Origin of the sequence: Paenibacillus terreus (assembly GCF_042138595.1) — a bacterium.
GTDB lineage: Bacteria > Bacillota > Bacilli > Paenibacillales > Paenibacillaceae > Paenibacillus > Paenibacillus terreus.
Window position 1 is genome coordinate 1 of the sequence record NZ_JBHIRX010000020.1, and the last position, 57,671, is coordinate 57,671.

Annotated in this window: 54 protein-coding genes (1 of these 54 running past the window's edge); 34 read left to right on the plus strand and 20 right to left on the minus strand. The window is 49.5% G+C overall.

The window, feature by feature from the left end; translation table 11 throughout:
• Positions 1–450: 450 nt before the first annotated feature.
• From ACE5KN_RS25880 to ACE5KN_RS25890, 3 genes are all read left to right on the plus strand, one after another.
• Positions 451–1,098 carry a FusB/FusC family EF-G-binding protein gene (locus ACE5KN_RS25880; RefSeq protein ID WP_375527450.1) on the plus strand — a complete coding sequence of 216 codons (648 nt, stop codon included), beginning with the start codon at positions 451–453 and terminating at the stop codon, positions 1,096–1,098.
• Positions 1,099–1,308: 210 nt separating this feature from the next.
• Positions 1,309–2,754 (plus strand): amino acid ABC transporter substrate-binding protein/permease, encoded by a 1,446-nt coding sequence (locus ACE5KN_RS25885; RefSeq protein ID WP_375527451.1) that lies wholly within the window; start codon positions 1,309–1,311, stop codon positions 2,752–2,754.
• Positions 2,747–3,475: an amino acid ABC transporter ATP-binding protein gene (locus tag ACE5KN_RS25890; RefSeq protein ID WP_375527452.1), complete on the plus strand. Its 729-nt coding sequence runs from the start codon at positions 2,747–2,749 to the stop codon at positions 3,473–3,475. The genes ACE5KN_RS25885 and ACE5KN_RS25890 overlap by 8 nt, the downstream gene beginning before the upstream one ends.
• A gap of 101 nt (positions 3,476–3,576) precedes the next feature.
• On the opposite strand, the gene ACE5KN_RS25895 is transcribed toward ACE5KN_RS25890, so the two are convergent.
• The 3 genes from ACE5KN_RS25895 to ACE5KN_RS25905 form a co-directional block, all read right to left on the minus strand.
• Positions 3,577–5,451, minus strand: a complete 1,875-nt coding sequence (locus ACE5KN_RS25895) for a beta-glucoside-specific PTS transporter subunit IIABC (RefSeq protein ID WP_375527453.1) — start codon at positions 5,449–5,451, stop codon at positions 3,577–3,579.
• A 77-nt stretch (positions 5,452–5,528) separates the two neighbouring features.
• Positions 5,529–6,812, minus strand: coding sequence for a glycoside hydrolase family 140 protein (locus tag ACE5KN_RS25900; RefSeq protein ID WP_375527520.1), 1,284 nt, complete (start codon positions 6,810–6,812; stop codon positions 5,529–5,531).
• Between the two features lie 230 nt (positions 6,813–7,042).
• Entirely contained in the window at positions 7,043–8,011 is a 969-nt protein-coding gene (locus ACE5KN_RS25905) for a LacI family DNA-binding transcriptional regulator (protein ID WP_375527454.1), read from the minus strand.
• Positions 8,012–8,135: 124 nt separating this feature from the next.
• Between ACE5KN_RS25905 and ACE5KN_RS25910 the strand changes: the two genes are divergently transcribed.
• Positions 8,136–9,554 carry a glycoside hydrolase family 1 protein gene (locus tag ACE5KN_RS25910; RefSeq protein WP_375527521.1) on the plus strand — a complete coding sequence of 473 codons (1,419 nt, stop codon included), beginning with the start codon at positions 8,136–8,138 and terminating at the stop codon, positions 9,552–9,554.
• Positions 9,555–9,702: 148 nt separating this feature from the next.
• Here the strand turns inward: ACE5KN_RS25910 and ACE5KN_RS25915 are convergent, their stop codons facing one another.
• The 3 genes from ACE5KN_RS25915 to ACE5KN_RS25925 form a co-directional block, all read right to left on the minus strand.
• Positions 9,703–11,205: an alpha-glucosidase/alpha-galactosidase gene (locus tag ACE5KN_RS25915; RefSeq protein WP_375527455.1), complete on the minus strand. Its 1,503-nt coding sequence runs from the start codon at positions 11,203–11,205 to the stop codon at positions 9,703–9,705.
• Between the two features lie 96 nt (positions 11,206–11,301).
• On the minus strand, positions 11,302–12,207 hold the full coding sequence (locus ACE5KN_RS25920) for an AraC family transcriptional regulator (protein ID WP_375527456.1): 906 nt from the start codon (positions 12,205–12,207) through the stop codon (positions 11,302–11,304).
• Positions 12,208–12,219: 12 nt separating this feature from the next.
• Positions 12,220–14,466, minus strand: coding sequence for an ATP-binding cassette domain-containing protein (locus ACE5KN_RS25925; RefSeq protein WP_375527457.1), 2,247 nt, complete (start codon positions 14,464–14,466; stop codon positions 12,220–12,222).
• A 90-nt stretch (positions 14,467–14,556) separates the two neighbouring features.
• Between ACE5KN_RS25925 and ACE5KN_RS25930 the strand changes: the two genes are divergently transcribed.
• Positions 14,557–15,525, plus strand: coding sequence for a helix-turn-helix transcriptional regulator (locus ACE5KN_RS25930; RefSeq protein WP_375527458.1), 969 nt, complete (start codon positions 14,557–14,559; stop codon positions 15,523–15,525).
• Positions 15,526–15,613: 88 nt separating this feature from the next.
• On the opposite strand, the gene ACE5KN_RS25935 is transcribed toward ACE5KN_RS25930, so the two are convergent.
• Positions 15,614–17,287, minus strand: coding sequence for a hypothetical protein (locus tag ACE5KN_RS25935; RefSeq protein ID WP_375527459.1), 1,674 nt, complete (start codon positions 17,285–17,287; stop codon positions 15,614–15,616).
• A gap of 350 nt (positions 17,288–17,637) precedes the next feature.
• On the opposite strand from ACE5KN_RS25935, the gene ACE5KN_RS25940 reads away from it, so the two are divergent.
• From ACE5KN_RS25940 to ACE5KN_RS25970, 7 genes are all read left to right on the plus strand, one after another.
• Positions 17,638–19,407 (plus strand): cache domain-containing sensor histidine kinase, encoded by a 1,770-nt coding sequence (locus ACE5KN_RS25940; RefSeq protein ID WP_375527460.1) that lies wholly within the window; start codon positions 17,638–17,640, stop codon positions 19,405–19,407.
• A 42-nt stretch (positions 19,408–19,449) separates the two neighbouring features.
• On the plus strand, positions 19,450–21,033 hold the full coding sequence (locus tag ACE5KN_RS25945; RefSeq protein ID WP_375527461.1) for a helix-turn-helix domain-containing protein: 1,584 nt from the start codon (positions 19,450–19,452) through the stop codon (positions 21,031–21,033).
• A gap of 185 nt (positions 21,034–21,218) precedes the next feature.
• The gene (locus tag ACE5KN_RS25950; protein WP_375527522.1) at positions 21,219–22,100 is read left to right on the plus strand and encodes an ABC transporter permease; all 882 of its coding nucleotides are present in this window, start codon (positions 21,219–21,221) and stop codon (positions 22,098–22,100) included.
• Position 22,101: 1 nt separating this feature from the next.
• On the plus strand, positions 22,102–22,971 hold the full coding sequence (locus ACE5KN_RS25955) for a carbohydrate ABC transporter permease (RefSeq protein ID WP_375527462.1): 870 nt from the start codon (positions 22,102–22,104) through the stop codon (positions 22,969–22,971).
• A gap of 13 nt (positions 22,972–22,984) precedes the next feature.
• Positions 22,985–24,547 (plus strand): type 2 periplasmic-binding domain-containing protein, encoded by a 1,563-nt coding sequence (locus tag ACE5KN_RS25960; RefSeq protein WP_375527463.1) that lies wholly within the window; start codon positions 22,985–22,987, stop codon positions 24,545–24,547.
• A 15-nt stretch (positions 24,548–24,562) separates the two neighbouring features.
• Complete coding sequence (locus tag ACE5KN_RS25965; protein ID WP_375527464.1) at positions 24,563–25,477, plus strand: nucleoside hydrolase; 915 nt, start codon at positions 24,563–24,565, stop codon at positions 25,475–25,477.
• 174 nt (positions 25,478–25,651) lie between these two features.
• Positions 25,652–28,303: a glycosylhydrolase-like jelly roll fold domain-containing protein gene (locus ACE5KN_RS25970; RefSeq protein ID WP_375527465.1), complete on the plus strand. Its 2,652-nt coding sequence runs from the start codon at positions 25,652–25,654 to the stop codon at positions 28,301–28,303.
• 206 nt (positions 28,304–28,509) lie between these two features.
• Here ACE5KN_RS25970 and ACE5KN_RS25975 read toward each other — a convergent pair whose 3' ends face one another.
• Positions 28,510–28,761 (minus strand): hypothetical protein, encoded by a 252-nt coding sequence (locus ACE5KN_RS25975; protein WP_375527466.1) that lies wholly within the window; start codon positions 28,759–28,761, stop codon positions 28,510–28,512.
• Between the two features lie 99 nt (positions 28,762–28,860).
• Positions 28,861–29,415 (minus strand): hypothetical protein, encoded by a 555-nt coding sequence (locus tag ACE5KN_RS25980; protein ID WP_375527467.1) that lies wholly within the window; start codon positions 29,413–29,415, stop codon positions 28,861–28,863.
• 171 nt (positions 29,416–29,586) lie between these two features.
• Here ACE5KN_RS25980 and ACE5KN_RS25985 point away from each other — a divergent pair, with 171 nt between their 5' ends.
• Entirely contained in the window at positions 29,587–29,808 is a 222-nt protein-coding gene (locus tag ACE5KN_RS25985; RefSeq protein ID WP_375527468.1) for a hypothetical protein, read from the plus strand.
• Here the strand turns inward: ACE5KN_RS25985 and ACE5KN_RS25990 are convergent.
• The 7 genes from ACE5KN_RS25990 to ACE5KN_RS26020 all read right to left on the minus strand — a co-directional run bounded on the left by ACE5KN_RS25990 (position 29,805) and on the right by ACE5KN_RS26020 (position 33,142).
• A complete protein-coding gene (locus tag ACE5KN_RS25990; protein WP_375527469.1) occupies positions 29,805–30,143 on the minus strand; it encodes a hypothetical protein in 339 nt (112 codons plus the stop codon). The two genes, ACE5KN_RS25985 and ACE5KN_RS25990, sit on opposite strands and share 4 nt — an antisense overlap.
• A 24-nt stretch (positions 30,144–30,167) precedes the next feature.
• The gene (gene gerPC, locus ACE5KN_RS25995) at positions 30,168–30,554 is read right to left on the minus strand and encodes a spore germination protein GerPC (RefSeq protein WP_375533185.1); all 387 of its coding nucleotides are present in this window, start codon (positions 30,552–30,554) and stop codon (positions 30,168–30,170) included.
• Between the two features lie 50 nt (positions 30,555–30,604).
• The gene (locus ACE5KN_RS26000; protein WP_375527471.1) at positions 30,605–30,829 is read right to left on the minus strand and encodes a hypothetical protein; all 225 of its coding nucleotides are present in this window, start codon (positions 30,827–30,829) and stop codon (positions 30,605–30,607) included.
• An 18-nt stretch (positions 30,830–30,847) separates the two neighbouring features.
• Positions 30,848–31,294 carry an Hsp20/alpha crystallin family protein gene (locus tag ACE5KN_RS26005; protein WP_375527472.1) on the minus strand — a complete coding sequence of 149 codons (447 nt, stop codon included), beginning with the start codon at positions 31,292–31,294 and terminating at the stop codon, positions 30,848–30,850.
• A gap of 88 nt (positions 31,295–31,382) precedes the next feature.
• Positions 31,383–31,832: a hypothetical protein gene (locus ACE5KN_RS26010; protein WP_375527473.1), complete on the minus strand. Its 450-nt coding sequence runs from the start codon at positions 31,830–31,832 to the stop codon at positions 31,383–31,385.
• Between the two features lie 130 nt (positions 31,833–31,962).
• Positions 31,963–32,331 carry a hypothetical protein gene (locus ACE5KN_RS26015; protein WP_375527474.1) on the minus strand — a complete coding sequence of 123 codons (369 nt, stop codon included), beginning with the start codon at positions 32,329–32,331 and terminating at the stop codon, positions 31,963–31,965.
• A gap of 85 nt (positions 32,332–32,416) precedes the next feature.
• Positions 32,417–33,142: a class I SAM-dependent methyltransferase gene (locus tag ACE5KN_RS26020; protein ID WP_375533186.1), complete on the minus strand. Its 726-nt coding sequence runs from the start codon at positions 33,140–33,142 to the stop codon at positions 32,417–32,419.
• A gap of 149 nt (positions 33,143–33,291) precedes the next feature.
• On the opposite strand from ACE5KN_RS26020, the gene murB reads away from it, so the two are divergent.
• Entirely contained in the window at positions 33,292–34,209 is a 918-nt protein-coding gene (gene murB, locus ACE5KN_RS26025) for a UDP-N-acetylmuramate dehydrogenase (RefSeq protein WP_375527476.1), read from the plus strand.
• A gap of 76 nt (positions 34,210–34,285) precedes the next feature.
• On the opposite strand, the gene trhO is transcribed toward murB, so the two are convergent.
• Positions 34,286–35,188 (minus strand): oxygen-dependent tRNA uridine(34) hydroxylase TrhO, encoded by a 903-nt coding sequence (gene trhO, locus ACE5KN_RS26030; RefSeq protein ID WP_375527477.1) that lies wholly within the window; start codon positions 35,186–35,188, stop codon positions 34,286–34,288.
• A 248-nt stretch (positions 35,189–35,436) separates the two neighbouring features.
• Here trhO and ACE5KN_RS26035 point away from each other — a divergent pair, with 248 nt between their 5' ends.
• From ACE5KN_RS26035 to ACE5KN_RS26095, 13 genes are all read left to right on the plus strand, one after another.
• The gene (locus ACE5KN_RS26035; RefSeq protein ID WP_375527478.1) at positions 35,437–36,447 is read left to right on the plus strand and encodes a zinc-dependent alcohol dehydrogenase; all 1,011 of its coding nucleotides are present in this window, start codon (positions 35,437–35,439) and stop codon (positions 36,445–36,447) included.
• 20 nt (positions 36,448–36,467) lie between these two features.
• Complete coding sequence (locus tag ACE5KN_RS26040; protein ID WP_375527479.1) at positions 36,468–37,220, plus strand: SDR family oxidoreductase; 753 nt, start codon at positions 36,468–36,470, stop codon at positions 37,218–37,220.
• A gap of 113 nt (positions 37,221–37,333) precedes the next feature.
• Positions 37,334–38,038, plus strand: a complete 705-nt coding sequence (locus ACE5KN_RS26045) for a FadR/GntR family transcriptional regulator (RefSeq protein WP_375527480.1) — start codon at positions 37,334–37,336, stop codon at positions 38,036–38,038.
• Positions 38,039–38,144: 106 nt separating this feature from the next.
• Complete coding sequence (locus tag ACE5KN_RS26050; RefSeq protein ID WP_375527481.1) at positions 38,145–39,425, plus strand: enolase C-terminal domain-like protein; 1,281 nt, start codon at positions 38,145–38,147, stop codon at positions 39,423–39,425.
• Between the two features lie 26 nt (positions 39,426–39,451).
• The gene (locus ACE5KN_RS26055) at positions 39,452–40,813 is read left to right on the plus strand and encodes an MFS transporter (RefSeq protein ID WP_375527482.1); all 1,362 of its coding nucleotides are present in this window, start codon (positions 39,452–39,454) and stop codon (positions 40,811–40,813) included.
• Positions 40,814–41,016: 203 nt separating this feature from the next.
• The gene (gene sleB / locus ACE5KN_RS26060) at positions 41,017–41,664 is read left to right on the plus strand and encodes a spore cortex-lytic enzyme (protein WP_375527483.1); all 648 of its coding nucleotides are present in this window, start codon (positions 41,017–41,019) and stop codon (positions 41,662–41,664) included.
• A 166-nt stretch (positions 41,665–41,830) separates the two neighbouring features.
• Positions 41,831–43,615, plus strand: a complete 1,785-nt coding sequence (locus ACE5KN_RS26065) for a sensor histidine kinase (protein ID WP_375527484.1) — start codon at positions 41,831–41,833, stop codon at positions 43,613–43,615.
• Complete coding sequence (locus tag ACE5KN_RS26070) at positions 43,596–44,639, plus strand: response regulator transcription factor (protein ID WP_375527485.1); 1,044 nt, start codon at positions 43,596–43,598, stop codon at positions 44,637–44,639. The genes ACE5KN_RS26065 and ACE5KN_RS26070 overlap by 20 nt, the downstream gene beginning before the upstream one ends.
• Before the next feature lie 221 nt (positions 44,640–44,860).
• Positions 44,861–46,255 (plus strand): ABC transporter substrate-binding protein, encoded by a 1,395-nt coding sequence (locus tag ACE5KN_RS26075; RefSeq protein WP_375527486.1) that lies wholly within the window; start codon positions 44,861–44,863, stop codon positions 46,253–46,255.
• 61 nt (positions 46,256–46,316) lie between these two features.
• A complete protein-coding gene (locus ACE5KN_RS26080; protein ID WP_375527487.1) occupies positions 46,317–47,201 on the plus strand; it encodes a carbohydrate ABC transporter permease in 885 nt (294 codons plus the stop codon).
• Positions 47,198–48,022 (plus strand): carbohydrate ABC transporter permease, encoded by an 825-nt coding sequence (locus tag ACE5KN_RS26085; RefSeq protein WP_375527488.1) that lies wholly within the window; start codon positions 47,198–47,200, stop codon positions 48,020–48,022. Before ACE5KN_RS26080 ends, ACE5KN_RS26085 begins: the two co-directional genes overlap by 4 nt.
• A gap of 56 nt (positions 48,023–48,078) precedes the next feature.
• Positions 48,079–49,110 carry a Gfo/Idh/MocA family protein gene (locus tag ACE5KN_RS26090; RefSeq protein WP_375533187.1) on the plus strand — a complete coding sequence of 344 codons (1,032 nt, stop codon included), beginning with the start codon at positions 48,079–48,081 and terminating at the stop codon, positions 49,108–49,110.
• A 279-nt stretch (positions 49,111–49,389) separates the two neighbouring features.
• Positions 49,390–49,803: an HDIG domain-containing metalloprotein gene (locus tag ACE5KN_RS26095; protein ID WP_375527490.1), complete on the plus strand. Its 414-nt coding sequence runs from the start codon at positions 49,390–49,392 to the stop codon at positions 49,801–49,803.
• A gap of 133 nt (positions 49,804–49,936) precedes the next feature.
• Here the strand turns inward: ACE5KN_RS26095 and ACE5KN_RS26100 are convergent, their stop codons facing one another.
• Positions 49,937–50,491: a GNAT family N-acetyltransferase gene (locus ACE5KN_RS26100; RefSeq protein ID WP_375527491.1), complete on the minus strand. Its 555-nt coding sequence runs from the start codon at positions 50,489–50,491 to the stop codon at positions 49,937–49,939.
• Between the two features lie 103 nt (positions 50,492–50,594).
• Between ACE5KN_RS26100 and ACE5KN_RS26105 the strand changes: the two genes are divergently transcribed.
• The 6 genes from ACE5KN_RS26105 (at position 50,595) to ACE5KN_RS26130 (ending at position 55,486) form a co-directional block, all read left to right on the plus strand.
• The gene (locus tag ACE5KN_RS26105) at positions 50,595–51,206 is read left to right on the plus strand and encodes a YdhK family protein (RefSeq protein WP_375527492.1); all 612 of its coding nucleotides are present in this window, start codon (positions 50,595–50,597) and stop codon (positions 51,204–51,206) included.
• A 71-nt stretch (positions 51,207–51,277) separates the two neighbouring features.
• Positions 51,278–51,745, plus strand: coding sequence for a DinB family protein (locus ACE5KN_RS26110; RefSeq protein ID WP_375527493.1), 468 nt, complete (start codon positions 51,278–51,280; stop codon positions 51,743–51,745).
• Positions 51,746–51,820: 75 nt separating this feature from the next.
• Entirely contained in the window at positions 51,821–52,858 is a 1,038-nt protein-coding gene (locus ACE5KN_RS26115) for an ATP-binding cassette domain-containing protein (RefSeq protein WP_375527494.1), read from the plus strand.
• A gap of 11 nt (positions 52,859–52,869) precedes the next feature.
• Positions 52,870–53,679, plus strand: a complete 810-nt coding sequence (locus tag ACE5KN_RS26120; protein WP_375527523.1) for an ABC transporter permease — start codon at positions 52,870–52,872, stop codon at positions 53,677–53,679.
• Between the two features lie 65 nt (positions 53,680–53,744).
• Complete coding sequence (locus tag ACE5KN_RS26125; RefSeq protein ID WP_375527495.1) at positions 53,745–54,419, plus strand: response regulator transcription factor; 675 nt, start codon at positions 53,745–53,747, stop codon at positions 54,417–54,419.
• Positions 54,416–55,486 carry a sensor histidine kinase gene (locus ACE5KN_RS26130; protein WP_375527496.1) on the plus strand — a complete coding sequence of 357 codons (1,071 nt, stop codon included), beginning with the start codon at positions 54,416–54,418 and terminating at the stop codon, positions 55,484–55,486. Before ACE5KN_RS26125 ends, ACE5KN_RS26130 begins: the two co-directional genes overlap by 4 nt.
• Before the next feature lie 84 nt (positions 55,487–55,570).
• Here the strand turns inward: ACE5KN_RS26130 and ACE5KN_RS26135 are convergent, their stop codons facing one another.
• Entirely contained in the window at positions 55,571–56,743 is a 1,173-nt protein-coding gene (locus tag ACE5KN_RS26135) for an MFS transporter (protein ID WP_375527497.1), read from the minus strand.
• A gap of 9 nt (positions 56,744–56,752) precedes the next feature.
• Positions 56,753–57,034, minus strand: a complete 282-nt coding sequence (locus tag ACE5KN_RS26140; protein WP_375527498.1) for an Atu4866 domain-containing protein — start codon at positions 57,032–57,034, stop codon at positions 56,753–56,755.
• A 169-nt stretch (positions 57,035–57,203) separates the two neighbouring features.
• Here ACE5KN_RS26140 and ACE5KN_RS26145 point away from each other — a divergent pair, with 169 nt between their 5' ends.
• Positions 57,204–57,671, plus strand: the 5' portion of a protein-coding gene (locus ACE5KN_RS26145) for an AraC family transcriptional regulator (protein ID WP_375527499.1). 504 nt of this gene lie beyond the right edge of the window; the window shows 468 of its 972 coding nt (coding positions 1–468); its start codon is at positions 57,204–57,206; its stop codon lies beyond the right edge, outside the window.

A 57,671-nucleotide genomic window follows, 5' to 3' on the forward strand; every position in this document is an offset into this window, starting at 1 on the left:
CCAACTCAAGCGTTTTGAAAAAACGCACTTCGGAAGCATAGGCTTCGGTGCTGAAAACCTGACTTTTTGAACACGCATTATAAGGTAGAAGCACAGATTGTTCCTGATAGGGATTTTTGTTAAGATTAAAGAAAGTTTAAGTTTTCAGCAAAGCTGAAGCTTTCTTTAATCGCAAGAAAAACTTCCGTTAAACGCGGTCTGTCTTCTGTGAATTACGTCGATAGACGTTTTTCTTATAATTTTCTCATCATTTGTGATTGGGGGTTTTACCGTGGCAATGCTGAATTGCTCATTCACTAGGGAGTCCTCATGCAAAGCCTGATCTAGGGCGATACTTTGCATGGGGCGCGATAGGATGGAAGATTGATTTTATCGCCCACGCTTAATCGTTTCTTATAGCAGGCTTTGCACCTTATGATCTTTTAATGAAAAATAAGGGGCTGAAGAGCTATGAGTAAACCATTTATTAAAAATCATCAATATAACGTGATTAAGAAACAAGCGGAATTCATTCTGAGCACTTTGCGAAAAGTAGCGGATCGGAGTATCCTCGACACGGTAAGGTATAGCGCCTTAACGAATATTGTTGAAGCATTTCCTGACCTGACAGAGGATCAACGGCGGATGCTGGAACAAATAACGACCTTCGAGACGGCATACGATTTCCAAAGATATCTTGGCGAATTGGAATCATACCTGGAGCCATATCCACCGATTACACCCAAACAGATTGAGAAGCTTTTCCCGAAAAACAAGAAGCTGAAAGTACCTGATCTGCAATCCATCGACTTTCGATTTGTGACGTACCTCAGCTGGGTGGATATCGCCGCGAACAGATTATTCATTGTTTATCCGTTCGAAGGACAGTTCATCGGCATTGAGGGGAGAATTACGCCGACCAACAAGAAAGGGTATTGCCTGTTCTGCAATCGGCATCATGAGCTTGCATTCTTCCTGGTCAAGACCAAGCCTTCCGTTCCCACGCCGGATAATTATGCTGCCATTGGCCAATACGTATGCTTGGATAATCAGGTTTGCAATCAGAGTATTACCAATACAGGATCATTGGAGAAGTTCATTCTCTCCGTTCGAAAATAAAGGTTGTAACTAAAATGGGTTGCCTTTTTAAAGGCAGCCTGTTTTAGTTCCGGCTAATCGTTCTTCACCTTACATCTTATTACACAAAAAAAATATTCCCCCAACATATTATTGGAATGTATAATAATAATTACGGCTAAAAATGAGAATAGCTGATGTTACACAGAAATTCGGGTTCAAGCCCGAAGTCGACCGAGAAGAGGAGGACATATGAAGTCAACAAAGGTCTCAGTATTTATGCTATCGCTGCTGCTCCTCCTGGTGACCGGCTTGGCCGGTTGGGCGGGAAGTGCCACAGCGGAGCCGAATTCAGGTAAAACGTATGTAATCGGTACCGACATTACGTTTGCTCCATTTGAGTTTCAGGATGTAAACGGCAATTTCGTCGGCATTGACATGGATCTGATGGAGGCCATCGCCAAGGATCAAAATTTCAAGTATGAAATTAAGCCGTTAGGGTTCAACGCGGCCGTCCAGGCGCTTGAAGCCCATCAGGTGGATGGCGTCATCGCGGGCATGAGCATCACAGATGAGAGAAAGCAAAAATTCGATTTTTCAGAGCCCTATTTTCAATCCGGCGTAGTCATGGGCGTCAGCAAAAATAATGACACAATTAAGAGCTACGAAGATTTAAAAGGAAAAAAGGTAGCCGTTAAAACAGGCACGGAAGGCTACAGCTTTGCTGAATCCATTTCCTCCAAGTACGGGTTTACGATTGTCCCGTTCGACGATTCTTCCCAGATGTATGATGATGTGAAAACAGGCAATTCTGCTGCCTGCTTTGAAGATTATCCTGTCTTGGCCTATGGGGTGACCCAAAACAACGGTCTGAAAATCGTCACTGAGAAAGAAGAGGGAGGTTCATACGGTTTTGCCGTGAGCAAGGGCCAGAACCAGGAGCTTCTGCAAAAGTTCAACGCCGGTCTGGCCAACCTTCATACGAACGGTGAGTATGACCGTATCATGGAAAAGTATCTCGGTGAAAATGCATCCCCGGCGAATCTGAGCGGCTGGGCACTTATTAAGCAGTCTTTGCCGCCGCTTTTGAACGGTCTTGGTAAAACGGTGCTGTACACGATTATTTCCTTGATTTTTGCCTTTATTTTGGGATTGATTTTCGGCTTTATGAAAGTGGGGCAAAATCGGTTCCTGCGCGGTGTTGCCACGGTGTTTGTCGATCTGTTCCGCGGAATTCCGCTGATCGTCCTGGCTTTCTTTATCTACTTCGGGATTCCGCAGGCGTTCGGCTTTACAATGCCGCTGTTTCTGGCAGCGATCCTGACGCTCAGCTTGAATGCCGGCGCATATATAACGGAAATTATCCGCGGCGGGATTCAATCGATCGACCGCGGTCAATTGGAAGCGGCCCGTTCGCTCGGCCTGCCTTACCGTACAGCGATGATGAAGATTGTCATCCCGCAGGCCATACGTGTGATGATCCCGGCGTTTATCAATCAGTTTGTCATTACACTCAAAGACACGTCCATTTTATCGGCCATCGGTCTTGTCGAGCTGACACAATCGGGCAAAATCATTATCGCCAGAACGTTCGCATCCTTTGAAATCTGGCTCACTGTTGCGGTCATGTACCTGATTGTCATCACGATTTTAACGAAAATTTCTGACAGACTGGAGGCGAAAATCCGTCGTGGGTAAAATCCGGGTTGAAGGTTTAAAGAAAAGCTTTGGCTCGAATCATGTGCTGAAGGGAATCGATATGCAGGTCAAAGAAGGAGAAGTTGTCTGCCTCATCGGCCCTTCCGGTTCGGGGAAAAGTACGTTTTTGCGCTGTATTAACCAGTTGGAGGAGATCACGGGGGGCCGGGTTGTCGTTGACGATCAGGACCTGAATGATCCGAGAACGGACATTAATAAAGCACGTGAAAATATCGGCATGGTGTTCCAGCATTTTAACCTGTTTCCACATTTCAATGTGCTGAAAAACATCATGTTTGCTCCCATGGAGCTTGGCAAATTGAAAGAGGATGAGGCGCGCAGCACGGCACTTCGTCTGCTGAATCGGGTAGGCCTCGCGGACAAGGCGGATGCTTTCCCGAGCCAGCTGTCAGGCGGACAGAAGCAGCGGGTGGCGATTGCCCGCGCGCTCGCCATGAATCCCGATGTCATGCTGTTCGACGAACCGACTTCGGCCCTTGACCCGGAAATGGTAGGCGAGGTGCTTGGTGTTATGAAGGATCTGGCGCGTGAAGGCATGACGATGGTGATCGTTACCCACGAGATGGGCTTTGCCCGTGAAGTGGCGGACCGGGTCGTCTTTATGGATGGCGGTTTTATCGTTGAGCAAGGCCCGCCGGAAGAAATATTCGGGAATCCGAAGAATGAGCGCACGATCAGCTTTTTGGAGAAAGTGCTGTAAAGCGGTCTTTGATGTGAGCAAACGTTCGTAAAAACTAAAATGACCGATCACTGGCTGATTTCAGTCCATGATCGGTCATTTTTTTGTTCAGCTAAAGTGGATTATTTAATTAGAATCAACGGGTCGCCCGCGTGAATATGCCCATACTCTTTAACATGAATCTCCGCATAATCCGCAGTGTTGGATATGATAACGGATGTCGTTGTGTCGTACCCGGCGTTTCGGATCGCTTCGATATCGAATTCGACCAGCTTGTCGCCTTTTCTGACAGTGTCTCCTTCTTTAACAAAAGCAGTGAAATGTTCTCCCTTTAGTTTAACGGTATTAATGCCGATGTGAATCAATACTTCGACACCTTCATCAGACACAAGTCCGATGGCGTGTTTGGTTTTGAACAGCGTTTGTATGGTTCCAGAAATGGGAGCGTAAACTGCACCGGCAGCAGGCATGATCGCCGCTCCTTTGCCCATCGCTCCGCTGGAGAAGGCTTCATCCTGTACATCGGTTAACGGGAGCCATTCGCCGTCCAACGGACTGAAAACGGACTTTTCGGTTGCATTATGCTCATGCTCCAGGGCAGGAACGTCTGCAGCATGGGTTTCGTTACCGGATTCAACTGGAACGGCGTTTTTATAGCCGAACAGAAAAGTTAAAATAAAACCGCCGACAAAGGCCACAACAATTGAAATCAGGAGTCCGATGAACCCCCGGTCCACACCTTCCGGACCGATAAACATCGGGATGCCAAAAACGCCGCCTCCCGCAATACTGTAGTAGTTATTCGTACCAAACATGCCCGCTACGGCACCGCCGATCCCTCCGGCGATGGAGGCCAGGATAAAAGGCTTTTTCGCCGGCAGGGTAACGCCGTAAATGGCCGGTTCCGTAACCCCCATAAATCCCGCAATTGTAGCCGAGGTGGCAATCGGTTTCAGACGTTTGTCTTTTGTTTTCAAAGCAATAGCGAGGGTGGCTCCCGTCTGGGCGAAGATGGTGCAAAACAGCATGCCATTGATCGGATCGAAGCCTTTGTTCATAATATTATTGATTAAAATCGGAATAAACGCCCAGTGCAGTCCAAAGATAATGATGGATTGCCAGAATCCGGCCAGCAGGAGACCAGCGATGATCGGGCTTAAACCATAAACCCACAAACTGCCGGCGGCCAACTGGTCGCTGATAAATGTAGACACGGGTCCAACGGCAAGAAAGACAACCGGCGTGACGATGATTAAAGTTAACAATGGTACAAAAAACATTTTCATTGATGAAGGCATATACTTGTTGATAAACTTTTCGACAACTGCTGCCAAATAAGCCCCGATAATAATCGGAATGACCGATGAAGTGTAATTGAGCAGAACCACCGGTATATTCAGGAAGGTCAATGCCGTACCTTCGTTAAATGCCGCAACCATGGTCGGGTATACGAGAGCGGCCCCGATCAATGCCGACAAGTAAGGATTTCCGCCGAATTTCTTGCCCGCGGAGAAGCCGAGAAAGATCGGGAAGAAATAAAACAAGGCATCGGCTGTCGCGTACAAAATTTTGTAGGTACCCATGTCCGCGGTCAACCAGTGCAAGGTCGTGAACAGGGAGAGCAGACCCTTGAGGATACCAACCGCTGCCAGCACGCCGACCACCGGCATGAACACACCCGATATAATATCGACAAAACGGCTGAATAAATTTCCTTTCTGTTCTTCCTCGACAGGTTCGGCTTCCGCCGATATTCCCGGCAATTTCGTCAACTCGGCATAGACTTTCGGCACATCATTGCCGATGACCACCTGAAGCTGCCCGCCGCTTTCCACAACGGTGATGACCCCGTCGATCTGTTTGACCTGTTCCTTATCCGGCAGGGAACCGTCTTTGAGTTTGAAGCGCAAGCGGGTCATGCAGTGAATGACGCTGTTTACGTTTTCCGCTCCGCCAACCGATTTCAGGACTTCTTTAGCTGTTTTTTCGTAGTTCATTTTACTCACTCCCAGAGGTAAATGATGCTTTATCGAGCTGTATACGCTTTCCTTAAGGCGAAAAGGGGGGAAGCGGTTTATTTGCGCTGGCCGATGACCACTACATCTTGTTCGAAACGATGCATCGGAATGACGGATTTCCCATCCTTGGTTGCAACCTCTGTGACGGCAAATCTTTTCTTCTCCAGATCGATCGTGGTAAATGTGTAATCCCGAACGTCCCGGTTTAAGCGGACCCTGGTGTTTACCGGGATGTACAATACGATGGTATCGTCATTCGCGGCGGCGCGTATTTCCGGCGTTTCGTTCAGTACCATATCGGCCGGTGAGATGCCCACCAGGTTATAGCTTTCGAACAGGTATTTGATAAAGGCGTAATCCCATGCTCCTTCAAAGCGCAATGCATCTCTCCAGTCATAGGGTGCGTCAAAGCCTTCCCCTTCGACAATGCCGAACTTTTGGCCTTGCTTATGCCAGCTCCAAATCCCGTGGGCACCGTAGGTGATGCCTGCACCACCGCCGGCCAGCAGGCTTTGCCAAGCGGCTTTTCTTGCGTCGAAACGGGAATACCTTCCGTATACGTTGCGGCTGTAGCTGATTTGTTCATAACAGGGCTCTCCGTTAATGACGGGACGCGTGCGCGGTCGTGTATAAAAATGCTGGGCTATTTCGTGGGCCATAAATTGAAACTGCGAGTTATGGCCGGATTGATACATATAAAAATCCAGTCCGTCATGATTTTCGAACTCTTCCGGGAGATCTCTCAATCTGCCTTGAATATGGAGCGTGTTTATGCTTTCCGGACTAACGGCTTGCACCACTTCAAGCGCTTTCATATAATAGGCGTTTGCCCGCTCGCTTGGAAAGTCCGTATCCCCGCTGATGAAATAGATCGGGTTATATTTGGAGAACCGCTCTACTGCATATCTGACATAGGGCTCCACTGCGTCAAACGGCATTTTGTTGTCTTTTTGGAACATTCCGGCCCATGTATCCGGTACATAATTGCACCACAGGAGCACCAATGCAGGAATGAAACCGCGCTGAACGGCCATGCCAACCATTTGTTCCGCCCGTTCAAAGTATTCCTCGTTCAGACTGTAGTAATCGTACGAACCGTCTTTGTTCAATGAGAACGGATCGATTTGAATATCCGAACCGCTGGCGTCCCATTGACGCAGAAGGTTGATTTGCAGTACATTGAAGCCCTGCATTTTCCGAACATCCAAATATTCTGCCCATTCTTCGATGGAGGCATTGGTAAACGCACTCCATACGGTATCCGCCAGATAAAAAAAGGGTTTATCATTTAGCGTTAACGTTCGTCCGTGTTCAGCGACAGATAGCTTCGCCATGATCATCGTTCCTTTCAATGCAGATCCTTTGTTTATATAAAATTAATATAAAAAAGGCTTAAATTTTAGTGATAAAACTAAAATAATCCGTTTTCATAATGGATATTAGCATCTATATGACGGATAGTCAAATTATTTTTTTGAAAATAATTATAATAGTTTAGTTAAGTTTAGTTGGTGAATTCAGAAGAAAGCAAACAAGACCTGCCTCAGTGGACAGGTCTTGTTTGTCTAATTCAGGTGGTTTGACGCTTCACGAGCCGGAAGCTTAACTGCGAAGCTTCTACGGATTCGTCGCCAATGCTGTTCCACAAATCATAGAAAGCGTTCCACGCTTGCTCTTTAATCGGATTATGGATGGTTGTTAAACCAAGTGAGGCCGAAAGCTCGGTATCGTCAAAGCCGATAATCGCCAATTGCTCCGGGACAGCCAGATGATGACGGCGCGCCTCGTTTAATATACCCGCTGCCGCGTAATCATTGGAGCAGAGAACGGCCTCGGGCACCTCTTCCATGGCGGTGAGTGAACGCCAGGCTTGCTCGCCGTCAAGCATGCCGTAAACCTCATAACGGTACCAGTCGGATCGAACAGGCAAGCCGTGCCGCTTCATGATAGATTCGTACGCCAATCTGCGGCTCTGGATGTTCAGGCTGTCCGGTCTGCCAAAAACATTGGCGATTTTCGTGATTCCTTTTGCCAGCAAATGCTCCAGCCCCAGCCGGTAACCTTCCCCCTGATCCATCGCTACAGATGGGATTTGGCCTGCCCGCATGCGCTGCCAGGAGATGATTGGTCCGTAGCGGCAGTAGGAAGACAGTTTCCCGGGATCATTCACACAGGTGATAATTAAAAGTCCATCCACCCGCTTGCTCCTCAGATCTTCAAACGCCTGTATCTCTTTGGCTTGATCCCCTTGAGTAGTATAGATAATGGTTTGGAAATCATAACGTAAAGCAGCTTCGATGAAATGGTTCATAAATGGCAGCACAATTTCATGAAGGGATGTAATGACGATCCCGATTTGATTGGTCCGGCCTTTCGAGAGCGCTACCGCGTTCCGGTTGGGGGCATAATCAAGCTGCTGCATGATTTGCATAATCTTGTCCCGTGTTTCTTCGTTCACATGCGGCGAATGATTGATGACTCTTGATACCGTCGCTCTGGAGTATCCGGATAATTTCACGATCTGTTCAAACTTTGACATGTAAATACCCTTTCCCAAAACTTAAATTTGACATGTAACCCGTTACAACCGTTACGATTTAAAGCAAGGTTCAATCCAGTGTAGCATAAATTTATAAATGGGATGGAGTGTACAGCAGATGAGCATGCAGGAGATTCATTTTCCGGAAAATTTTCTGTGGGGAGGGGCCGTCGCAGCCAACCAGCTGGAGGGCGCATACAACGAGGACGGCAAAGGCTTGTCCGTACAGGATGTGACTCCCAAAGGGCTGGCTGGTCCGGTTACGGAAGCGCCGACACCTGACAATATGAAGCTGGTGGGCATTGATTTTTACCACCGTTACAAGGAAGACGTCAAGCTGTTTGCAGAAATGGGTTTTAAAGTGTTTCGCACGTCCATTGCCTGGTCGCGGATTTTTCCGAAAGGGGATGAGACGGAACCTAATGAAAAAGGGCTGCAATTTTACGATGATTTGTTTGATGAATGCCTGAAATACGGGATCGAACCGCTGGTCACTTTGTCTCATTACGAAACCCCTTTGCATCTTGCGAAGGAATACGACGGCTGGGTCAACCGGAAGCTGGTGGATTTTTATACCCGTTATGCAGCCACGGTATTTAAACGGTACAAGGGGAAAGTGAAATACTGGCTGACCTTTAATGAGATCAACTCCATTTTGGAGGCTCCGTTTATGAGCGGAGGCATCTATACGCCGAAGGACAAGCTCAGCAAGCAGGATCTTTATCAGGCTGTGCACCATGAGCTCGTAGCCAGTGCGGCCGCGGTCAAGCTCTGCCATGAAATTGATCCGCAAGCCAAAATCGGCTGCATGATGCTGAGCATGCCTACCTACCCACTAACGTCTAAACCGGATGACGTGATTAAAGTCATGGAGTTTGAACGACGGAACTATTTCTTTGGTAATGTGCACGCCCGCGGTGTGTATCCGGGATACATGAAACGTTATTTTAGAGAGAATGGAATTGAAATTAAATTCGCGCCCGGCGACGAGGAGATTTTGCGGAACACCGTCGATTTTATTTCATTCAGCTATTATATGAGCGTGTGCCAGACGGCCGATCCGGAGAAGAGTGCGGCCGGTGAAGGGAATATCCTTGGCGGCATTCCCAACCCGTATCTGCCGGCAAGCGAATGGGGATGGCAGATCGATCCGCAAGGGCTGCGCATTGTCCTGAACGACTTTTATGACCGTTATCAAAAACCGCTGTTTATCGTGGAAAACGGTCTGGGAGCGGTCGATGAGCTGATCGTAAATGAAGCAGGAGAGAAGACGGTGGAGGACGATTACCGCATTCAATATTTGAACGATCATCTGGTGCAGGTTGCAGAAGCCATTGCCGATGGCGTGGAGGTAATGGGGTACACGTCCTGGGGCTGCATCGACCTGGTCAGCGCTTCGACGGCTCAGCTCAAGAAGCGCTACGGCTTCATTTATGTGGACCGTCACGACGATGGCTCCGGTACTCTGGAGCGTTATCGCAAAAAGTCTTTTTATTGGTACAAGGAAGTCATTGCGACAAACGGCAAAAGTCTCAAGCGGTAAGCACTTCATTAAGCATTCGCCATTCGCTGCATGAATAAGGCGTCTGCTCTGCGGATGTCTGATATAAAGCTTATATTTTCAGAAAAAAAACCAGCGGTACTTTGAATTCCGGGCACCGCTGGTTTTGCCTATTTTGGCATGACATATTTCATCGCTTGCGTGCCCGTTCCTTTCCTTTATCCGCTTCCCCGGCATTGCGGTTGGCCGCTTCGCGATCCAGCTTCATCTCCTCGACTGTCTTGACCTTCAGACGGGCTGCGCCTTCGTAGGCGCGCACCGGAATCAGGTCCCCAGAAGCCAGCCGCTCTTTGGCTGCGGCAATCGCCTCCGTATACTGCGGCAGCCATGCCTCCTGTGCGACCAGCATTTCATCAACGAGCTGCCAGATTTCCTTCGGATTGCAGACGGCACCGACCAGCGGGTCCATCATGAACGCCTGGCGCAGCAGCTTGTCATCGCCATGAATGGCCGCTTCCACCGCCAGCCGCTGCACGGAGATGCTGGCATTGCAGACGGCTGCCGGCCCGAGCGGCAGTTCGCCGACGACCGGCATCGAGATGCCGTTGCCGTCAGCATAACCCGGCGCTTCAATAATCGCGTCATCCGGCAGATTGGAGATGATGCCGCGGTTCACGGTGTTGAAATGCCCACGGTAGACCCGCCCGGTCTCCAGTCCTTCAATAATGTAGGAACCGTGCTCTTGACCTCTGCGCGCCGGCTTATATTCCAGCGCCGGCTCCTTCATCCAGTTCGGGAAGTCGGTCTCGAACCAGTTCCGTCCCTCCGTGCATACGCGGAGATATCCGCCAGTCTCTCCGTTAATCCAGGAGCCCAGATCGATCCATTCCTTGATCTCATCGGGACGCTTGCGGTACCATGGCACATATTCGCTTAAATGCCCGTTCGATTCTGTGCTGTAATAGCCAAAGCGGCGCAGCATATCGATCCGCACCTTCTCGGTGCGCGCATAATCGGGATGCTTCTCGAACGCTTCCAGCAGCCCTGGGGTCAAATCCTTGCCGTTATGGCGAATCTGAATGTACCAGGTCTGGTGGTTGATGCCCGCACAGATAATATCGACTTCTTCCTTCTTCAGGCCATAGACATTGGCGATCTGCTCATGCCCGTGCTGCACGCCGTGACAGAGCCCAATAGTCCGTACTCCGCCGTATTTGTTGCATGCCCAGGTCAGCATCGCCATCGGATTGGCGTAATTGAGCAGCAGCACATCCGGATGAGCCAGCTCGCGGATGTCCTTGCAGATGTCCATCATGACGGCAATCCCGCGCTGGCCGTACATGATTCCGCCTGCACACAGCGTATCTCCTACACATTGGTCTATACCGTACTTTAACGGAATATCCACATCGGTGGCAAAAGCCTCCAGTCCTCCGACCCGAATCGTGCATAGCACATATTTGGCGTCCTTGAGCGCCTCTCTGCGATCTGTTGTAGACTGAATGCGGATATTCAGCCCATTCTCCTCAATATCCCGCTGGCACAGCTCTGTCACCATCTGCAAATTATGTTCATTGATATCCGTGAAGGCGATACTCACATCACGGAATTCCGGCACCGTCAGCAAATCCCGCAGCAGGCCGCGAGTAAACCCGATGCTGCCAGCACCTATAAAAGTCACTTTGAATGACATGTCGTTTCCCTCCCACAGGTTTGATATGCACCCCAATTGTAGCAACGACAGGGAGGGAAGCGTTATCAAATTCATGACTTGTTTGCATGCAAAGTGTTAACAATCGTCACCTCGCTGCTCATGGGCGAAGCGGACCGCCTCCACCGATTGGCGATAATCGGAAGGGGTCATGCCTGTTGCGCTTTTGAACAGCTTGTGCAGGTAGGGGCGGCTGTGTACCCCAACATAGTCCGCGATGTCCGCAACCGGAATATCGGTCTCGCGCAGCAGCATCTTTGCCTTTTCCATGCGAAAGCCGGTCAGATACGACATGATGGACTGCCCGATCTTCTGCTTGAAGATTCGCTGTACATAACCCGGGTGCAGATTGACCGCTTCGGCCACCTGTTTGATCTGGACGGGGCGGTCATAATTCTGATGCAGAAAGTCCAGGCACTGCCTGACATATTGATTCTGCATATCTCCGCCCTGACTCTCCAGCTCATGGTACAGCCTTGCGATCCGCAGCAGCAGCCCGGTGAGCTGCACCTGAACCAGCATCTCCGAGCGCTCCTTGCGGTCAAGCTCCAGCACGAGGCTCTTCAACACATGATATACCTCGTGCGGCTCTCTTAACAGCAAATAGGGCTGAGGACAGTCCAGCAGGGCCGCCATCTGCATGTCCGCCGCCGCCAGCTCCGCAGCGGAGAGATAAGCTCCCGCAAGCTCTTCAAAACGGAATTCCACGTTCAGCATCCGGCATGAATGCTCCACCAGCAGTCGATGCGGGATATGCCCGTCCAAAATAATGAATTCCCCTTTTTTGAGCACCGATCTGTGCGTCTGCCCGCCAAAGGACAGCTCCACCGCGCAGCTTCCGGCGATGACATACATGATCTCCGTCGACGGGTGGGTATGCAGCGCCATCTCGTATTCGTTCCATTCCTTGAAATAATAGGCGGTAATGAACGGACGGCAGCCGGCCGTTTCCCCCTTGAGCCTGAACAGCCCTTGCGGCCCCATGTGCTTCCCTCCTTATTTTAAATATCTTCCGGTCACCGAAGCGCTGCAGTTGATGCTTTCTTTCGGTGTGCCTTCAAAAATAACTTCACCGCCTTCGTCCCCCGCGCCAGGGCCAAGATCGATCATCCAGTCGGCCTGACAGATCACCTGCAGATTATGCTCAATCACGACCACGGTGCAGCCTCGTTCAACGAGGCGATTGAGCAGGCGGATCAGCCGCTCCACATCTGACATATGCAGTCCCGTGGTTGGCTCGTCCAGCACATAAAAGGTCCCGCTGCTTTCCAGCTCCGCAGCCAGCTTGATCCGCTGCAGCTCGCCGCCCGACAAAGTGCTAAGCGGCTGTCCAAGAGATAAATAACCGACACCTACCTCTTGCAGTCTTTTGAGCGGTGTTACAATTTCTTCCTCGTGAAAATAGCCGAAGGCTTCCTCAACGGTCATAGCCAGCACGTCGCCTATGTTTTTTCCGCGCAAACGATAGGACAGAACCTGTTCCGTATAACGCATTCCACGGCATGCTTCACAGACGCTGGCAACCGTATCCATAAAGGCAAAATCGGCATATATCGTGCCCAAGCCTTTACAGTGGGGACAAGCGCCCTGCGAGTTAAAGCTGAACAGCGAAGCGTTCACCCCGTTCTCCTTGGAAAACAAATTTCTTATGGCGTCGAAGATGTCCGTGTAGGTTGCCAGATTGGAGCGGTTGGACGCCCCGATCGCTCCTTGATCGATGAATATCGCTTCAGGGCAGTACCTTGGTAAAACCTGACGGATCAAGGTGCTTTTTCCCGATCCCGCTATTCCGGTAACAACGGTCATTACGCCGGTCGGAATTTGAACGCTTATATCCTTTAAATTATTCAGAGCTGCATGCTTGATAGCAAGCCAACCGTCAGGATGTCTGACCTCGCTTTTGAATGCGGGTTTACGGCTCAGGCATTTGGCTGTCAAGGTGTCGGCCGACATCAGACGGTGCAGGCTTCCTTCGAAGACGATGTTACCGCCCCGCGATCCGGCATGGGGTCCCATCTCGACGATGTGATCGGCAATCCGTATGACGTCCGGGTCATGCTCCACGATCAGGACGGTATTGCCCTTATCTCTCAGCTGCTGCAGCAGCCGATTAATGGTGTTGACATCGTGCGGATGGAGCCCGATGCTCGGCTCGTCAAAAATATACAGCAAATCGCTCAAGCTGCTGCCGAGCTGGCGCACCATCTTGATCCGCTGCGATTCGCCACCGGACAGGCTGGACGTTTCACGGTTTAGGCTTACGTACCCGAGCCCGATCTCCAGCATATGGGCCAGACGTTTTACGATTGCTTCCGTAATCGTCTGCGCTTCAGGCTCCCGGATCATGCGAATAAACCCGATCAGTTCGCTAATCTGCATAGCGGCACAATCGGCAATGCTTTTTTCGTTTATTTTGCAGGACAGTACGCGTGGATTCAAGCGGCCACCGCGGCAGGAAGGGCAAATTTCCTCAGTCACGATGCGATCGATCGCTTCCTTGTGCCTCACGGCACTTTTCGAATCTTTATTTAAAAATGTGCGTTTAATGCGCGGAACGATGCCTTCGTATAGCGCTGTCGACGGCCACTCCTTGGTCGGATGCGGCGGTTTAAATCCGCTTTGATAAAGGAGCATGTCCATTTCATCGTCCTCATAGTCCTTCAGCTTTTTGTCGTTATCGAACAGGCCGGTGCAGACATATCTTTTCCACCGGAAGTCACCTGGCATGAAGGTTGGGAACAAAATGGCCCCTTCGTTAAGTGATTTCTCCCTGTCGATCAACTGATCGACATTGACGGTTTTCGCCTTGCCCAAGCCTTCGCAATCCGGACACATGCCCTGCGGGTTGTTGAAGGAGAATACGTCGGAATATCCGACGAAAGGGCTGCCGAAGCGGGAAAACAGCAGCCGCAGCAGCGCATAAATGTCGGTGACTGTCCCGACCGTGGATCTTGCGTTGCCTCCGATTCTTTTCTGGTTCATGACGATCGCCGCCGGCAAATGCTCAATGGCATCCACCTCCGGCTGCCCATAGTGGGGAAGCCGATTGCGGACGAAGCTGGAGTAACCCTCGTTCAATTGCCGCTGCGATTCCGCCGCAATCGTATCGAAGACAAGCGCGGATTTGCCGGAACCGGATACGCCTGCAAATACCGTAATCTGCTTTTTGGGGATCATTACATGGATGCCCTTCAAATTTTTTTCTCTCGCACCCATGACATGTATGGGATTCTCTTTGTTCATGGCTCTTTCCTCCTCTTGCTATTCGTAAAAAAAAGTATAAGCTAAAAGCATGTCAACAACTGTCATGTTTTAGGAGGAGGAAGGAATTGCATGACCAAAACCAAACTGCTGTTTGATCTGATCCTGTATGTCAATGCCAAACGCAGTTTTACCGCACAGGATGTCGCGCATGAATTCGGCATTTCCGTACGAACCGCGCACCGGTATCTTGCGGACATTGCCGAGATAGGCGTTCCGCTGTATACGGAACCGGGGAGAGGGGGCGGTTATCGGGTGCTGAACAACCGGCTGCTGCCGCCAATCATGTTTGATGAGGAGGAAGCGTTCGCTATTTTCTTTGCTTTTCAGGCATTGAAATACTATCAATCCCTGCCTTTTGATATTCACATTGCCTCCGTTTCCGGCAAGCTGTACGCAGGCCTGCCCGACGACACGAAAAGAAAAGTGGACCAACTTGATTTGGTTCTGGCCTTTTGGAACAAAAAAAGAAGCGTTCCGTCTCCGTATCTAAAGGAAATCATCGAAGCCGCTGCAGCGCATCAGCTGCTCAATATCGAATATGTGTCAAAGTCGGAAAATACGTTGAAAGAAGTGGCTCCGATTGGCATCTACGCCTACGACGGCTTCTGGTACATGCCGGCATTCGATCGCGCTCATGGCGAAATCCGATTGTTTCGCACGGACCGGATTGTATCGTTGGAACGAACGCAGCAGCCCTTCACACTGCCAATTCATCTGTCCGACTGGTTGGAGAGCTATACGGCACAATCGTTGGAAGCGCCCATGCGGTTATATGTGGAGCTGAACCGGGAAGGTTTAAGGCAGTGCCGCAGCCAGCCCTGGCTTGAACCTCATATCACGGAGATCAATCCGGAACAGGGTTACATTGAGACCGTGATCGACAAGAACGAATTGGAGTTCGTTACCAATTACTTTTTCCAGCTGGGCACCGCGGCCAAAGTGATCGAACCGATCGAGATTGTGAATCGGATTTGTACGCAAGCCCGTGAACTCGTTCGCCATTATGCATCTGAAGGCACATCATATGAGGGTTGTTGAGGATAAAAAAAGGAGGGCGTCAGGTTAACGGACCTTTGGAACGCCTCCTTTTATGTGTCAATATATAAACCAAGTGAAGCGGTGTTTATTACTCCGACAAGTCTTCAATATGAAGCGTGACACCGTTATACGTGGCATATCCGTAGCTTTTGGGCTTGCCGTCATCATCAATGTCGAACAGCAGCCTGGCAGGTGTGGGTCCTCCAGCTACCGAGAAGGTTGCCCGCAGCTTCATTTCCCCCTGATTTGCGCCTGTCAGTTGAAGGTCGGCTTCATAGCGGCTCTCTCCGGCATAATTTGAATGGACCTTCTCATATCCATTGTAAAAATTCACGCCGTCATCGCTAAAGTTGACATACTGCGTTTCCGTTAGGCCAACATTGTCTGAGGATTTATGGTCAAGATAGGTTGCATATCCGGAATGTTTTCCTGCGATTTTGCCTTCAATATCCGCATACACGGAATCCAATACAGATAAGTCTTTGATCGCATAGGGGATGTTATCTGTAGTTGGTTGAATGGGGACAGGCTTTTTGGGCTTATAATCAAGCAGCTTTACGATCCGCAGCCGAATTTGTGAATCACCGGTGCCTCTGAGCATCTCCAGCCACATGGCACGCTTGCCATCCGGATGCCAGGACATGGGCGAGCGGTAAACCCAATTCTCATCCGTATTGAGTTGAATCCCTTGATAACCTTCTTCGTACACAGAACGGTTCACGTCGATCAAAACCGGGCCAATGTTGCCCTCCCTGAACTTGCGTACTCCATCAACTGCATACATATACTGGATTCCGGTAAGCCCGCCCATACTTCTTGTGCCAAGAGGACGGGGCATCAGTCCGAAGATGGCCGGATCCGTATTTTTGGAAAACCTGGTGCTCATGACGATGCCCAAACGTTCATCCGGAGAAAAAATGGTGGTTTCATCGTATCCCGGAGTATATGTGATTTGCGTAACCGTTTCAGAATCCAAATCCTGTACAACGGAATCCGTGGTACTGTAATGCAATGCACCGACAAGGGATATAGCATTTCCTCCCTTTACAAACTGCTTTACTTCCCCTCCCCGTATGAGCTGGGGAATTATAAAGCCCGGCTTATTCGGGTCATCCGTAAAGCTCTGCACAGTACTGATAATCTGCACGTTTTCGAGAATATACTTATCCGTTTTGCGTTCCAGAACACCTATAGCCGCAGCAGCACCAATATCGGAGCGCAGCATCGTCCAGCTCATATGTTTATTATCAGGTGCAATGATGATTTCAGACCAATGATGGGTTGTGCGCGGATCATCTTCGAGAGTTGACGGATACACGACAGGCAGCAATTTGGTGCTTTTGCATTTGTCGATATTGGGGGTGCATTCAAGCACATAATCTCCCAGCAGCACTCGTTTATTATCCTGGAATGGCATATAACGGATACCGTTTGCTTTTGGCTTTTGCGGGATGACTCCCGAGAATATCTTCCTGAATTTCGTACCGTCATCGTTGAGGACAGCCATGTTATAATAATCGGGAACATTCATATCCTTCTTGGTTTTATACGAAATAAGCACTTTCCCTGAATATGTGTAAGTGCCATTCTGGAGTTTCACGTCAGCCGGTAACGGGACGCTTTTTATAGCGATTCGTCCGATTCCATCATGATTGAGCTCGTGGCTTATATCGTCAGAAGAAACGTCTGCAGCAAATGCCGGTGCTGCCAATGACAAACAGACACTTAGTACAATCAAGACCGAAAACCATCTTTTTTTCACATCATCGCCCCCAAATTTAATATTTTTAATTTGAAGTATCAGGGATTTATTTCCATACAAATTAATCATTGATCGCAGGAAGGGATTTAATTCATATAAGCTCACCCCCAGTTTAAAAAGTGATGCTGCTTGGTTTTGTATGCGCTTACAAACAACACTATACGTTCTGTATCAAAACCGCTCAACAGGTCATTTTTAGGTTTCAGCAGGGTCATTTTTAAGGTGATATCAAAAACCCAGTAGCTTCATTGCAAAGCAGGCCTTAAAATGAGGGGGAATGTTACACCGGGGAAGGGAGGTGTATGAAGCATATGGGTTGGAACCACAGGATAGCCTCATGGATGAAGAACATGAAGTTTCAACATAAATTAATGGCGGGTTACCTATTGGCTTGTGTGATTCCGCTGATCATTGTAAGCGTCATCATTTTTCGGCAGGCGGCAGTGGAACTGGAGAGCTCATCCGAGGAATTTGCTGCTTTGTACACGTCCCAGATCAGGACTTCATTGAATAAATTCATGAAAGAATATGACCAGATCACCAAATCCGTATTGGTCGATAACGATCTGATTTATAAGCTTGGCGAAGAACGAAAGATGTCCATTGATGAATTGGTCCTTCAGAGGGTAACCGTACAGAAGCTGCTGATGCGTGTTGCCCTGCTGGAACCGGAGATCAGCAGTCTCATGCTCATCAGTCGGGATAACAGTGTCTACCAGTACTCCAATACGGCAAGCAGAGTGAATGAAACTGCACTCTTATCGCAGAAGTGGTTCAAACGGATTCGCAGCTCAGATGATACGTTTTTTATCACCGGGCTGCATGATCGCATGTACTATGAAGACAAAGGAGAGGGTGCCGTAGTTACCGTGGGAAGGGTGCTGCTCAGTTCCGATGGCGCATATGCCGGCGTACTGCTTATTGATTTGGACCCCTTCATGCTGCTGCAGCTGGACAATGATTTTGTTCAGGCCCGGGACAAATATGGCATAAGTGTCGTTATAAGCAATCACCTTGGGGAAATCGTTTATCATTCCGAGGCGGCCAGCGGCCGGATGACCTGGAAGCAGGTGCTGGAATCAGGCAGGGATTACACGAAGGATGCCGGGAGTCCCGAGCGCATCATTTTATCCGAGCAGACCCAAGCAGGGGAGCTGTTCATCCGGACTGAAATCCCCCGGGCGAAGCTGCTTCTGAGGATTAGCAAAATCCAGGCGGTTACCGTAGTAGTCATCCTGGTGAGCGGGCTGATTGTAACCCTGATCTCCATGGGATTAAGCTATCATATCACGAAGCCGATCAAGGCGCTCCGCAAAAGTATGAGGAAGGCGGAAGATGGTCAATATGTGCCGATCGCGGATCATCAATCCAACGATGAGATAGGGGGGCTGGTGCAAAGTTATAACAAAATGATCGTCACGATTCGCACCTTGATTGAAGACGTATATATCGCTGATATCAAACAGCGTAAAGCCAAATTGCTGGCGCTTCAAAACCAGATCAATCCCCACATGCTGTACAATACGTTGGAATCCATTCGAATGAAAGCGCTTGCTAAGGGAGATGAGGAAGTTGCCGATATGATCAAGATCCTGGCGCGCATGTTCCGGCTGGCCTTGGGCAAGGAAGGCAGGCAGCATTTGGTAAAGCATGAAGTGCAGTATACGGTCAATTATTTGCAGCTTCAGAACATCCGGTTCGATCATCGCTTCAAGCTGCATATCAGGCTCCCAGAGGAAATTCAGCAGTGCAGCATCATTCCTCTGGTTTTGCAGCCCATCGTGGAGAACAGCATCAACCATGGCTTTCAAGGATACAGCCGGCCGATGAATATTACCATTGAAGGCATGTGGACAGGAGATGGAGGCATTGTCATCCGGATTACGGATGATGGAATCGGCATGCTACCGGCCAAGCAAGCGGAGCTGTATGCTCGCCTGAAGGATGCAGAGTCGGACAAGTACAGGCTGGAGCAAACGGATGCATTGTCGGAGAAAGGATTAGGTCTTAAAAATATTGCCGAACGCATCAAGCTGCATTACGGGAACCAATATTACTTGTCTTTCTCCTCAGCCTATGGAATAGGCACGACTGTCGAGATTTATATCCCCAGAACTTGAATCAATCCTGTATGGAATAGGTAAGGGAAAGGGTGAGCTGAGATGAAGATGGTTATCGTGGATGACGAAAAAGGGATTGTGGACGGACTGAACAAGCTGATCGGCCGTTACGTTCCCGAATGTGAGATGATCGGCGCAGCTTATAATGGGCTGGATGGATTCAGACTGATTCTGGAGCGGCAGCCGGACATTGTGATTACGGATATCCGCATGCCTCAGGCAGATGGTCTGGAGATGATCCGGATGCTGAAGGATGAGGCCTGTCATGCCAAGTTTATTCTCTTGAGCGGATACGCCGAATTTGAGTATGCCCGCAAGGGCATGCAGCTGGGTGTTCAGTTCTACATTAACAAGCCGGTGGAAGAAGAGGAGCTGCAGGAGTGTGTTTACAAGGTGATGGAAGTCATCCGCTCCGAACGGGCCAGGCAGCAAGAGGTACACAACTTAAAGCAGCAGGTGCACAATCGTATGGTGGAGAGTGCATTACGGGACCTTCTGGATGCGGGAAGCGACAACAAGGTACTGGTGGATGAGCTGCTTCGTGTCGTCCGTATCCCTCTTGAAGATACCCGTTACGTATGCGCGATGCTCGAATTCGAAAGCAGCTTGGGAGCTTTGAAGGGGCCAGGACTTGAACGGTTGTTCCTCCGGATAGGCCAAACTTTGGAGCAGTTCCAGGGGGTATACCGGATCCGCTACTCGGGCTCCCAGGTGGCTGTGATGGTGACTCATGATCAAGCCATCGAGTACGGAGAGCTGATTCGCTCCATTCACGACCTGAAAGAAATGATTTACCAGGAGACAAAGCTGTCCATGGCTGTCGGGATTGGCACGGTACAGGAAAGGGCGGAAAGAATCAGCTTATCCTTTGAAGAAGCCCGCCATGCTTTAAGCTACAAGGTGATCAAAGGGGAGGATGCCGTAATTCCTTATTCCGAGATCATAAACTTGAAAGGGCGGCGCCTTCCCGTTTCTGAAGAGATCATCTCAAAGCTGGAAGCTTGTATGGACAATATGGATGAAAAGGGATGCGTGAACCTGATTCGCGAAATTTTCGGCATTATTGAAAAGGAGGAGAGCATGAGTCCCGCCGATCTCCAGCTGCAGTGCCTGAGCATTCTCTTATCAAGTATGCGTAAAATGTCTGTTCAGCAATTCCAGCAGCATGATATCATCGGACGTCACATCCTCTCCCTGGAAAGCATTTCCCGCTTCAGGACATTGGAGCAGCTGGAAGAGTGGATGATTCAGGTTATTCAGGGCATTCTGTCCTTCAAACAGGAGCATCAGCTTCCCCGGAAGAAGGATATCATTGCGGAGATTAAGGAATATGTGAGGGAGCATTACAGCGAACCGATCAGCCTGGCGGATTTATCCGCCCGTTTCTTTATCAATCCTTATTATTTGAGCCAGCTGTTCAAGCAAAAGACGGGGGAAACCTATCTGAACTATTTGGCACAGACCCGGATCAATAAGGCGAAGGAGCTGCTGATCAGAACGGATCTGAAGGTCTATGAGATATGCCAGAGGGTCGGTTACTCCGATGCACAGCATTTTGCCCGCTTATTCGAGAAATTGACGGGATGCAGGCCAAGCGAGTACCGTAAAAACCCGCTCAGAGAGTAATCATGATCCCTCCTTTCGCCGATTTACAGGCGGGAGGATTTTTTTGTACAGCTAAAAAATGGCCTTGTGAAAACTTAAAAACGTCCCTTTGTGCGTTTTGCTTCCCGAAAGTATAGTTTATGTAAGCGGATACAACAAGCGCATACCAGGGGGGATAAAAATTGAAAAGCAGTAATCTTCATCATATGAAGGTGTATTGGCCACTATATGTGATGGCGATTCCGGGAATCTTTTTTCTCATCATATTTAAATTCATTCCGCTGGCCGGTGCTGTTATCGCATTTAAGGACTATTCGGTTTTTCAAGGGTTCATCGATAGTCCCTGGGTAGGTTTCAAGCATTTTAGTACACTGCTTCACCATCCGGATTTTGCCCGCGTGTTCGGCAATACACTGATGCTGGGATTTTTCAAGCTCGTATTGATTTTCCCGGTGCCCGTTTTGCTGGCGCTGATGATCAATGAGATTCGAAAATCGGCGTTGAAGAAAGGAATCCAGACCGCTCTGTACATTCCGCACTTTTTATCCTGGGTTATCGTTGGCGGTATTCTCTTCGATTTCTTTTCGTTAAGCGGTTTGTTCAACATGATCATCGGGTGGTTTGGTCAGGATGCTGTGCTGGCCATGCAAGAAAGTGCATACTTTAGACCCATTTACGTGCTTGCTTCGATATGGAGAGATGCCGGATGGGGGACCGTGGTGTATATGGCCGCCATTAGCGCGATTGATCCGCAGCTCTATGAATCGGCGATGATCGATGGCGCCTCCAAGTTCAGGCAAATCCGCCACATTACATTTCCGCTTCTTCTGCCAACTGTTCTGGTGCTGTTCTTGCTCGAGATAGGCAATTTCCTGGATCTTGGCTTTGATCAAGTGTACAATCTGCTCACTCCGATGACCTATAACGTAGGAGATATCCTGGATACGTACGTGTTCCGGACCGGCATTCAGCAGGGGCAGTACAGCTTTGCTACCGCGGTAGGGCTGTTTCAATCCGTGATTGGATTTATTATGGTGTACACCTTCAATAAGCTGTCGAAGAAAGTGTCGGATGGGGGGTTATGGTAGGATGCTTGAATCGAGAGGGGAAAAAGTATTCGTTACGGCAATCACCGTCTTTCTCATCCTGTTTTCTATTATAGCGCTCGTACCGCTCCTGTCCGTAATCGCAACCTCGTTCAGTTCCAAAAGTGCCGTGGACATGAACCTGGTAACGTTATGGCCGAAGCAATTTACGTTAGACTCATGGAAGCACATCATCGACCGTCCCGACTTATGGAAATCGTTTTTCCTGACGCTCGGCTCGACAGTAATCGGAACTATACTGGCACTTTTGATGACCGCCTTGTTCGCATACCCGCTGTCGAAATCCGAGTTCCGCTGGGGCTCCGTCATTATGGTGGCTGTCGTGATCGCCATGATCTTCAAGGCGCCTATCGTGCCTTACTTCCTGACGGTCCGCAGTATCGGCCTTTATGATAATCCGCTGGTTCTGGTCGTGCCGCATATTCTGAATCCATTCAATCTAATCATCATGAGAACCTTCTTCAAGCAATTCTCCAAGGAATTGGAGGAAGCGGCCTTGCTTGAGGGCTGCGGATATTTCCGCATGCTGTTCCAATTCGTGCTTCCGCTGTCCAAGGCCGTACTGGCAACGCTTGCTTTATTCTACGGTGTGGTATTGTGGAACCAATTTCAACATCCGCTTTTTTTCCTGCAGGATCCAAACTGGTTTCCGCTGCAGATCAAGATCCGCCAGTTCATCACCGACGACAACGTCATTATGGCTGGTGCCGCATCAACAGCTAACCTTAACTATAACGAGCGGACCTTAAGAGCAGCGACCGTTATTTTTGCCATCATTCCGATCATTTTGGTGTATCCGTTCCTGCAAAAATATTTTGTCAAAGGAGCCATGATCGGCTCTGTAAAAGGGTGAAGGGGGAGAAAAGATGAATTTCAAAAAGATTGGATTATTAGTTGCGGCAGGTATCCTTGCAATTACCACTGTAAGCGGTTGCAGCGGATCCGGAGGTTCATCAGCTGCTGACCAGAATGAGTCCTCTGACGGAGTTGTCGATATTGAAGTGTGGGGAACGAACATTGGATATCAGCCGGTCACCAAAGGCAGCAAGCTGTATGAATTTTATAAGGAAAAGCTTGGTGTGGGTGTTATCAATCCGTATGTGGAATGGAACGGGGGGACCAACTACCTGAATCAGTTAAACCTGAAAATCGCCGCTAATGAAATGCCGGATATGTTCATACCCCAGCAGGGCATTGAAGACAATTTGGCTAAAAACGGTGCGATTGCCGACCTGACAGAACTGCTGCCAAAATATGCACCCAATGTATTGAAGGCCATCCCGGAAGATATGTGGAAGGTGGTCAAGGCGAATGACCCTACCGGTCAGGGAAGAATCTATTATATCCCCGGTGTGGTGGAATACGGAAGATACGCCGGCATGATCCGCCAGGATTGGCTCGACAAGGTGGGTCTGCCGATGCCGAAGACCCAGGATGAATACGTAAAGGTGCTGGAGGCATTCCGGGATCAGGATCCCAACGGCAATGGTCAGAAGGATGAGCTCCCAACCGGCGGCCGGGAGCAGGCCCGCTGGATGGATCATTTGTTTGCCATGTACGGGGTTGCCATGTTCGAAGGTTATCCGGAATGGGACATCTACGATGGCGAGCTGACTTATTCCGCGGTGACTCCGAATATGAAAGCGGCTTTGGAGTTCATCGCCAAGCTGTACAAGGAAGGCTTAATAGACAAGGAGTCGCTGTTAAACACAAAGGATAAGTGGGACGGAAAGATTTATGCGAATAAGGCAGGGAACTACTTCCATTGGGTAGAGTCCGGCAATTTGGCCTTGGAAAATATCTACAAGAACACAGGCGTGAAGGCTGAATTCGAAGTGCTCCCCGTCCCGGAAGTGCCGGGTTATAAAGGCTTCTACACGATGAAAAAATTTGCCCCACCTCAATGGGTTGTCAAGAACAATAAGGACGAGAAAAAGCTGATGGCCACCCTGAAGCTGCTGAACAATATGTATGATAAGAAAAATTGGAAGGATCTGTTCCTTGGCGTAGAAGGAATGCATCATACGGTCAAGGACGGCAAAGCCGTCAAGCTTCCTGATGACAAGAGCACTCAGGAGAATCTGATTCTGAATCCGGTTACGAGCGTTGCGACACTGGATATGATGATTGATCTCACCAATAGCAGCGCATCGGAAGACAATAAGTGGGCCATTGATCAGGTCACCCGGAATATGAAGGAAGCTCAGAAGTACGCCAAAGAAATAGCCGGTGACGGTCTGCCGGCCAGTATTTATGAAGGCTTCCCGGACATTAACAATCGTACGCTGTACGTGGAATACGCAACCAAGATTATCCTCGGGCAATACCCGATCAGCAAGTTCGATGAATTCGTCGATAAGTGGAATCAATCGGGTGGTGAAGAAGTTACGAAGCGTGCCAGAGAATGGTATGCGAAGGTGAAAAACTAGTGGGAGGGCTCTTCAATGCACAACTACCTGCCTTTTGATGTTCCTTATCAAAAGAAGATCAGACTAATCATCAACACGGACGCCAAAAACGAGGCTGATGACCAGTTTGCAATCGTTCACGCACTGCTGACCCCGCGCTTTATGATCAAGGGCATCATTGCAGCTCATTTCGGTACAGAGAGAACGAATGAGTCTATGCTGGAGAGTTATGAAGAATGCGAATATGTATTGTCGCTTATGGGGGACGCCGGAAAGGTTCCTGTGTTCAAGGGAGCTCCGCACGCCATACCGGATGAGCAAACCCCCGTTATGTCGGAAGGGGCCGAGTTGATTATCCGCGAAGCGATGTCTGACGATCCTTCACCGCTATACGTCATCTTCCTCGGCCCCCTTACCGATATGGCCAGCGCTTATTTGGCTGAGCCACGTATCGCCGAAAAGCTGACATGCGTTTGGATCGGCGGCGGCAAATATCCGGAGGGAGAGTGGGAATTCAATCTGAAGAACGATATCAATGCCGCAAATGTTGTCATGCAGTCACCTATCGAGTTTTGGCAGGTGCCGCGCAATGTATACACGACCATCCGGGTCAGCTTGGCTGAACTGGCTCTGAAGGTTCGTCCTTACGGTGCGATCGGTCAGTATTTGTTTCAACAAATGATCGAGGTCAACGACAAACTGGCGGACAATATGCATTTTCCAAAAGGCGAGAAGTGGTCCCTCGGCGATTCTCCGGCAGTCAGTCTGCTGCTTGATGCACATGATTATGGCTGGGAAATGAGAAGTGCTCCGCATATTACCAAAGAGATGTATTATGTGCATAAGCCGACAGAGAGAAAAATTCGTGTATACCACGATGTAGACTCACGTTTTACATTGGAGGATATGTTCGCGAAGCTCGCATTATTTAACCCTGTACAGCAAAATTAAATTCAATATTAAGAAGTACCTCTTCGGTATCACTGTGAGACAAAGGCGGTCAGGTATACTGGCTGCCTTTTTTTCTCAATCATTTCGTGGGGAATCGAATCTCATTTCTATTCTGCACCTCTACGAAATAGAAGGGGACCCGATCGTTTAACTGGGTTGAAAAAGGAGGCAGTCATGAGAAATCGTCTAATGGAAGTGCTTGAGGGCCAAGAACAAAATTATATTCTTCCTTTTCTCTGGCAGCATGGTGAGGAAGAGCAGGCGATTCGGGAAGAGATGGCCCGTGTTCATGAGGCCGGAATCGGGGCTGTTTGTGTGGAGTCCCGGCCCCATCCGGACTTTCTTGGACCGAAATGGTGGACGGATATGGATATTATTATGGAGGAAGCCCGTGCACGCAGCATGAAGGTATGGATTCTTGATGACGATCATTTTCCAACGGGACATGCGGGAGGCAAGGTGAAGAAGGCTCCGGAAGAGCTTCACCGTTTGTTTTTGGGTGAACGTTATATCGATACCATTGGTCCTGCCAAGGGAGCATCTCTGTTGCTGGATACCTTACTGCTGTACGGGCTTCGTCCGACCGTCTCGCATAGCCAAAACGCAAGCGGCAAAAACAAGCTGATTTCAGTGGTCGCGGTTCGCCGCGATCCATCCGATGGAACATTACTCGGTGACTGTGTCGACATCACTGATCTTGTACATGACGGTATCCTTTATTGGGATATCCCTGAAGGGTATTGGCGAGTATTTATTATTTCGGAAAATAAGCATGGCGGCAGTAAAGAGCAGAAGGATTATTTGAACCCGTTGGATCGGGATTCCGTTCGTATTTTGCTTGATACGGTATATGAAGCTTTTTACGAACGGTACAAAGCGGATTTCGGCAAGACATTTGCCGGTTTCTTTTCAGATGAACCCGGTTTTTATAATGATGAGAAAACCTTTGATTTCAATTCCAGACCCGGAAAACAGGGAGTGGCGCTTCCGTGGAGCCGGGAGATGCCGGCTTTACTTGAACAAGCGTTAGGTATGGACTTTCGTAAGCTTCTATATCTTCTCTGGCAGGATGCGGGAGAACAGTCGAATATTGTGCGGTACACCTATATGAATATCGTCAGCAAGCTTTATGCGGACCATTTCTGTAGCCAAATCGGAGCATGGTGCAGAGCGCGCGGGGTGGAATACATCGGACATGTGCTGGAGGACAATAACGTTCATGCAAGGCTTGGTCCCGGTGCCGGACACTTCTTTCGCTCACTCTGGGGTCAGGACATGTCGGGCCTTGATGTGGTGCTGTGGCAGATCGTTCCCGGCTTCGATGAAGTGTCTTTCCGCCAGCCAACGGGAGAGACGGATAGCGAATTCTACCACTATGGTCTCGCCAAGCTTGGCGTGTCGCTCGGACACATCGATCCGAAAAAACAAGGCCGGACGATGTGTGAAGTGTATGGGGCATATGGCTGGACGGAAGGCCTAAAGCTGATGAAATGGCTCACAGATCATATGCTTGTCCGCGGCGTCAATTATTTTGTCCCGCATGCCTTTACCCAGAAAGCTTTTCCGGACCCGGATTGTCCGCCACATATGTATGCGGGCGGAAAAAATCCGCAGTACCGCTACTATAAGCATTTAAATCGCTATATCAATCGGATCAGCCACCTGATTTCGGGCGGAAGACACGTGGCGACAGCAGCTGTTCTATATCACGCTGAAGCCGAATGGTCCGGAGAAGCAATGTATTTTCAAAAACCTGTGAAAAAATTGATGCAGCATCAGATCGACTGTGACGTTCTGCCTGTCGATGTTCTTTTGGAAGCGGCCAGCGTGAAAGAGGGCAAGCTGCATGTAAATGACGAGGATTACGAGTGTCTGATCGTGCCCTTTGCAGAGTCCCTCCCGGCAGCCATGATGCGGCGTTTGGTCCAGTTTGCCGAACAGGGATTACCCGTTCGTTTTGTTGACGGGCTGCCGATACGATCCAGCGAGGGTGTTGATATTTCTGGCGAGCTGTCTTGTCTTGCCGGTCACCGTATTGTAAAGGTGGCTGCTTTAGACAAACTTGCGCAAGACCTGACTGCAGATGGACATTACGATATTGGCGTCGAAACATACGAACCGTATCTTCGAAACTATCGCTATCTTCATAACGATTTGGATGTTTTTATGTTCTTTAACGAAAGCCCGCATCAAACGATTCGCACAAAGGTGGTTTTACCTGTCCAGGGCGATGTGTATGCCTATGATGCCTTCCTGAATCGCCTGACCCGTTTGGATGCAACCGAGAGGGACGGTGCGAGAACGGTGCAGCTTGTCCTGCATCCATATGAATCCATCGTGCTGCTCCATGGAATCGCCCTTGAAGGATATGCCGCCACGCAGCGACGATATACGATGGGTTCGGATTTTGAGCTTGAAGGGAAATGGAACGTATCCATCGCTGAAGCTGAACAATATCCTCAGTTCCGGGAATGGGGCAGGTTGGCGGCTTTAAAGAATATGAGCGGACCTGATTGCTTGCCGCGATTCACCGGCACTTTTCGTTATGAAACGGAATTTGAATGGAATGAATCTGCAAATCAAGCTCTGCTGGATTTGGGCGAAGTTTATGAAACGGCAGAGGTATGGTTAAACGACGAGCAAATAGGGGTCCGCATTTGTCCGCCTTACCGCCTGGAGATCAACGGTCCGTTAAAGAAAGGCAAAAACAAGCTTGTCATTGAAGTTACGAATACACTGGTGAAAGATCAGCGGGACTTCCTGTCCTCCTTTGCGCAGCAGGAACCAAGCGGACTCATCGGGCCCGTCCGGGTGATAAGCATATAGGATCCTCTGCATCCGGCATGATTGCTCTGGAGGTACCGACAAGGTTCTTCAGGGCAAGTTTGCAGTGCAGCCTTTCGAGGCACTGCTGCTTGAGTTCGCCTGATACAAAACAAGCTGCCTAAATGCGGCTTACAATGCGCGGAGCGTTTCGCAGCATACGAAGGGAGTGCCCCTGGTCGATGGACCTTTTAGGGCACTCCCTGTTATTACAGTGTCTGATTCTGTGGAGCTATGTTAGGTTCGATCGTTCTAATCGGATTGTCAATTAGATCGTTATCAAATAGAGTGGTTACAAAGCCTGCTTCGATATTTGCGCCGAACAACTGCCCGTTGCCAAAGTTCGACTTACCGACCTGGCTCCATCCGCTCTGGGAGTTTTCACCTACCGCAATGATACCGCCCCTGTTTAACGTATTCACATTTATTGCGCCAGCCGCTAGTGTAATAAAAACCGCCATATGCTCACCCCCGATAGCCTATACCGACATGGTATTCAGCCCAATCCTGAAAGTGACAATTAATCATTTGCGTCTCCCGTGGCGCAGGGCTTCATGCAGTCAGGAACTGGTTTTATCGTCAGGAGCAGCAGGCTTTTTCTGCACAATGTGGGTGTTCTTTTCAATCCCTTCTGTCTCATCCGTGACTTTTTCCTCCGTATGCTGGGGAGCGTCTATCACATCGTTATCCAAAACAAGGTTGGCTATCTGTTTTAAATAATTGCTGCCAAGGCTTTTGCCCGTCCCGTAGTTAACTTTTCTCGAGTTTCTCCAGCCAAGCTGCTTGTTATGTCCCAAATCAATGGCCGCACCTGAATTTAATGCATTGGCATTGATGGACTGAAAATCGATTGCGCTTTGCTGCAGAGCGTTGGCCGCCTCCACAAGCGTGATATCCCTTGCATCTTCTACAGAGGCATCTATTGCGTCCGAGTCATACACCACATTGACGGAATTTGTAAGCGTAGAGCTGCTAAGACTGCCGAAGCCATGATTGGTCTTCCCGTAGGTGCTCCAGCCGAGCGCCTGGTTGGTGCCGATAAAAATGCCTGATGAGTTCTCGATATTATTGACAATCAGTTTGTTGAAAATGACGCAGGCCTTTTGTTGGGACAAACTTCGGACCTCCTCCCGCCGCATTGCCATTGCAAAATTTTCGTTATCTTGAATCTCCCTCAGGGAAGCTGGAAAGGCAGCCTGATTCCTATGTACGCAGGGGAAACGATGAGTCACCAATGAAAAATGCCATCATATGCTATGGGTAAAAGCCCGGGGATGGTGATGGTTATGAGTGAGAAAGAAAAGCAGGTGCCGTGCATTCGCTGCGGTCAGATTCCTGAAGAGAAGGATAAGTTTTGTACCCTTTGCGGCACTCCGGTAAAAAATACCTGCTGTGATGAACCGGGTAAACTGGACAAGGGCTGTAAACACGTCAATCCCCAAACGGCGGCATACTGTGCCAAATGCGGTTTGCCTACAATATACAAGCTCTACGGGATTGTGAATTAAGCACTGCTCTGAACCTGTTCCGGTATGTTGCCAATTTCGGTCTCCGACGCGTTCATGGTCGCATTGCTCGTAGACGTCATTAATTTCTGCAGCCATTCAGGGATCTCGGTATCTGACATATTCAGCATGTCGAGGAAATCGGAGTCGTTCAGCAGGGAGCGAATCCCGGAGACCACATTGCGGTCCCCGCTGACTGAACCGAAGCCCTGTGTCAATTTTTGATGGCTCTCAAAGCCTGTTGGCCAGTTATTGCCCATATTGATGCAGGCGGCGTTCTCGACAGAACCGATGCGAATGGAGCCGATGACAAATTGCGGGGATAAAAAGGACGACATGGCCGGCACCTCCAAGCAATGTAGTTATTTTTTAATTTTAAAGCCGGATGACGTATGATACAGACCCGGGTCGGAATGCTCAGGCTGCTGAGGGGAATGGTTGGTATGATTGGTTTTGTTACCAGAGGCAGGCGTTTGCGGCTTTGGTTTTTGCGTTGAATTTGGCTTCGCCGCGAAGGAGTCGGGGTTCATTTTTGCACCAAAATTGTTGCCGAGATTCAGCGAGCCGCTCAGGTTCTCGATATCCAGTCCGTCCAATCGGTATTCCATTTTCTCCAAGACCGGCTGATGGATATGTACATTTTCAATGGTGATGTGCGGCGAACTGGCGGAAAGGCGTTCAAGCTCTTCCTGGATCCTGCGGAAACGGTCATCCAGATCACGAAAACGGGTGTCGAGCTCTGTGATCATGTTTTGGGCCGGATCTGGAGCACGGCGTTTTTTGTTGCCAAACCAGGGGCTCACGGTTTGGTTGTCCTGCCCAGGGAGTAGGAGTCAACCCGGTCATTGTCGTCAAGGGATATTTTAAGATTGGAAATTATGCCATGAGTTCCGGTCACTTTTCCAAATGCCTCATTTGCTTTGGCAGTATGACGATACTTCCATTGTCTGTTGATCCCGGAAAAGAGTCCCGACGAGTTGGAAATGTTATGGATTTGCAGATCCTGAAAGACGATTCGTACCATATTCTCCCTCCTCTTGCGTTAGGATTCGAAGTCAATCGGGATAGAGGCTTGCTGCAAGCTTAGGTCAATCGGCAGCTCCACTGTAAGCAGTCCACGGTGATACTTGGCTTGAATGCCCTTCGTTGAGACAGGTTTTGGCATGGTGAGGGAGCGCCGAAAACGGCCAAAAAAACGCTCTTCCTGTGTAATCCTGTTGTCAGTCACAGGGTAGAGGCGGGGAATTTCGCCTTCCAGCACCAGCGTTTGCCCTTCCAGCAAAATGCCGATTTGATCCTGCGAGTGAAGGTCCGGAATTTCCGCCAGTACAACTACTTCGGTTGAGGTGTAATAAATATCGATCCGTGGACCGGTATTGGGGATAAGTCCGGCCATATCCTGCCAGAACTCCTCCCCTAACACCTCGCTGGCCTGATTGTGAAAGGCGCTCAAATCCTTTACTGGATTTTGTCTTGCTTGCTCATCCATATCTGTCACCACTCTTTTTGGGAAAGCTTTTTACATCTATATGTGAGGGTGGTTCGTTAAATGTATGTTGCTTCCAGGGAAGACGGGATTAAAGGAAGCGGAAAATAGGCATAATCATTTGCAGCATGTTGAGTCCAAGCCGGATATTAGGGATCATTTTGCCCAGGAAGTCTCCGCCTCCTTGAGCCCCGCCACCCGGTGCTCCTCCTGCAGCACCGCCCGCCGCGCCGCCTGCTTGCTGCCCTGCGCCGGAGCCCAGCATATTAAGCATATTAAGCGGATTAAATCCCCCGCCGCCGCCTCCAAGCATGGCCCCTAATAGCCCGGATATCTGCGCCTTGTCTTCAAGGGAAGAGGAGCTTAACTTTCCCTCGCCTCTGGCTCCGGACAGCAACAATTCGCCATTTTTAACGTCAGTAACAAAGCCGGCATAATAGCTTCCGTCTTGCAATACTACATAAACAGGGTGACCGATCCATTGACTTGCATGCTTTTTCGTAACAACGGTTTTTTTCGTGACAGCAGCCTTTTTGGCCATCGTTTATCAGCTTCCTTTCAAGAGTCTGAAAAGTAAAACAGCCTGTAAGCTGGCTGCAAAATCGGGCGCAGATTACAGGCCAAATCAATATTAGTGCGTGATCAAAAGATGACTTTTTGAACAACCTCTATTACCAGAAGAATGGGACGGTTGCGAGGGCAGTAAGCAGGAATAACGGGAAAATCCACCACCAGCCGGCTCCCCAGCCGAAGTTGCCGTACCCATATCCGTAAGGATAACCCCCAAATCCATGGGATTTTGTTTGCAATTTCTCGGGACGTTTAGCCACTGGACCAACCGACTTTTTCATGGACTTTTTTACACTCTGGATCGTGGCTTCAGGCACACCGTGAACGGGCTTCAAAAAAAGATGTCCGTCATGTACACGGTCAATGACTCCGCAGACCATTTCTCCGTCGTGCAACATAGCTACAACAGGGCGTCCAAGATGGGGTTCGATCAATTCGTTAGAAACCGGATACCGGGCAATCATCTGCATAGTAAGGTACCTCCTTTTTTAATTAATGCCAATGTATGATGCAGATAAGCACAGCGCTTGGATATCTGTCCGTGCTCCCGGCTATTTAAATTTTCTTTTTTACATCGAGTTTCTTGCCGATGAACATGCCGTACTGAAAATGGTGGAAATTGCTGATCATGAGTTCAAAGTACATTGCGGCTGCTTGGGAAACGGCTGAGTCCAAAAACAGGGATGTATCCACTTTTTGCCCCTCCGCAAACTGATCAGGGTCCCAAAGCTCGGTCCTTTCAACAGGCTGCTTGACCACAAATCCGGAATTTTCCATAAACTGAATCCATTCGCCAACTTTATATAACCCGTCAAGATCCATAAAATCCGTTATCTGCTGTGCCATAGCCTGCGGGATATCCTGCTTTAACACAATTTCACAATCCGCCAGTACACCTCCCGGTTTTAATACACGGAAATATTCGTCAAAGGCGTTCTGAATGTTGGCGAAGAGGGTTACAGATTCCGCAAGCACGGCATCAAAGCTGTCTGGAGGGAAAGGCATGTTTTCAAGATCTGCTTCGACCCAGTTGACTGTCACATCCATCATGTCTGCTCTCTCTTTGGCTATTTGCAAAAAACGCGGCCGATTGTCCAGTGCAGTCACTTCGAAGCCGGCTGAGGCAAGGTAACAGGCAGTCTCGCCGGCTCCGCAGCCTGCCTCCAATATTTTGCAGCCCGGCGGGATATTCGCAGCCTTAATCAGTTTTCTTGTTTTTCCCATACCCCCGGGATGTGCGCCGATAACACCCAACTTTTCTAACATATCAAGATATTTCACAGCATTTCTCCTTACATGTTTTAATAATTCCGTCAGACTGATCACCGTAAATGACAAACGTTTATGGTATACTTTCGATATATGTTTTGAGTTTGCATGGTGTGAACTGAAACCCAACGTTTTACCACAGACCAATGAATGAGGAGTACATGATAATCTTGCATACCTACAGAAAATTGTTTGAAAACAAAGCTCTCGGCATGGTCCAATTTTCCGAACCATTAAAAAATCACACATACACCAAATTAGGGGGAGCGGCCGACGTTTTTGTCAGACCTTACACGGTCGATGAAATCCGTACACTTATCGAGATCATCAGAGCTAACAAGATCCCGTTAACGATTCTTGGTTATGGATCGAATGTCATCGTACGGGACGGGGGGATTCGTGGCGTAACCTTGTCCCTCGCTCATTTTAATGAAATCAAATTGGCAGACGATGATGTAATCACGGCCCAAAGCGGAGCAGCCTTAATCGAAGTGTCCAACACGGCTTTGCACCATGAATTGACGGGGCTGGAGTTTGCCTGTGGCATTCCCGGCAGCATCGGCGGCGCATTATATATGAATGCAGGGGCTTATGGGGGACAGATCGCGGATGTTATCGAGAGCGTCACGGCTCTCACCCAAACGGGGGATATTCTGGAGCTGGACAAAGAGCAGCTGCAGCTTGGCTACCGGAGCAGTATTTTTATGAAAGAAGACTATATTATTCTGGAAGCAAGGTTCAGGCTCAGCAGAGGGGATGTCCGGGAAATCAAAAGTAAAATGGAGGAGCTGACCCTTGCCAGAAGCTCGAAACAGCCATTGGAGTATCCGTCCTGCGGAAGTGTATTCAAGCGCCCGCCGGGCTATTTTGCCGGAAAGCTGATTCAGGACAGCCAGCTGCAGGGTGTGCGCATTGGGGGAGCTGAGGTGTCCCGCAAGCATGCGGGTTTTATCGTGAATATCGATAATGCTACCTCCACGGATTATCTCGCTTTAATCGAGCTGGTCAGACAAACGGTGAAGGAAAAGTTTGACGTCAGCCTTGAAACAGAGGTTATCGTTCTTGGTGAGGAAAATTAGGGACGCAAAAAAATAAGCGGCAGCCGAGTCTTCTGGAGATTCAGCTGCCGCTTTCTTGTATGAATAAGGCCCTAATTTACACTGCCTGTGACTTGGTGTCGTTGGCTTTACAGTCATGCGAACAGTAGCCTTCATAAGTCTCAAGACATTCATCACAGCAAAGATGCTGGGCGTGACAAGTGTCATCCGCGCAATTGATATAACGATCGGTCGGGCTGCCGCAGTGGTGGCATTGACCTACCGTAATATCTTCATCCGTCTGGTTGACACGGACGGAAATGCGCTCGTCAAACACATACATTTTGCCGTCAAATAAACGGCCCTGCACTTCAGAATCTTTACCGTAGGTGGCAATGCCGCCGTCCAGCTGCGCGACATTGCTGAATCCTTCGTTGATCAGCACACCGGTCAGCTTCTCGCACCGGATACCGCCTGTGCAGTAGGTGAGAATAGGCTTGTCCTTGACGTCCTGCATATGGGTGCGAATCCATTCGGGAAACTCGCGGAAAGATTCCACGTCAGGCCGGATGGCATTGCGGAAATGACCAAGATCATACTCATAGTCGTTTCTGCCGTCCAGAATAATCACATCTTCATTTTGCATTTGCTCATAAAACTCTTTGGGGGACAGCCGTTTTCCGCCGATGACGTTAGGATCAAGCGGGGTGTCGTATCTCAGGGTCACCAGCTCTTTTTTTGGGCGTACGAAGATTTTTTTGAAAGCATGCCCATCTGCCTCATCAATCTTGAACACCATATCCGAAAAGAGCGGATGATCGTTCATATAGCGCATATAAGCGTCGGTCTGCTCAATCGTGCCTGACAGCGTCCCGTTGATTCCTTCTTCCGCGACGAGAATTCTCCCTTTTACACCTAGCTCTTTACAGTATTCCAGATGTTCTTTGGCAAAGCTCTCATATTCAGGAATAGTAACATATTTATAATAAAGCAGTATACGGTAGGAATTATTGTGTTCCATTCTGTACTCTCCTTGCTAGTCTGTTCCTATATTAAATGCTTGCTAAATAAGCATTACTTATTTATGCTAAGCCACTTTGCGTACTTAGTCAACATTTTTGTTTAAAAAGTCGAAAAATAAAACGTTTACAAAAACGGCTTTATATATTACAGTAGTTGTATGACAGGTTTGGTGAGACGAAACAAAACTTGTATGACAATTGGATCGCATCCTGAAGTGGGGGCGAAAAGATGTTGGAGGGGGATGCAATGAAAGCAGGAATTTTTGTCGCCGCGAAGACGGTTCAACCGGGGACGGTCGAGAAACCCGTGCCCCAAGACGGGCAAGCACTTATTAAAGTGGCTTATGGCGGGATTTGCGGCACCGATATGATGATTTATGCCGGCAAGCATCCACGAGCGCAGGCTCCGCTGGTCATGGGCCATGAATTCAGCGGAGTCGTCGAAGCCGTGGTGAACGTACAGGATTTTAAGCCCGGGGACCGGGTTGCCATTGAGCCTTATCTGACATGCGGTAAATGCGCCGCCTGCCGTGCCGGACAATCGCATGTATGCGCTACGCTCAGATGCATCGGTATTGACCGGGACGGAGGATTTGCGGAGTATGTGTCCGTGCCTGCCGACCATTTGCACCGTCTCCCTGATAGCGTCTCTGATGAGGAAGGAGCACTTGTGGAGCCTCTTGCCGTGGCTGTTCATACGGTGCGCCGTTCCGATTTGAAGCTCGGCGACAGTGTGGCGATACTGGGCGCCGGCCCCATCGGCTTGCTGATCGGAATGGTCGCCAAGCAGGCGGGTGCAGGCAAGGTATTCATTTCCGATATCAGTCCTTACCGTCTGAACACAGCCCGCCAATTGGGTTTGACGGCCATCAATGCAAGGGAAGCCGATATCACCGAAGCGGTCATGGATTATACGAACGGTGTTGGTGCTGATGTAGTATTCGAAGTGGCCGGCACGGCAAGCACGGCGAAGCAAATGATTTCATGCATTAAAACGCAGGGCAAGATCGTTGTTGTAAGCGTTTTTAAAGAGCCGCCGGCCATCGACCTGGCCGCCATGCATTTCCGGGAAATCTCCATGACCACCACCAGATGCGCAAGCTCAAGGGATTTCGCAACAGCCATTCAGCTCATGGAGGAAAAGACTGTTGATGTGACACCCCTCATTTCCCATAAATTATCGCTGGAGCAGATCAAACAGGGCTTCGAGGTTATGGAGAACACCGAGTTATCATTGAAGGTTTTATTTCACCCCTAATGGATAGGAGGATTACGGGCATGTTATTAAGCTTAAAAGGCAAAGTGGCTGCAATCACTGGGGCAACCCGGGGGATCGGCCGTTCGATCGCGCTTGGCATGGCGGAAGCGGGCGCCGATATCGCACTGCTCCAGCGTTCCCCGGAGAACGATACAGTTCAGAAGGAGATCAAGAAGCACGGTGTCCGCTGCATAATTATCCCCTGTGACGTAAGTGATGCCGGACAAGTGAAGGAAGCGATCCCGGCGGTGGTGGAGCAGCTCGGGCATATAGATATTCTGGTGAATAACGCAGGCATACAGCGCAGGTCGCCTGCTGTTGAGTTTTCCGAGCAGGACTGGGATGATGTCCTTCAGGTGAATCTGAAGGCTGTCTGGCTTCTCTGTCAGCAGGCCGGAAGGTGTATGGTCGCGCAGAAGTGCGGCAAAATCATTAATATCGCTTCCCTCGTATCCTACCAGGGTGGCATATTGGTTCCCGCATATGCCTCGGCCAAGGGAGCGGTCGCACAATTGACCAAGGCATTGGCGAACGAATGGTCCTCACAAGGAGTCAACGTAAATGCCATTGTGCCGGGGTATATTGCGACAGACATGAATGAGGCGCTTATTAACGATCCGGTACGGAGCAGGCAGATCATGGAGCGGATTCCGGCAGGCCGCTGGGGGAATCCGGACGACTTTAAGGGACCCGCCGTATTTCTTGCCTCCGATGCCTCCCAGTACATCCATGGACATTTGCTTGCGGTTGACGGTGGCTGGTTAGGAAGGTGAGCTATCGCCCCGATAGGCGAATTTCCTGTGGCAGGATGATGTCTCGTTTACGAAATCTTCCTGAATGTTGTATAATGACCTCATTTGTATGACATGTTTGGAGAGGATACGTGATGAGCATCAGATCCGTTCGGAAAGATAATATTGTTAACCGTGTGTTTGAGCAAATGAATGAGCTTATCCGCAGCGGCGAGTGGAAGGCAGGCAGCAAAATCCCTTCTGAAAGCAGCTTGTGTGAAATGTTTCAGGTCAGCAGGGTCAGTGTGAGAAGCGCGATCCAGAAGCTCAGGGATATGGGAATCGTCACCACCTATCAGGGCAGAGGTACGTTCGTGTCGGAAATTCCGGGCGAATTCATGCTGCTGGATTCAGGGCCGATCATGCGCATGAGCGAGAAGGAATTCCTCGATATGATGGAGTTCCGCAAGACCCTGGAGTTCAGGAGCATTGAATTGGCCGCGCAGAATGCCGCGGACGAGGACTACGAGCAGCTTGAGCGCATACTGGATGAGATGATCAATAATAGAGGCAATTACAAAAAATACACGGAGGCCGATTTTGAATTTCATCTCGCCATTGCCAAGGCGTCGAAAAATGAAGTCTTTTATAAAGTGACCAAAGGCATCAAAGAGCTCTTTTATTTCTATCTTGAGGAACTGAACCGGGTTTTCGGCATCCCGCTTGAAAGCATAGAAGTGCACATCAACCTGCTGCGAGCGCTGCAAAGAAGAGACAGCGCAGCGGCTCAGGACATTTTACAGGGAGCCATGGAAGAGAACGTTGTTAAAATGAGAGAGCATATCAAGGCAGCAAAATGACGTGCCTGCAGTTCCTGCAACGGACAACGGACTGTAGGGCATTCTTTCCTTATTACATGTAGGACAACTAACATGATATCAATAATACAGCAAGGACGGTGTACGTATGAGCAGTACAGAGGTTGCCAATGTTAAACTTGGTCTGGAGATTACGAATGTCAGAGTCATTCTGACGGCCCCTGGCGGCATTGACCTGGTCGTGGTAAAAATCGAAACCAATCGGGAAGGGCTGTATGGTCTCGGATGCGCTACCTTCACGCAAAGGATTTTTGCAGTGAAATCGGCGGTCGAAGATTATTTGGCGCCTTTCCTGATCAGCAAGGATCCCTCCCGGATCGAAGACATTTGGCAGAGCGCAAGTGTAAGCGGTTACTGGAGGAACGGGCCGATCATGAACAATGCTTTATCGGGCGTGGATATGGCGCTGTGGGATCTCAAGGGGAAAATAGCGGATTTGCCTGTATATGAGCTGCTCGGCGGCAAATGCCGTGAAGGAGTCGCTTTGTACCGTCATGTGGACGGCAGCACCGAAGTTGAAGTGGAAGAGAATGCACGGAAAGCGATGGAGGAAGGCTACCAGTATCTGCGTGTTCAGATGGGCATGTACGGCGGCAGCGGCACGGAGGATACCCGCCTGATCGCCAGTGTTATTTCCCGTGCGACGAATATTGTGACAAAACGTTCGCCGGAGAATACGCTGCCGGGGGTCTATTATGACCCGGAAGCTTACGCCAAGAGCATCGAGCATTTGTTCAGGCATCTGCGTTCCACCCTTGGTTATAATGTGGAGCTGATTCATGACATTCATGAGAGGGTCGCACCGATCGAAGCCGTTCGTATGGCGAAGAAGCTTGAACCGTATCACCTGTTCTATCTGGAAGACCCGGTATCCCCGGAGAATCTCGATTGGCTGGGCATGATCCGGCAGCAGACCAGCACGCCGATCGCGATGGGTGAGCTCTTCACCAATGTGAATGAATGGAAACCGCTGATTGCCAACAGGCAAATTGATTTTATCCGCGCTCATGTCAGCGCCATTGGCGGGATTACGCCGGCCAAGAAGCTGGCGACGTTTGGCGAGTTTTATGGAGTACGGACAGCATGGCACGGGCCTGGGGATATCTCGCCGGTAGGCGTGGCAGCCAACCTGCATCTGTCCATCAGTTCCCCCAACTTCGGCGTACAGGAATGGACGCCGTTGAACGAGCAGCTGGAGGCTGTATTTCCGGGCAGTCCCAAGGCCAGAGACGGTTATGCTTATGTGAATGACCGCCCGGGCCTCGGCGTTGATCTTATTGAAGAGGAAGCTGCCAAGTACCCGTGCCAGGGCACGATTCCAACATGGACGCTGGCACGCATGCCTGACGGCACTTCCGCAAAACCATGATCTAAGAACAGGGGGATATGCAGGCTATGAAAAATAAACCGACCAAACAGCGCTTTTTTGTTCTGTTCCTTCTCTTTATAGCGGTGGCGATTAACTACATGGACCGGGCGAATCTGTCGGTGGCAGGCTCGACGATCCAGAATGAGCTGGGACTGAGCGCGACACAGCTTGGCTTCCTGTTCTCCGCTTTCACCTGGGCGTATGCCGCCGCCCAGGTTCCTGTGGGCTGGCTGCTGGACCGGATCGGTCCTCGAATGCTGTACGGCTGGGCCATCATTTTATGGAGTGTCTTCACTTTTATCATGGCGTTCAGCTCGCATAATGTGTTTGCCAGCACGGGCGCTTCGTTTGCCATGCTGGTCATTTGCCGGATGCTGATTGGATTGACGGAAGCTCCAGCCTATCCGAGCAACACAAAAATTGTAACCTCCTGGTTCCCCAATCATGAGCGGGCCAGAGCAACCAGTATCTATTCCTCTGCCCAGTATATCGGGCTTGCCGTATTCACCCCGGCTTTGGCCATCATCATTGCAAAGTTTAATTGGGAGGCTGTGTTTTACGCAACCGGCTTCGCCGGCATTGTATTCGGCATATTGTGGATTATCCTGTACAGAGATCCCCAGGAAAGCAAGCGCGCGAACGTGGAAGAGCTTGATTATATCCGCAAGAACGGCGGTTTCGAGGCTAACACTCCGGCCAAGAAACAGAAGGTTTCCCTGAGCGAGGTACTGTACGTCATCAAACAGCGCAGAGTCTGGGGCATATTTATCGCCCAGTTTGCCGCTTCCTCTACACTGTATTTCTTTCTGACCTGGTTCATGGTTTACCTGGAGAAAGGTCTGCATCTGCCCATCAGCAAAGCCGGTTATGCTGCTATTCTGCCTTATATGATGGCGATGGCGGGGGTTCTGTTCGGAGGATTTCTCAGCGACTATTTATTGAAAAAAGGAAAATCCACCATATTCGCAAGGAAGCTGCCCATGGTATCGGGCATGATTCTGACAGGCATACTGGCTTTTGCCAACTTTTTCGAGGACCAGCCGTATATTGCCGTTACCATCCTTTCCTTTGCATTCTTCGCCAATGCGTATTCCAATATGGGATGGGTGTGCCTGGGGGATGTGCTTCCGAAAAAAATGGTGGGCACTGTCGGCGGTGTGCTGAATCTGTGCGGCAACCTTTCGGGCATCATCAGCCCCATCGTCATTGGTTCATTGGTACAAAATACCGGCGGTTACCATGGCGCCATGTATTATACGGCTGCGGTCGCCGTCATCGGCGGCATTGCCTTCCTGTTGATTGTGGATAAATTGGAGCCGATCAAGCTGAAGACTGAAGAAGAGATGGCCCCGTCTGATTCAACACAGAATAATCTTCATCTCTATTGAAAGCGATTGCAAATTAAAATGGCAGTCACCGCATATAAGTCAAAAAGTCGAGAACAGGGGAACTTGCCCCTGTTCTTGTTTTTTTGCCAAATCACCAAAGGAGATTGGCGTGAAATTTGGGGCCAACAGCTATTATCATTTCCAGTTAATAACGGTTGCTCTTACATCGTATGGAATTTATAATGCGACGAAAGGAGGGAGTTATGCTTTTCTTTAAAAAATCATTGTTGTTTTTGGTCATCGTATGTGCGCTGGGCTTCTCATTGATCCCAGGAACAGCCGGAGCTGCTCCGGTGCTGAAAACCGGCAGTGCGAACGGGGATGTCTGGGATCTGCAGTACCGCTTGAAGACACTTGGTTACTATACTCAGGATTTGGATGGCAGCTACGGCAGCAGCACGCAAAATGCTGTCCGCAAATTTCAACAGGATTATGGCATCACCCCTGATGGAGTTGCAGGCGATCAGACCTGGAAGCAGTTAAAAAGAAATAGCCTGAATATGAATGAAATGGACATTTTGGCGAAAGTTATATACAGTGAAGCACGCGGTGAACCGTATGAAGGACAGGTTGCCGTCGGTGCGGTGGTCATGAACCGTATTCAATCCCCGCAGTTCCCGGACACGATAGAGGGAGTTGTATTCCAGCCCGGCGCCTTTACGGCGGTGGCTGACGGGCAATACTGGCTCGTTCCGAACCGTACCGCCTATTTGGCGGCATTGGACGCGGTGCGCGGCTGGGACCCGAGCAGAGGCTCCCTGTATTATTTCAATCCGGACACAGCCACAAGCGCATGGATCTGGACCCGTCCGCAAAATTTGAAAATCGGCAGACATATTTTTGCTGATTGAGCAGCAAAACATAGCAGGGTACCTGCAGGCCGTCATGGTTAGGGTACCCTGCTTTGTTATTTTCCAATTTGGAGCTGAACGATCCTCATCAGAAAAATCTTTTCCCAAACAATCCGCTTGATTATAATTGATATAATTTTCGTAAAGCGGAAAGGGAGCAGGGGAAATGAAGCAATCTATTCTGAAGCTGGTGATGGACCGGACATTTTTCACCAAAATCTTTATATCGATCTCCAGCGTTTCGTTTATTGGTGTCTTTGCCTTGGCCATTGTATACCAGCACAATTTCCAGGAAGTGTTGACGAACAATGAAATGAACCGGGTTAAGCGTTCAATTGATCAGGCAGCGCTTAATCTGGATAACCAGCTTTACCGGATTGTGAGCAATGTTCACTATTTTTTTGAATATTCCGGCAACGGCAACCAATTCATGCAGCTTCCCGCCGATCTTTCCACCGTAGCTGGCGAACAAGCCGATGCATGGGCCAAGTCGACGCTGATGGCCTTCCGGATGCAGTATTCAAGCGAGATCGATTCCGTATTTTTTCTGCTTCGCGACCAGGACAGCGGCCAGGAGAATTTATTCTTTGATTCCGAGCTCGATCCTGTCCCTGATACGGATTATCAGAGCCAAAGCTGGTATAGAAGCTTTAGGGCGGGAACGAGCAACTTCTGGTCTCAGCCCACCGAGGAGCTTCTTTTTTATCAGGACCGTTCATTCCGCACAATTTACTTGACCCTTCCACGCTATAATGTGAACGGCCGCGACGGAGTTCTCGTGGTGCGTCTGAATGGGAATGTGTTCAGAGACGCCTTTCGGCTGCTGATCACCCCGGATTTAAACTTAAGTCTTCGCAACAGCACTGGCCAGGTGGTATATTCATCTCTTGCAGGCTCCTCGAAGTCCCAGGCACAATTTATAACGATGGATGCTGATTTGAGAAACAGCGGTTTTACCGTACAAGCCTACATCAAGAGGGACTCGATTCTGGAGGCTGTGAAGCAAACTCAAAATTTTCAGCCCTTCATTATCATACTTATTCTTTTGATTACCTTGTTTTTTTCCATGATCCTGTCCTTATCGCTTGTCCGCCCCATCAAGAGCTTGCTGCATTTGATGAAAAAAGCGGAGAAGGGGGATTTAAGCGTACGCTTTGCCAGCAAATTTACAGATGAAATAGGAGTACTGGGAAACGGCTTTGACCTGATGCTGCAGAATCTGAATGCTTCCATCCATAAAGTCCATCAGGCCGAGCTTGATAAATTAAATGCGGAAATGAAGCAGAAGGATGCCGTGATGGCGGCGATGCAGAGCCAGATTAATCCTCATTTCCTGTACAATACACTGGAAGTGATCAACTGTCAGGCTATCCTCTATGATGTGCCGAGTGTCAGCAAAATGAGCAAGGCGCTTGCCGATTTTTTTCGTTATTCGGTGGATCAGCCTTTGGCGGAGGTCAAATTGTCGGTGGAGCTGGCGCATATTCAAACCTATCTGGAACTGCAAAATGAGCGTTACCCGGATGTCGAGATTGATGTTGAGGGCTTGAAAGAATTTGCGGAATACCCGATTCTGAAGCTGACACTGCAGCCGATTGCAGAAAATGCCTTCAAGTATGCTTTTACCGGAAAACGTGATTATTATTTGGCGCTTTACGGAAAGCATCTTGACGATACGGATTATGTCATCTGTATCGAGGATAACGGAGAGGGAATGGACGAGGATTTACTGCAATGCCTGAATGAAGCGTTGAAAGGGAGTGTCAGATGGGACAGCACAGCTGCGCATGGCTGGAGCGGCGGCATCGGACTCCTTAATGTCCACAGCAGAATCCGGCACAAGTATGGAGAGGGTTACGGTCTGAGGATACAGGAATCCGTATCCGGAGGTGTGGCCGTTGAAATCAGATTGCCGAAAATGGGGGGCAGCGATGTATATACTCATAGTTGATGATGAACTGGTTATCAGAAAAGGAATCAGAAAGCTGCTGGAAAGCAGCCCGGTTGCTTCATTTCAGGTACTGGAAGCGGAGAATGGGGAGGAAGCTCTTGCCGTCATTTCACATTACAAGCCGGATGTGGTGATCACAGATATTCAGATGAACGTCATGGACGGGTTATCGCTTATTGAGAATATCCGCTCTACCCACAACGAGACCGGGATCATTGTGCTGACAGGACATGCCGATTTCAATTATGTGCAAACCGCGCTCCGCCACCAGGTGCAGGACTACCTGCTCAAGCCCATTACCCAGGACAATTTAAACGAGGTATTATTCAAAACCCTCCTGAAAGATCCCGGCAGATGGACGGCGAAGCTGGATGATCTGACGATCCGGCTGATGACCGAAGCGACGCAGTCCCTGGCCAAAGCGGTTTTGGGAGAAAACAAGAAAGAGACAAGCTCTGTGCTTGCGGAGTGGTTCGCATACTGTACAGAAAGAAGATATTCTCTGCTGGAGCTTAAAAGGGTCATGGCCCACTTTGATTTACTGTTCCGTTCCGAGCTGTATATGATTCTGAAGGAATTAACGCAAGAGCAGGGCGCCGAAAACAAGCGAAACAGCCATTCATTTGACCAGATTCAAAAGGACTGGGAAGAGCATGTGGAGCAGTGGATCCATCATATATCCATGAAGCGTACTCCAAGAAATAAGCGGATCGTAGACGAAGCTCTTTTGCTGATTGAGCGAAGCTACTCTGACAAGGAGCTTAATTTGCAGGCTATCGCCAATCATACGGGGGTAAGCCGTGCTTATATGAGTAAAATGTTCCGTGACGTCATGATGCAGCCGATCACCCAATATCTGAATGATTTTCGCCTGGAGAAGGCCAAGGAGAGACTGATCAGCCATCCGGACGAAAAGATTGTGGCCGTTGCGGAGCAATGCGGATTCAGCGACTACCCTTATTTTTCAAGGGTATTCAAAAAAAGGTTTGGAGTTTCCCCGAATGAGCTCAGAGAGAAAATTTAACAGGAGCAGTTATGTGTTATAAACCTTGACATCAGGGTTTATTTTTTTCGCGTTCCAGCTCATATTAGTTTTTTTAGGACAACTTTTTATGTCAGCAAACATTGCTGAAAGCCTTTTCAAAAATCATAATTAAGCATGTAATTCAAATTTAATGTTATATTTCTTGGCTCGGTTGTTGGGAGAAGAGCTCATCCAAAAAGAAGACAGGGGGAAAGGTTCACATGAAACGTTCATGGCTAAAAATGGCGGTTATTCCTCTATTGGCAGTGTCGGTGCTTGGCTGCTCTGTTGGCGGCAAAACGTCGAACTCATCCGCAAACGAGGAAAATAAGACCGTCGCGCCCGCAAACGCTGCTGCAACGGCCACTATTCAAGATTGGGGGAAATGGGTCAAGGATCATTATGGCGGAACCGAGCTTAACCTGGCCTTTGCCAGTCATCCTTCCACAGACGCTTTCCAGAAAATGACCGCCGATTTCGAAACGCTGACAGGAATTAAAGTGAAATGGGAGGTCATGGAGGAAAGCTATCTCAAGAACAAGCAGCTTCTGGATTTTACAGGCCGTACCGGAACGTATGATGTACTGATGGTTGACGGCTTCTGGATGAGTGAGTATGGAGCCAAGAAGGTCGTTGAACCTCTGGACAGCTACATTCAGGACAAATCAAAAACTCCGGAATGGTTTGATTACGAAGATATTGTCCCCGCTTACCGCAATGGCATCAGCAAGTATGACGGCGACGTTTATGGCATCCCTACCGCCGGGGAGACGAGGTTTATCGCTTATCGCAAGGATTTATTTGAGAAATACGGCAAGCAGCCTCCAAAGACTATGGATGAATTTCTGGAGCTCGCACGCTTTTTTAACGGGAAGGAAGACGGGCTTTACGGTGTGTCCATGCGAGCCCAAAGAGGCATCCATGCAGCATCTGGCCTGATGAGCATTATGTACAACTTCGGCGGCGGTTTTATTGATCAGAAGACTGGCGCTGCCACCATGACGGACCCCAAAACAATCCAGGCGATGCAGTTCTATGTCGACCTGCTGAAGAATGCGCCGGAGGATGTCACCTCCTATACCCATGAGGAAGCCTTGTCGGCCTTTACGAGCGGCAAAACCGCCATGTGGCTGGATGCAACCGCATTGGCGAGCCGTATTCTGGATCCCGCCAACTCCCAGGTAGCAGACAAGGTCGGCTTTGTTCCTACTCCTGAGGGACCTGCGGGGAGAGCCAGCGCTCTGGCCGGCTGGAATATGTCCATCTCGTCGCTCTCCAAGAAAAAGGAGGCGGCATGGGCCTTTATCGTTTATATGAACAGCAAAGAGCAAGCCAGGAAATATGTTGAAAATGGCGGGATTCCGGTACGGACCTCCACTTATCAGGATTCGGAGCTGGCGGCCAAAGACATCTCCTACCCTGTGCAGCTGCAGGCGCTGGATGATGCCAACGTCCTGGTGGAAAAGGGAATCTCATGGATACCGCCCACTCCGAAGCTGGGGCAAATTTTAGACAGGGTCGGATTTTATGTAAGCTCAGCCATGTCCGGAGTATTGAGCGTACAGGATGCAGCCGCCAAAGCGCAGGCAGAGGTGCAAGAGATTACGGGTGAGTAAGCAGCGGGGAGTCTCTCGGTCGCTTGGGGAGACTTCCTGCCAAGGGAAAGGAGAGTTGCTGTTGCTCCGCGCATATTTTCGCAAAAGGCCACATGTGCCTTATATTATGCCGGCCATGCTCATTCTCGGCATATTAACTATCGTTCCTACTGTTTTTTTATATGGACTCAGCTTCACCAACTATGAATTGGGTTATCCGGACTTCAAGTTTGTAGGCCTTGATAACTTTGTGCGGCTGTTCTCCGGCCAGGATGCCGAGTTCTGGTATTCCATGAGGATCAGCATCATCTTTATGCTTATCGTGACTATAGCAGAATTAGTGCTCGGCTTTGGACTTGCCGTACTGCTGGACCGGGAGTTCAGTTTCAAATCTGTAGTATTTGCATGCCTGATTGTTCCGATCGCGATGACCCCCAGCATTACAGGACAAATATGGAAACTGATGCTGAATGCTGAAAACGGTGTGGTCAATTATTTGCTGCAGTTTATCGGGTTAAAAGTGGTTTGGCTGTCAGCGGATTACGCCTATCTTTCCACTATTTTGGTGGATATTTGGCAGAATACCCCCTTTGTCGCGCTTATTATTTATGCCGGGATGCGTTCACTGCCCACGGAGCCGTATGAAGCGGCCGCCATTGACGGTGCAAAGAGGATTCAAATCTTCCGGTATATCACGCTGCCGCTGCTTACGCCGGTGATTCTGCTTGCCGTCGTATTCCGTGCAATCGATTCTTTAAAAACCTTCGATATCCCATATTCCCTCACGCAAGGGGGACCAGGGAGTGCGACTGAATTTTTAAGCCTGCACATCTACCGGCTCGGCTTTGCGCAGACAGGTTGGATTGGAAAATCCGCCGCCGTTTCCGTTGTGCTTCTGATCCTTATTACTGCAATCAGCTGGGTGTTGATTCGCGCTTACCGGAAAGGAGTTGAGAACAGAGGATGAATTCAGCCGGCAGCAAAAGACTCGGCATTGGAAGCGGACTTGCCCTGCTTCTCATCTGTCTGTTATGTATCTTTCCTTTATTCTGGATGATCCTGGTCAGCCTGAAATCGAAAATGCTGACCTATGATCCCAGTGTATGGTGGTTTACTCCTACTTTTGAAAATTACAGGGCTATCCTGGAAAACAGGAACGCGGTGAGCTATTTAAAGAACAGTACCATCATCGTGTTGATGACCACCATTATATCTATTTTTATCGGTGGGATGGCCGCCTACGGTTTTGCCCGCTTTGAATTTAAGAAGAAAGAGAACCGGGCTTTCTGGGTGCTGAGCCTGCGCATGCTCCCGCCTATGGCGTCAGTGATTCCGCTATTTGTTATGGCGAGCATCATTCAAGTGCTGGATACGCATCTGGTGCTCATTGTCTCTTACATGCTGTTCAACATACCGTTCACGATCTGGATGATGAGGAGCTTTTTCGAGGAAATTCCCGTGGCGCTAGAAGAGGCCGCCTTTGTCGACGGTGCATCCAGATTCCGCGTATTTATACAGATCATTCTGCCGTTAGCTCTGCCCGGTCTGATTGCAACCGCGATTTTCTGTATTATCAACTCATGGAATGAGTTTGTATTTGCTCTCTTTTTGACAAGCGCCAATGCCAGCACGCTGCCAACAACGGTCACTTTGTTTCTTTCCGTATCGGGAGTGGCCTGGGGAGAAATGTCCTCCATTGGTGTCATTACGATTCTGCCGATGCTTCTATTCGCCATGATTGTGCAAAAATACATGATTCGCGGGCTCAGCTTCGGTGGAGTAAAATAGTCGCTTCATAAAAAGCTTGGTTTAATCACATAAAAGAAGAAAGGCGTTGAGATATAATGTCTACTATAAAGATGGGAATTGTAGGCGCAGGAACATGGGGAGAAACTCATGCTTTTATTTATCATGATCATCCGAATGCGGAATTCAGTGCCATCTGTGATTTGAATTTCGAACGTGCCAAGGCCCTGGCTTTGAAATTTAATCTGCCCGAATCCGCTGTATATACAGATCATGCAGAGATGCTGGCCAAAGCGGATATTGACGCTGTTGCCATTGTGACGCCGGATTTTGCCCATACGAAAATAGCGGTTGACTGCGCCAATGCGGGCAAGCATTTTATCATTGAGAAGCCTTTGACGACCAGCAGGGAAGAGGCCGACCGGATTGTCGAAGCTGTACAGAAAAATAACGTCAGAATGATGGTGGACTTACACAGCCGTTGGAGTCCCTTATTCGCGATCCCGAAGCAATCCATTGAGGATGGAGATATCGGAGAGCCTTATAGCGCGTATTATCGTCTTAATGATATCAAGTGGGTGGCGACCGACCTGCTGCCTTGGGCGGCCAAATCTTCGATCCTTTGGTTTCTGGGATATCATAGTGTCGATATTCTGCGCTGGCTGTTTGATGATGAGGTTGAGCGTGTGTATTCCGTATCCCGTGCGGGGGTATTGAAGGAAGCCGGCGTGGACACAACGGATGTGTACCAGACCATCCTGGAATTCCGCAAGGGCGGAATCGCTACCATGGAGAACGGATGGATTACGCCGAACACGAATCCTAATGTGAATGACATGAAGCTGAACATAACAGGCACAAAAGGCATGTTCAATATTGATCCTACACACAGCCAGATGATGGAACGGTTTACAGAGCAGAAGGCAGACCGCCCGGATCTGCTGGTACGCCATTTTATTCACGGCAAGCCCAAAGGTTTTGCATATGAAAGCATTCGTCACTTTGTGGACCAGCTGATTACGGGAGAGCCTTTCCTTGTAAGCGTTGAGGATGCGTACAACACGACCATGGTGATTTTGGCCATTATGGAATCGGCTGCTTCAAGACAACCTGTCATGGTAAGATACTAATATTTTCTACTCAAGCTGGGGTGTTCCTGTTCCGTTTCATGGATTGGGGGCACCCTTTTTGGCGTCAATATCGTTACCTGTATAACCTGGCGCTCTGGCAACCCTTCGTCGGGCATAATGTCAAATCGTACCTGTATGCACGGTAGTTCTTAGGAGTATCGAAGGGAATGTATCTACATCGCTAATATATAGGGAGGAAAGCAGTGATCGATAGCGAAGTTGTAGTTGAAGGATGGTTAATTGGAATGTATCAAAAATTCCGGCAAAGGGGATAGAAGCATGAATTCAGTTCTGGAGCCATACGTTAAGGATTTAAAAATAACCGGGGATCTGGAAGCTGACATCAAGTCATTCTTCCTATCACACGGTGATCCCGAAACCTTGGATCATACCCTCAAGGTTGCGAATGAAGCGGAACAGGTTGCTAAGATGTACAATGTAGACCCGGAGAAGGCCAAACAAGCCGGTCTATTGCATGATATCAGCAATGTGGTTCCTGTAAGAGAGATGATGCGTGTTGCTGAGGAGCTATCCGGTGGCCGTCAGGACATGTTTGATTCTAACGGTTGCGGGCGATGCTATTTGGATAAAAATGCGGGGTTTCAAGATGTAACGGTTGCCGGTGAGCTTATTCCCCTTTTTTTGCAGGTAAAGGGGCTGTTCCGCCAAAATAGGCTCTCGTACAACCGTTAAAAAAGAAACCTCTTTCTTTTCGTCCAAATAAGCGCTGAGACAACCGTTAAGCAAAGCAATGTATCAGATAAATCGTCATTCGAGGCAAACCCATGGGTCAAGCATCGATTTCTAGATTGAGACGATTCTGTTTTTATTTCAATAAACGGGCCATCAGCATGACATCGTAATATATGTCCTGATTTACTTTGATCGCTTTGGTTTTACGGCCTTCCTCCACAAATCCAAGGCTTTTATATAACCGGATCGCAGGGTAATTTTCAGTGACGACTTCCAGGGCGACTTTTTCAATTAAGGGACTACGCTCGGCCCACTCCAGCAGACTGGAAAGCAGCGCTTTTCCGATCCCCTGATTCCTGTATTTCTGTCCAACGTTCATAGCGAGGGTACCCTGATGTTTATTGCGGATTTTATGGCCATTGTGAAAATCCAGAAAACCGATCACTTCCGCTTGAGCTTCGGCAATCAGGGCCAGCTTGCCCGGATCAAGCAGAATTTGTTCCAAATACTCCTTCTCCTGCTCATTTGTCATGTTGAACTCTTCCGCGGTGGTTAATAGATACGGAGCTTCCCCGAAAATTTCTTTATTATAATTGAGCACCTTCTCAGCATCCTCTGGCAGCGCGCTGCGGACTGTAAAAGCTTCTCCGTTCTTCATCGTAAATGATTTCTCCTCAATTTGCCCCATAAAGTGCCCCCCTAATAAAATTTCGTATCTTCACAAATTCTTCACAGGTATTGGTTAAAATTTAATCAAACGACAACAAACCTTAAACAAGGAGAGATATTGAATGTACTTGAATAAGAAAAATTATATTACCATCCTGCTTGCTGCGGCAATGCTTGGATTAAGCGCATGCGGGAACAGTGCGGGAGACAATGCCTCGGGCAGCAACGCAGCAAATACGAATACATCTTCCCAGCAGGAAAAAACGAATCCATCCGGCATGAAAATGGATCACTCCGAAATGAACCACTCCGGCAGCGGCGAGGTTCCGGCAGGACTCAAAGACGCACAAAATCCGAAATTTCCAGTAGGAAGCCAGGCTGTGATTCATGCGGACCATATGCCGGGTATGAACGGTGCGGAAGCCACTATCGTGGGGGCATATGATACAATAGCTTATACTGTCTCTTATACGCCAACCACAGGCTGGGAGAGAGTCACCGATCATAAATGGATCATTCATGAAGAGATTGAGAATGCTCAAGCCAAAGCTTATGAGCCGGGTGCGGAAATTACCATTACGGCCGATCATATGCAAGGCATGAAGGGTGCAACCGCCACCATCGAATCCGCCGAGCCCACGACGGTATACATGGTGGATTATGTTTCAACGACCGATGGACAAAAAGTAACCAATCACCAATGGGTGACGGAAAGCGAGCTTTCAGCCAAATAAATGCATGGAACGCGGCAGGATACCATCGTACATCTGGCGAATTTTCACGGTAAGCTAGGAGGTATGCCTGAATGGAAAAACTAATTGAAGAGTACTGCCGCGGATATGAAATGCTGCGTGAAGCTATTGACGGATTGTCCGAGGAGGAGCTTCGCTTTAAGCCTGCTCCAGACAAGTGGAGCATCCATGAAATTATCATTCACGTAACGGATGCTGAAATGGTTGCGACACAGAGACTGAAGAAGGTTCTGGCCGAGGACGAGCCGCTGCTCATGTCATTTGACCAGGATGCCTGGGCGAACAGCCTGCTGTACGAGCAGATGGACCGTGAGTGCCAGCTGAGCTTGTTCCGGCTGCTTCGCTCCAGCATGCAGCCTGTTCTGGCTCAACTGACCCCCGAGCAAAGTGAGCGGGTGGGGATATATGCAGATGCGGGCCGTTTTACGTTCAAGCAATTGCTGGAATTCCGTGTTGACCATATCCGCGGCCACCTCACACAGATTGAACGGGCAAGAGAGGCTTATCGGCAAAGCCGATAGGCCTTTTCTGCGTTTATTCATGTTCAGTTCATAATTGTCAGTTACCCTCTCTATATAAATCGTTGTAGGGAGGAAATGAGAGTGGATTATACAGACAGAACAAAGACCCGGACAGACCACGAAGAATGGGCAATTGAAGCACATGGAATTGTCAAAACATTTGGCGATAAGCGTGCGGTGGATGGGGTCGATTTGAACGTGCGTACGGGTACGATTTATGGTGTGCTTGGCCCTAACGGAGCAGGCAAAACGACCACCATCCGCATGCTGTCAACGTTACTGCGGCCTGATGGGGGAACGGCGCGTATATTCGGGCATGATGTAGCAAAAGAGCCGCAGACGGTGCGCCAATTGATCGGGGTGACTGGACAGTACGCGTCGGTTGACGAGTCGCTCAGCGCTACCGAAAATCTGATTATCTTTTCGCGGCTGCTTGGACTGGGTCGTGCCGAGGCCCGGCGGAAGGCAGCGGAGCTGCTGGAGGAATTCGGTTTGACCGAAGCGGCCAAACGGCCCTTGAAGCATTTCTCCGGCGGCATGCGCCGCCGGCTTGATCTGGCCGCCAGTCTCATTGCACAGCCGCCGCTCATTTTCCTGGATGAGCCGACGACAGGACTGGATCCGCGCACACGGGCACAGATGTGGGACACCATCCGGCGTCTGGTCAAAACAGGGACTACCGTGCTGCTCACAACCCAGTACCTTGATGAGGCGGATCAGCTGGCAGACCGCATTGCGGTTATTGATCATGGCCGGGTGGTGGCCGAAGGCACGGTTGATGAGCTAAAATCGGCAGTGGGTGCATCCACTTTGCAGCTTAGAGTACAAAATCAGCAGGACACGGAAAAGGCTGTACGCATCGTGGAACAGGTGCTTTCGGTCAAGTCCAACGTGTCGGCCGAGGCAGGAAAGATCATTTCTCCGATGGCCAATGCCGACCGGGTGGCGGACCTGCTTATCGAGCTGCGTACGGCAGGGATTGACCTGGCAGAGATGAGTGTGCAGAAGCCTACGCTCGATGAGGTGTTTCTGTCCATCACGGGCCAGGGCGTCAAGGGCAAGGAGCAGCAGACGTCCCAAGAGCTGCATGATGCGGTGGGGGTGAGAGCATGAATAATTCATCCATGATGACAGGTTCAGGGCGTGCTTTGATCAATGGGAGAAAGTCGGCAAGCTTCAGCCAGGCGTTCCGCAATTCCTTGACGCTGGCTTACCGTGGAATTCTGAAGCTTCGCCACACGCCAGAGCAATTATTTGATGTTACGCTTCAGCCGATTATTTTCACCCTGATGTTTACCTATATTTTCGGCGGCGCCATCTCAGGAGATGTATTGAGTTATTTGCCGGTTATTATTCCCGGTGTTCTCGTACAGACCGTGATCTCGACTTCCGTCGTAACGGGCGTGCAGCTGCGTGAGGATATGGACAAGGGTGTGTTTGACCGTTTCAAGTCGCTGCCGATCGCGCGCATTGCCCCTTTGGCCGGAGCTCTGCTGGCTGACAGCGTCCGCTATACCATAGCGACTGTACTTACCTTTGCGATGGGGTATATTATGGGATATCGGCCAGAGGGAGGGCTGGGCAGTGTCGTCATTGCGGCGATTCTGGTCATCGCATGCGCCTGGGCCATCAGCTGGATTTTCGCCTTTTTTGGTGTGATTGCACGCACGGCTTCAAGTGTATCGGGCATATCGATGATCGTTCTTTTCCCGCTCACCTTTGCCTCCAACGCTTTTGTGCCTGTGGACACGATGCCTGGCTGGCTGCAGTGGTTTGTGAACATCAACCCGATATCGCATTTGGTCAACGCCGTCCGGCAATTGACGAATACGGGAACGATTGGCGGGGACCTGGCCATTTCCCTGCTTGGTGCCGCAGTCATTGTGGCAGTCTTCGCACCGCTTACGGTGCGTGCTTATATGCGTAAAGCATAGGATTTTGACTGTCCTGGATTGGTGGCAAAGGAATCATTGACAGGGCAGCTTGGAGGGGGATTGGAATGACACGGATATTGGTCGTCGATGATGATCCGCACATTCGTGAATTGGTCGGACATTTTTTGAGACTGGAAGGCCTCGATGTATCGGAGGCCGTGGACGGTTTGGATGCGCTGCGCATCCTTGACGAAATCAAGGTCGATCTGGTTGTGCTTGATATTATGATGCCGGGCATGGACGGCTGGGAGCTGTGTCGCGAGCTGCGTGAGCAGACCGATCTGCCGCTGCTAATGCTTACAGCCAAGGGCGAGACGTCACAGATCGTGAAAGGTTTTGAGCTCGGGACGGACGACTATCTTGTCAAGCCGTTTGATCCTTTGGTGCTCGTCGCCCGCGTGAAGGCTTTATTGAAACGTTATCGTATTATGGCTTCCAAATCGGTGACGATCGGAGACCTCGTGCTGCGCAGTGATACCTTTGAGTGCCAGACTGGCGAGCAGTTGATTACGCTGCCGCGCAAGGAATTCGAGCTGCTCTTCAAGCTGGCCAGCTATCCTGGCAAGACCTTTACCCGCGAGCAGCTGATCGAGCTGATCTGGGGTTATGATTATGAAGGCGACGAAAGAACAGTCGATGTGCATATCAAGCGCCTCCGGGAACGGTTCCCGGAGGCAAATCACTCCTTCCGGATCAGCACCATCCGGGGATTGGGTTACCGGCTGGAGGTGCGGCAATGAAACGGGAACCGGGGTTCCCTCATGTCATCTCGCGCGTCGTAATGCTGTTAGCCGTGTTATATATTAGCTGGGGCGCCGCATTCTATATTACAAAGGCGGTTTATGCGCGAATAGCGTGGGCTCCCCATGAGCTGATCGATTTTTTTATCAATACAACGCTCGGTTTTGTTTTCTTCTTTCTCATTGGCATGATAGCAAGACGGATATTCGGGGATAGAAATCAACATGTTTTTATGGAAATGATCGATGCGTTAAAACGCATTTCGCAGGGCGACTTCCACGTGAATCTGGACTGGGGCTTTGGCGACAGGAATGAAAGACAGGGAAGACCGCACCCTTATGCCCAACTGGCGAACAGCATTAATGATATGGCGGCAAATCTGAAAGCCATGGAAGAGCTGCGGGAGGAATTCATTTCTAACGTATCCCATGAAATCGGCTCGCCGCTGACCTCGATTATCGGATTCGCCAGGGCGCTCAAGGACGAGCATCTGGATCGTGAGCAGCGGGACCGGTATTTGACGATCATCGAGACGGAGTGTATACGTTTGTCCAGGCTAAGCGAGAATCTGATGAAGCTGGCGGTACTGGATTCGGAGCGGCATCCGTTCCATCCGTCTCCTTATCGGCTGGATAAGCAGCTCATCTCCCTTATTCTTGCCTGCGAGCCACAGTGGGAGGCCAAAAATATCGAGATGACCGTGGAGGCGGATGAGCTCAAGGTCAACGCGGACGAGGATTTGATGAGCCAGGTGTGGGTGAATCTGCTCCACAATGCCATTAAATTTACACCAGAGGGGGGAAGTATCTCGGTTTCTCTTTCGCATCATGGCGAGGAGGCCGTTGTTCGCATCTCCGATACGGGGCCGGGCATCGATGAGCAGGATCAGCAGCGCATTTTCGAACGCTTTTATAAAGCGGACAAATCACGGACACGAACGGCGGGAGGCAGCGGTCTGGGACTCTCCATTGCACATAAAATTATCGAAATGCACCGGGGAACGATTTCAGTGCATAGCAGACCGGGAGAAGGAGCGGCATTTACAGTACAGCTGCCGTTGCATTGAACCGGAATAGCCGAAAAGGCAGCAGCGACCACTGACTAAACCGTAGTCAGCAGATCGCTGCTGCCTTTGAAATGTTCACAAACATTATTTTAAATGGCCTGCCTCTACAGCATCGTTTTTTTCCTTTCTTGTCATTGAGTAGAGGGCGGAGAGGATAGATAAGAGGATAATCACCCCGCCTGCTGCAGGATTGACGGAAATGCCGTATTGGCTCACTATGAGACCGCCCACTATCGAGCCAAGCGCGACTCCAATGTGAAGCGACGAAGTATTAAAGCCGAGCTGAATATCCGCTGATTCGGGAGCCGTCTCGATAAGATAGCTTTGAATGGCCGGGCTTGGCGCCATATTGAAGGTACACCAGACAGCGACCACCAGCAATAAGCTGAGCATGTTGGAGGCGGCGTAAGGCAGCAGCAGAATCGCTGCGGCATGCAGCACGAGCGTAAGGATGATCGTCCTCCGCGGCCCCAGCCTGTCGGCGGACCAGCCGCCAATCCAGCCTCCGGCAATGCCAGCCAGGCCGTAAACCAGGAGCACCAGACTGATGAGCGGCGCGGACAAGCCCATGGTTTTTTGCAAATAAGGGGTAATATACGCATAAATCGTAAATTGACCTGTCATCTGCAATATGGAAATCAAATGGGCCGAGAGAATCTTGGAGCTCTTCAACGTGCCAAGCTGTGTCCGCAGGGAAACGGACGGTTGCGGCGGTGCTTTAGGCAGAAAGCGCTGAACGCATAAAGCCACAATCAATGTAAGCATGGCGATTAAGACAAATGTCATTCTCCAGCCCCAACGGTCGCCAATCCATGTACCCAAGGGCACGCCAAGCATCAGAGCCGCGCTCAAGCCCATAAAAATAATGCCGATTGCGCGGCCTTTTAATGCCGGAGACACGATGCTGGCCGCCAATGTTATGGACAGAATGATGATAACGGAACAGCTTGCGGCAAGCACCACTCTTGAAATCAAGAGAATGGTAAAATTCGGACTGACAATGGACAGGATATTCCCCGCAAAAAACACCCACATCGCAATCATGAGCAGCCTGCGCCGCTCTATATTGGCCGTCAGGGCAATAATTACAGGCGAGCCAAAGGCGAATACAAGAGAATATACGGTAACGAGCTGTCCCGCGGCCGCAACGGAAACCTGCAGGTCCTGCGCAATCATTTCGATAATGCCGGCAATCACCAGCTCGACCGTGCCGACGACAAAGGCCGCAATTGTTAAAATCCAAACTCTTCTATCCATAATCTCTCCTCAGTCCACCTTTCTTTCCCGATACAAAATCATACCTGCATGATAGAGAATTCCGTCCCGAAACTCTCCGTCAGCGGTAAAGCCTGTATCATCCACATAATCGATATGGTTGCCCGTGATGGTATAACTGCCTGTGTAAGCACTTCTTCGGTTGCCGCGCGCTTCATCATATCGTCCGTTTGGCAAAAGCTTATGACGGATATATCCGTCCGCGGTTACCCACATCCCTGCATACGGGTTGTTGTTTTCGGAATTCATATGGTTATCAGCGTTGATCTTCATAAGTCGTCTTCTCCTTTGTAATATGTTGTCATTTACAGCCGCTAAGGATATTATGAAGCACTTGAAAAATGGACAGATAGAAGATTCATCGCAAAAGATTGCTCATTCCTCTCAAACAGCTAAACGAAACAGAAGGAAAAGGTTATAATAACTGCAGTAGTGTTCTGAGATGGAAGGTGGGGAAATCGTGCCGGAAACAACAAACCTTGTACAAAAACAGAAGGAGCTCGCGGAGCTTATTGACCGGTTCTCATCCGGGGAAGGGGCTCACGCAACGGACATACCATCCTTATTCTGCTTACGCAGTTCGAAGGTTACTGAGCCGATCTACAGAGTACATGAACCTGCTTTATGCATCGTTGCCCAAGGGAAAAAAGAGGTCATGCTGGCAGAGGAGAGATATCAGTATGGACCCGCGGATTATCTTGTGGTGTCCGTCGATTTGCCGGTATCGGGGCAGATTATTGAAGCTTCAGCCGAGGTGCCGTACTTGTGCTTCAGGCTTGATTTTAAGCCTGGTCAAATTGTAGAGCTTCTGGATGAGTCCGAGCTTCGAGCGGTTCAACCAGGGGAATCCGAGCGAGGGCTGTTTATCAGCCAAACAAGCACTTCCCTTCTGGATGCCGCTATTAGGCTG

Excerpts from the sequence above, each read along its gene's own strand:
- ACE5KN_RS25880 (WP_375527450.1), top strand. The coding sequence starts at position 451 with ATGAGTAAACCATTTATTAAAAATCATCAATATAACGTGATTAAGAAA.
- ACE5KN_RS25885 (WP_375527451.1), top strand. The coding sequence starts at position 1,309 with ATGAAGTCAACAAAGGTCTCAGTATTTATGCTATCGCTGCTGCTCCTC.
- ACE5KN_RS25895 (WP_375527453.1), bottom strand. The coding sequence starts at position 5,451 with ATGAACTACGAAAAAACAGCTAAAGAAGTCCTGAAATCGGTTGGCGGA.
- ACE5KN_RS25900 (WP_375527520.1), bottom strand. The coding sequence starts at position 6,812 with ATGATCATGGCGAAGCTATCTGTCGCTGAACACGGACGAACGTTAACG.
- ACE5KN_RS25905 (WP_375527454.1), bottom strand. The coding sequence starts at position 8,011 with ATGTCAAAGTTTGAACAGATCGTGAAATTATCCGGATACTCCAGAGCG.
- ACE5KN_RS25910 (WP_375527521.1), top strand. The coding sequence starts at position 8,136 with ATGCAGGAGATTCATTTTCCGGAAAATTTTCTGTGGGGAGGGGCCGTC.
- ACE5KN_RS25915 (WP_375527455.1), bottom strand. The coding sequence starts at position 11,205 with ATGTCATTCAAAGTGACTTTTATAGGTGCTGGCAGCATCGGGTTTACT.
- ACE5KN_RS25920 (WP_375527456.1), bottom strand. The coding sequence starts at position 12,207 with ATGGGGCCGCAAGGGCTGTTCAGGCTCAAGGGGGAAACGGCCGGCTGC.
- ACE5KN_RS25925 (WP_375527457.1), bottom strand. The coding sequence starts at position 14,466 with ATGAACAAAGAGAATCCCATACATGTCATGGGTGCGAGAGAAAAAAAT.
- ACE5KN_RS25930 (WP_375527458.1), top strand. The coding sequence starts at position 14,557 with ATGACCAAAACCAAACTGCTGTTTGATCTGATCCTGTATGTCAATGCC.
- ACE5KN_RS25940 (WP_375527460.1), top strand. The coding sequence starts at position 17,638 with ATGAAGTTTCAACATAAATTAATGGCGGGTTACCTATTGGCTTGTGTG.
- ACE5KN_RS25945 (WP_375527461.1), top strand. The coding sequence starts at position 19,450 with ATGAAGATGGTTATCGTGGATGACGAAAAAGGGATTGTGGACGGACTG.
- ACE5KN_RS25950 (WP_375527522.1), top strand. The coding sequence starts at position 21,219 with ATGAAGGTGTATTGGCCACTATATGTGATGGCGATTCCGGGAATCTTT.
- ACE5KN_RS25955 (WP_375527462.1), top strand. The coding sequence starts at position 22,102 with ATGCTTGAATCGAGAGGGGAAAAAGTATTCGTTACGGCAATCACCGTC.
- ACE5KN_RS25960 (WP_375527463.1), top strand. The coding sequence starts at position 22,985 with ATGAATTTCAAAAAGATTGGATTATTAGTTGCGGCAGGTATCCTTGCA.
- ACE5KN_RS25965 (WP_375527464.1), top strand. The coding sequence starts at position 24,563 with ATGCACAACTACCTGCCTTTTGATGTTCCTTATCAAAAGAAGATCAGA.
- ACE5KN_RS25970 (WP_375527465.1), top strand. The coding sequence starts at position 25,652 with ATGAGAAATCGTCTAATGGAAGTGCTTGAGGGCCAAGAACAAAATTAT.
- ACE5KN_RS25975 (WP_375527466.1), bottom strand. The coding sequence starts at position 28,761 with ATGGCGGTTTTTATTACACTAGCGGCTGGCGCAATAAATGTGAATACG.
- ACE5KN_RS25985 (WP_375527468.1), top strand. The coding sequence starts at position 29,587 with ATGAGTGAGAAAGAAAAGCAGGTGCCGTGCATTCGCTGCGGTCAGATT.
- ACE5KN_RS25990 (WP_375527469.1), bottom strand. The coding sequence starts at position 30,143 with ATGTCGTCCTTTTTATCCCCGCAATTTGTCATCGGCTCCATTCGCATC.
- gerPC (WP_375533185.1), bottom strand. The coding sequence starts at position 30,554 with ATGATCACAGAGCTCGACACCCGTTTTCGTGATCTGGATGACCGTTTC.
- ACE5KN_RS26000 (WP_375527471.1), bottom strand. The coding sequence starts at position 30,829 with ATGGTACGAATCGTCTTTCAGGATCTGCAAATCCATAACATTTCCAAC.
- ACE5KN_RS26005 (WP_375527472.1), bottom strand. The coding sequence starts at position 31,294 with ATGGATGAGCAAGCAAGACAAAATCCAGTAAAGGATTTGAGCGCCTTT.
- ACE5KN_RS26010 (WP_375527473.1), bottom strand. The coding sequence starts at position 31,832 with ATGGCCAAAAAGGCTGCTGTCACGAAAAAAACCGTTGTTACGAAAAAG.
- ACE5KN_RS26015 (WP_375527474.1), bottom strand. The coding sequence starts at position 32,331 with ATGCAGATGATTGCCCGGTATCCGGTTTCTAACGAATTGATCGAACCC.
- murB (WP_375527476.1), top strand. The coding sequence starts at position 33,292 with ATGATAATCTTGCATACCTACAGAAAATTGTTTGAAAACAAAGCTCTC.
- trhO (WP_375527477.1), bottom strand. The coding sequence starts at position 35,188 with ATGGAACACAATAATTCCTACCGTATACTGCTTTATTATAAATATGTT.
- ACE5KN_RS26035 (WP_375527478.1), top strand. The coding sequence starts at position 35,437 with ATGAAAGCAGGAATTTTTGTCGCCGCGAAGACGGTTCAACCGGGGACG.
- ACE5KN_RS26040 (WP_375527479.1), top strand. The coding sequence starts at position 36,468 with ATGTTATTAAGCTTAAAAGGCAAAGTGGCTGCAATCACTGGGGCAACC.
- ACE5KN_RS26045 (WP_375527480.1), top strand. The coding sequence starts at position 37,334 with ATGAGCATCAGATCCGTTCGGAAAGATAATATTGTTAACCGTGTGTTT.
- ACE5KN_RS26050 (WP_375527481.1), top strand. The coding sequence starts at position 38,145 with ATGAGCAGTACAGAGGTTGCCAATGTTAAACTTGGTCTGGAGATTACG.
- ACE5KN_RS26055 (WP_375527482.1), top strand. The coding sequence starts at position 39,452 with ATGAAAAATAAACCGACCAAACAGCGCTTTTTTGTTCTGTTCCTTCTC.
- sleB (WP_375527483.1), top strand. The coding sequence starts at position 41,017 with ATGCTTTTCTTTAAAAAATCATTGTTGTTTTTGGTCATCGTATGTGCG.
- ACE5KN_RS26065 (WP_375527484.1), top strand. The coding sequence starts at position 41,831 with ATGAAGCAATCTATTCTGAAGCTGGTGATGGACCGGACATTTTTCACC.
- ACE5KN_RS26070 (WP_375527485.1), top strand. The coding sequence starts at position 43,596 with ATGTATATACTCATAGTTGATGATGAACTGGTTATCAGAAAAGGAATC.
- ACE5KN_RS26075 (WP_375527486.1), top strand. The coding sequence starts at position 44,861 with ATGAAACGTTCATGGCTAAAAATGGCGGTTATTCCTCTATTGGCAGTG.
- ACE5KN_RS26085 (WP_375527488.1), top strand. The coding sequence starts at position 47,198 with ATGAATTCAGCCGGCAGCAAAAGACTCGGCATTGGAAGCGGACTTGCC.
- ACE5KN_RS26090 (WP_375533187.1), top strand. The coding sequence starts at position 48,079 with ATGTCTACTATAAAGATGGGAATTGTAGGCGCAGGAACATGGGGAGAA.
- ACE5KN_RS26095 (WP_375527490.1), top strand. The coding sequence starts at position 49,390 with ATGAATTCAGTTCTGGAGCCATACGTTAAGGATTTAAAAATAACCGGG.
- ACE5KN_RS26100 (WP_375527491.1), bottom strand. The coding sequence starts at position 50,491 with ATGGGGCAAATTGAGGAGAAATCATTTACGATGAAGAACGGAGAAGCT.
- ACE5KN_RS26105 (WP_375527492.1), top strand. The coding sequence starts at position 50,595 with ATGTACTTGAATAAGAAAAATTATATTACCATCCTGCTTGCTGCGGCA.
- ACE5KN_RS26110 (WP_375527493.1), top strand. The coding sequence starts at position 51,278 with ATGGAAAAACTAATTGAAGAGTACTGCCGCGGATATGAAATGCTGCGT.
- ACE5KN_RS26115 (WP_375527494.1), top strand. The coding sequence starts at position 51,821 with ATGAGAGTGGATTATACAGACAGAACAAAGACCCGGACAGACCACGAA.
- ACE5KN_RS26120 (WP_375527523.1), top strand. The coding sequence starts at position 52,870 with ATGATGACAGGTTCAGGGCGTGCTTTGATCAATGGGAGAAAGTCGGCA.
- ACE5KN_RS26125 (WP_375527495.1), top strand. The coding sequence starts at position 53,745 with ATGACACGGATATTGGTCGTCGATGATGATCCGCACATTCGTGAATTG.
- ACE5KN_RS26130 (WP_375527496.1), top strand. The coding sequence starts at position 54,416 with ATGAAACGGGAACCGGGGTTCCCTCATGTCATCTCGCGCGTCGTAATG.
- ACE5KN_RS26135 (WP_375527497.1), bottom strand. The coding sequence starts at position 56,743 with ATGGATAGAAGAGTTTGGATTTTAACAATTGCGGCCTTTGTCGTCGGC.
- ACE5KN_RS26140 (WP_375527498.1), bottom strand. The coding sequence starts at position 57,034 with ATGAAGATCAACGCTGATAACCATATGAATTCCGAAAACAACAACCCG.